Consider the following 55,703-nt stretch of genomic DNA (forward strand, 5'->3'; position numbering starts at 1 on the left):
AAACAGAGCAGCGCCGATGGTAGTGTGGCATTGCCCATGCGAGAGTAGGTCATCGTCAGGCTCCTAATACCAAAACCCCGACAGCTAGCGCTGCCGGGGTTTTTTCGTTAGGGGAATTATGGGCCTGCGATGGCCTGCGGAAGGGGTAACTGCCAGGCAAGCCCACTGCTATACTATCCAGCTGAATCACAAAACCTCGCAAGGCTTTTGACGATTTAACGTCAAAGGCGCCCTGCACAGTGCAGGCAGTCGCTCAACCGGAGTCCCCATGTCCAAAGAACATCTCGTTATTTTCGATACCACCCTGCGGGATGGCGAACAGAGTCCTGGCGCAACCATGTCCCGCGCCGAGAAATTGCGAATCGCAAAGGCCCTGGAGAAGTTGCGGGTGGATGTGATTGAGGCTGGCTTTGCGGTTGCGAGCCAGGGCGATTTCGAGGCGGTGAAGGGAATCGCCGAGAATGTTCGCGAGTCCACGATCTGCAGTCTGGCAAGGGCGGTGGACGGGGACATTGACCGGGCGGCGGAAGCGATTCGCCCCGCCGAGCGGCCACGGATCCATACCTTTATCGCGACTTCTCCGATCCATATGAAACACAAGCTCATGATGGAGCCGGACCAGGTGGTGGAGCAGGCGGTTCGTGCGGTCAAACGCGCCCGCAATCACGTGGATGATGTGGAATTCTCCTGCGAGGATGCCGGTCGTTCGGACCTCGACTTCCTCTGCCGGATCATTGAAGCAGCGATAGCCGCCGGCGCCGGTACGATCAACATCCCCGACACTGTTGGCTACGCCATACCGGAGCAGTTTGGCGACACCATTGCCAGGATCATGAACCGGGTGCCTAACGCCGATAAGGCGGTGTTCTCCGTTCACTGTCACAATGACCTCGGGCTGGCAGTGGCGAACTCCCTGGCCGCCGTCGAAAACGGGGCGCGGCAGGTTGAGTGCACCATTAACGGCCTGGGCGAACGGGCGGGGAACGCCTCCCTGGAGGAAATCGTCATGGCGGTTCGCACCCGCCAGGATCATTTCCGGGTGGATACGCGTATTGATACCCGGCACATCGTGCCAGCCTCCCGTCTGGTTTCGACCATCACCGGTTTTCCCGTCCAGCCTAACAAGGCCATTGTTGGGGCCAACGCGTTTGCCCACGAATCCGGGATCCACCAGGACGGGGTGCTCAAGCATAGGGAAACCTACGAGATCATGCAGGCTCAGGATGTGGGCTGGCACACGAACAGCCTGGTTCTCGGTAAGCACTCCGGTCGTAACGCGTTTCGTTCCCGCCTGCTCGAGCTGGGCATTCAGTTCGACACAGAGACCGAGCTGAATGAAGCCTTCACGCGATTCAAGGCTCTGGCGGACCTGAAGCATGAGATTTTTGACGAGGATCTGCAGGCTATTGCCAGCGATACCCGACAAAAAGAAGAGGATGGCCGTTTCGGGTTGGTCTGTATGCAGGTCTGTTCCGAAACCGGAGTTGTTCCGAAGGCCAATGTGACCCTTTTAATGGATGACAGGGAATATACCGTTGAAGCAGAAGGCAGTGGACCGGTAGACGCAACATTCAAGGCTATTGAATCGTTGGTGGATTCCGGTTGCAATCTTCAGCTTTACTCGGTCAACGCCATTACCAGTGGCACTGACGCCCAGGGGGAGGTCACTGTGCGGCTTGAGCGGGGTGGTCGTATCGTCAACGGAGTGGGATCCGATACCGACATCATCATTGCGTCTGCCAAGGCCTATATCGAGGCCCTGAACCTGATCAGTCGGGGCGGCGTGCGCCAACACCCGCAGGGAGCCGATGTCTGAGGGGCATGACATGAACGAGGCCCAGCGTCAGTTTGTCATGGGCGTAGCTGGAGTCAGGCTCTGGTACGCCCGATCAGTCTTACCCGGCGCGGCTCCCAGTCCTGATTACGATTTCGGCGAGCCGGCAGGGCAGACGCAGAGCGGGACCGGGTCGGCGGAGGCCCCGCCCGTTACCCGGGGTCCCCGACCGGTGTCTGAGGCCTCACGTAAAGGCCTGGCCAGACTGCAGGGGTTGTTATCAGAAACCGACGCAGCTCCTGACCCAACGGCCCGGGAAGAGGTTTTTGCCGGCGGCGGTCGCTCAACCACCGCCAGAACGCCTGCGGCCACTCGAGCATCCTCACAGAGTACACCAACGGAGACGGATGTCGCACCGACACCAGAGCGGGTCCCGGTTGAGCCGGTGGATGACACCCTGGCCGGAAAAGCCATCGCATTCCAGTGGCGTTTCTGGATCGGAGAGCAATGGCTATTGGTCAGCAGCTGTCCTGACACCGCCAGTCGCGGACTTGAAGACCGGCTTGCGGTCAATATATTAAAAGCATTGGGCGATAACATCGTCAGTACAGAGGTATTGCGCTGGCCGGTTTTCAGTAACCCAGGGGTGCCCGGGAATGACGCTAGGGGAGCGGCGGAAGTGGTATCGGCGATGGCGGAAGCCACAAGCCGGCCAAAGCAGCTGTGGCTGGGGCTGGAACCGGAGGAGTCGGCCTCTGGCAGGTCGTCGTTGTGGCAGGATGTGATCGCCCCGCTTGGTGAGGCGACGGTGTCTTTCCCAGGGGGGCTGGTCGCGCTGTCGTCGGATCCCGGCGCAAAACATGCGCTCTGGCAGGCGTTGCAGAAAGCCGGGCGGTCATGATGTCTTCTGGTCCGCACGACATCCTGCACCGGGTTGTTGAAATGGGCCAGGGGCTGCGGGCTCTGGCTGAGCCGGATATCCCCGAGATTCTGGAAATCGAGCGGCTTGGATACTCGCACCCCTGGAGCGAAGGGGTCTTCCGTGACAGCTTCCGATCGGAATACACGGTGCTGGGCGTCGAGCAGTGTGGTCAGATGGCAGGCTATGGGGTGTTGGCCGCTCTCTACGATGAAGCCCATCTGTTGAACCTGTGCCTGCGCCCGGCCAGCCGTGGTCGCGGGCTGGCGCGCCAATTGCTGCGGGCGTTGTTGAGGGCGGCCGTGATGCAGGGTATGCATCGTGTGGTGCTGGAGGTGCGTGCCAGCAACCACGTGGCCCGTAAGCTTTACGAATCCGAGGGGTTTGCAGTGGTTGGCGAACGGCCGGGCTACTATCCGGACGGCGCTACCCGTGAGGATGCCCTGGTGATGATCCTGGAGTTCGGGGCGACGGGTCCAGACCCATGAGGTGTTTGTATCCTGCCGTGCAATGGGTGAGAATGCGCACCTTTTGATCAGTGCCGGAATTGCCCGGTCTCCTTTCCAGAATGTCCTGTTAATGCAAGTGTGAGGCTATGTCCGATAGTAAGATTGCCAAAGAAGTATCCAACCGGCGCACCTTTGCCATTATTTCCCACCCGGACGCCGGTAAGACGACCATTACCGAAAAGGTTCTTTTGTTCGGACAGGCCATTCAGAAGGCGGGCACCGTCAAGGGCAAGAAATCGGGCCAGCATGCCAAGTCCGACTGGATGGAAATGGAAAAAGAGCGGGGCATTTCAGTGACCACGTCGGTCATGCAGTTCCCCTACGGCGGACGGCTGGTCAACCTTCTGGACACGCCAGGCCACGCGGACTTTTCCGAGGATACCTACCGCACGCTGACGGCAGTGGACTCCTGCCTGATGGTGATCGATGCAGCCAAGGGCGTCGAGGAGCGAACCATCAAACTGATGGAGGTTACGCGCCTGCGGGACACACCCATACTCACCTTCATGAACAAGCTGGACCGGGATACCCGTGACCCGGTGGAACTCATGGACGAAGTGGAAGACGTGCTCAAGATCGCTTGCGCACCGGTTACCTGGCCCATCGGTATGGGCAAGAGTTTCAAGGGGGTCTACCACCTACTGCGGGATGAGGTGGTCCTGTACCGCACCGGGCAGGGGCATACCATCCAGGACACACAGGTGATTGCCGGGCTGGACAACCCAGAGCTGGATAAGGTGTTGGGTGGCTATGCCGCTGAGCTCCGTGATGAGATCGATCTGGTCAAGGGGGCATCCAACGAGTTCGATCATGAGCTGTTTATGGCTGGTGAGCTGACCCCGGTGTTCTTCGGTACGGCCCTGGGCAACTTCGGCGTCGATCATATGCTTGATGGCCTGGTGGAGTGGGCGCCATCGCCGTTGCCGAGGGAAACCGACACCCGGACCGTGCAGCCGACGGAAGACGGATTTTCCGGTTTCGTATTCAAGATCCAGGCGAACATGGACCCGCAGCATCGCGACCGGGTTGCGTTCATGCGTATCGTATCCGGCAAGTACCAGCAGGGTATGAAGGCACGCCACGTACGCATTGGCAAGGAGGTGCGTTTTTCCGATGCGCTGACGTTCATGGCTGGTGACCGGGAACATGCAGACGAGGCGTTTGCGGGCGATATTATCGGTCTGCACAACCATGGCACCATTCAACTGGGTGATACCTTCACCTCTGGCGAAAGCATGAAGTTTACCGGTATTCCCAACTTCGCGCCCGAGCTGTTCCGCCGCATTCGCCTGAAGGATCCGCTCAAGACCAAGCAGCTTCAGAAGGGGCTGATACAGCTTTCGGAAGAGGGTGCTGTGCAGCTTTTCCGTCCACTGCGGAACAATGATCTGATTGTTGGCGCGGTGGGTGTGTTGCAGTTCGATGTGGTGGTCGCCCGCCTGAAGAGCGAATACAAGGTCGACGCTGTCTACGAACCCATCAATGTCGCTACCGCCCGCTGGGTTACCTCTGATGACCCGCGCAAGCTGGACGAGTTCGAGCGTAAGGCCAATGACAACCTGGCGCTGGACGGGGGTGACCGGCTGGCCTATATTGCGCCCACCATGGTCAATCTTCAGCTGGCGCAAGAGCGCCATCCGGATATCCTGTTCCACAAGACCCGGGAACACTGACGCCTGCGATACCGCAAGGGGGAAGATAGCGTGCGCCTGGTTGATGCTCATTGCCATTTTGACTTTGCCGGTTTTGAGGGGAGTCGGGGCGAGATCTGGAGTCGGGCCAGGCAAGTGGGTGTCGAGCGCCTGGTTATCCCCGGGGTTCGTCAGCAAGACTGGGATCGTGTGATCCGTGTGGCGTCCGAATGCGAGCACTGGTGGTATTGCCTGGGGATTCACCCCTGGTATGTGGATGAACATGATGAGGGGGCGCTCACGGAGCTGAAACGCCGGTTAAGGCAATCAGGGCCGAAGTGTGTTGCGGTCGGCGAATGCGGCCTGGACCGACTCCACGGAAGCCTGGAGCGTCAGATGCCCTGGTTCGAGGCCCAGGTGGACATGGCTGTCGAACTCGACCTGCCTCTGATCATCCATTCCGTGCGCACCCATGATGAAGTCATCGGCGTGCTGCGGCGTAAGCGACCAGGCATGCCGGTGCTGGTTCATGGTTTTTCCGGCAGCTATGAACAGGGCCGCGCCCTGGTCGAGCTGGGCTGTTTTCTGGGTATCGGGGGCGTGATCACGCACGACCGCGCCCGAAAAACCCGCAGCGCCGTGGCGCGGTTACCGGTGGACCATCTGGTGCTGGAAACCGATGCCCCGGACATGGCCCCTGCGGGCGTTGCCAAGGGCGAGAACGAGCCTGCGAACCTTCGGCAAATACTGACCTCACTTGCGGAGTTGCTTGAGTCGGGTCAAGCCGAACTGGCGGCGGCCCTGAAGCGCAATGTCCACCGCCTGTATCGCTGGCCGGTTGATTGATGCGGACGGTTAATTACTTGGAATCGGCCGCGGGTTTGTATATAATCCGCGCCCTGGCTTTTCATGGCGACAATGTCGGCTCAGCCCCGAACGACATTGTCCCGGCCGGTAGCTTTTTGAGGCTTTCCGGCCAACAGGTATAAAACCTCGCCTGGCGTCACTCCCACAGCGTCGGCATGGAGGTTTTTCAACGTTTATTTTTTGTAGCGTTCAAGGCGGATTCAATGAAGACTCTGAGTGCGAAACCAGAAACCGTAACGCGTGACTGGTACGTTGTAGACGCAGCCGGCAAGACGCTGGGTCGTCTGTCAACCGAGATCGCCCGTCGTCTGCGGGGCAAGCATAAGCCTGAGTACACCCCTCATGTCGACACTGGCGATTACATCGTGGTGATCAATGCCGGCCAGGTGCGGGTGAGTGGCAAGAAGGCTCATGCCAAGATGTACTACAGCCATACCGGCTTCCCCGGTGGTATCAAGTCCATCAACTTCGAGAAGCTGATTGACAAGGCTCCCGAGCAGATCATTCAGAAGTCTGTGAAGGGTATGCTGCCGAAGGGTCCCCTCGGTCGCGCCATGTTCAAGAAGCTGAAAGTCTATGCTGGTGATGAGCATCCTCATGCAGCCCAGCAGCCCAAAGAACTCGACATTTAACGGAAGGCGGATATGTCTGTAACACAAAATTACGGTACTGGTCGCCGCAAGAACTCCACGGCTCGCGTCTTTATCAAGCCGGGAAGCGGTAACATTACAATCAATGGTCGTACCATTGAGCAGTTCTTCGGTCGTGAAACTCTGCGGATGATCGTTCGCCAGCCTCTGGTTGTGGCCGAGTCCGCTGATCGCTTTGACATCCAGATCACCGTTGCCGGCGGCGGCACCAGTGGTCAGGCGGGGGCGATTCGTCACGGTCTGACTCGTGCATTGATGGATTACGACGAGACGTTGCGTCCGGCGCTGCGCAAGGCGGGTTACGTTACCCGTGATGCCCGTCAGGTCGAGCGCAAGAAGGTTGGTCTGCGTAAGGCGCGTAAGCGTCCTCAGTACTCCAAGCGTTAAATCCGGTTCCGGATTTGGCAGAAGAACCCGGCTTTGTGCCGGGTTTTTTATTGTCCGTTCGATGCCTGTACAGAGTTGATCTGTGGCATGGTTTCGGGGTTCTTGGCGGGTTTCGCGCTTGTAAGGTGCTGGCAATTTCATTACCATTTGTGCGCTTATAATCTTGGGTTGTGAAGTCCTTTTCAATGTGTGAGCGGCCTCAAAGGCGGTAATCGCATTGCCTGATGGGAGAAAACCATAATGAATAATGGCGACGTTAGCCAGGGCCGACGCCGGTTTCTGATAGGCGCAACTTCCGTGGTTGGGGGTGTCGGCGTCGTCGGTGCGGCTGTACCTTTTGTGGCATCCTGGAATCCCAGTGCCAAGGCGGAAGCAGCAGGCGCGCCGGTCACCGTCAATGTCAGCAAGCTCGAGCCGGGTCAGCAAATGACGGTCGAGTGGCGAGGCAAGCCAGTGTGGGTTGTCCGCCGCACTGACGAGATGTCCGAGCGGATTCAGGAGATGAACGACCGGGTCAAGGATCCCCTGTCCGAGGAGGCCTCCCAGCCGGAGTATATCGACGGTGAGCTGCGAACACTGAAGGAAGGTTACTCGGTTTTGATCGGTATCTGCACGCACCTGGGGTGTTCGCCCCAGTATCGCCCGGAAGTTGGTCCGGCGGATCTGGGCGAAGACTGGCTGGGCGGTTACTATTGCGCCTGTCACGGTTCCAAGTATGATCTTGCTGGTCGGGTCTTCCCGAATCAGCCGGCACCGACCAACCTGGAGATACCGCCCCATCGTTACGACGATGAGTTTACCTTGACCGTTGGTCTGGATCCTGAGGGGGCTGCGTAATGAACAAGCTGATCAACTGGGTTGATGAACGTCTGCCGATTGTCGATGCATGGAACAAGCATCTGGCGAAATACTACGCGCCCAAGAATTTCAATATCTGGTATTTCTTCGGGTCTCTGGCCATGCTCGTGCTGGTCAACCAGCTGGTGACCGGTATCTGGCTCACCATGAGCTATAACCCCTCGGCGGAAGGCGCCTTTGCCTCCGTCGAGTACATCATGCGTGATGTGGAGTGGGGTTGGCTGCTGAGGTACCTGCACTCCACCGGTGCCTCTGCCTTCTTCGTGGTGGTCTATCTCCACATGTTCCGTGGGTTGATGTACGGTTCCTACCAGAAGCCCCGCGAGCTGATCTGGATCTTCGGCATGCTGATCTACCTGGTGCTGATGGCAGAAGCTTTCATGGGTTACCTGCTGCCCTGGGGGCAGATGTCCTACTGGGGGGCTCAGGTTATCGTTAACCTGTTTGGTGCCATCCCGGTTATTGGTGATGACCTGTCCCTGTGGATTCGTGGTGACTACCTGATCTCCGGTATTACCCTGAACCGCTTCTTTGCACTCCACGTGGTCGCTCTGCCAATCGTTCTGCTTGGTCTGGTGGTGCTGCATATCCTGGCGCTTCACGAAGTGGGCTCCAACAACCCCGACGGCATTGATATCAAGAAGAACAAGGACGAAAACGGCGTTCCCAAAGATGGTATCCCGTTCCATCCTTATTACACCGTTCACGACCTGATGGGCGTTGCCGTATTCTTCTTTGTGTTCTTCGTGGTTCTGTTCTTCTTCCCGGAAATGGGGGGGCTGTTCCTCGAAAAGCCCAACTTTGAGCCGGCGAATCCCCTGAAGACACCGAATCATATAGCACCGGTCTGGTATTTTACGCCCTTCTACGCCATGTTGCGGGCGGTGACCGTTGACCTGTTCGGCCTCGACGCCAAGTTCTGGGGCGTGGTGGTAATGGGCGCCGCTATTGCGATCCTGTTCGTGCTTCCATGGCTGGACCGTAGTCCTGTGCGCTCCATTCGCTACAAGGGTTGGCTGAGCAAGATCGCGCTCGCAATCTTCGCGGTGAGTTTTGTGGTCCTGGGTTATCTCGGTATTGTTCCTGCAACCGCAGGAAGAACCACGGTTGCTCAGATTCTGACCACGTTCTACTTCCTGTACTTCATTCTCATGCCGTTCTATACACGCATGGAAAAAACCAAGCCAGTACCAGAGAGGGTGACAGGATGAAAAAACTGATTCTGGGTCTTTTCATTGCGGTCCTGCCGGCCCTGTCGCTGGCAGCAGGTTCCAGTGTTCATCTGGATAGTATAGAGGCAGACCACACCAACGACGCGTCTCTCCAGCGTGGTGCGGCCACCTTCATGAACTATTGTGCCGGTTGCCACTCGCTTGAGTACGCCCGTTACAAACGGGTGGCTGACGATCTGGATATTCCGCCAGAGTTGTTCAAGGAGAACCTGATTTTCACCGGCGCCAAGATTGGTGAGTTGATGGGAATCGGCATGGACAAGGACCAGGCCGCTGACTGGTTTGGTAATGCGCCGCCGGATCTGACACTGGTATCCCGTGTGCGCGGGGAAGACTGGCTGTACTCCTACTTCCGGGCCTTCTATAAGGATGAGAGTCGCCCCCTGGGCGTCAATAATGCCGTGTTCGGCAATGTTGGCATGCCTCACGCGCTCGTCGATCTGCAGGGACTGTGCGCCGTTCCTCCCAAGATCGGTACGAACCCCAGCGTAGACCCGCTCAGTGGCAATGTTCGTGGCACAGATATCTGTGAGGAGTGGGCTGTCGAAGGTTCCATGGAGCCGGCGGAATTCGACCGTGCCATGTACGACCTGACCAATTTCCTTTCCTACATGGGGGATCCGGTCAAGGTGGAGCGTGAGCGCCTGGGCATTCTGGTTCTGATTTTTGTCGCGGTGTTCTTCATCTTTGCCTATCTGCTGAACCGTGAGTACTGGAAAGACGTGCACTGACGTTTTAGCGTATAATTGATGCGGCAAGATCCAGCGGGCCTCTCGTATGGCCCGCTGGTTTTTTGCGTTCAGCAGTAGCTATCTGTCTTATTATCTTGGAGTCGTTCTATGGGCGTTGTGACCAAGAGGTCATCAATGACGTTTTTCTCGGACCCTTCCAGCCATTACAGCCATCGGGTTCGTATTGTGCTTGCGGAAAAGGGTGTTACCGTCGACGTTGTGGATGTTGATCCGGACAATCCGCCGTCAGAACTTGCGGACCTGAATCCGTACAATGCCCTGCCGACCCTGGTGGATCGGGATCTGGTGCTCTACGAACCCAACATCATGATGGAGTACCTGGATGAGCGGTTTCCTCATCCTCCGCTGCTGCCGGTGTATCCGGTCGCGCGGGCGAATAGCCGCCTGATGATTCATCGTATCCAGAAGGACTGGTGCGGCCTGGTGGATCAGATTCTGGAGGACCCCTCCGCAAAGTCCTCCGAGCCGGCCCGGAAGGAGCTCAGGGAGAGCCTGCAGGCCACCGTCCCCCTGTTTGGTGAGATGCCGTTCTTCCTCTCTGAGGAGTTCACCATCGTCGACTGTTGTATCGCGCCTATTCTCTGGCGTCTGCCATCACTTGGTATTGAGCTGGATGCCAAGCAGGCAAAGCCGATAACCAAGTACATGGAGCGCATCTTCGGTCGCGAAGGATTCAAGGCAAGCCTGTCCGACCTGGAAGAAGATATTCGCAGTTAACTGACGGGTGCGCCGCTCGGACGGCGCAGCCCTGAGTGCCGGGAGAGCAACGTGTCTGAACACAAGGTGACCATGACGTCCAGCCGTCCCTATCTGGTCCGGGCCTTTAACGACTGGATTCTGGACAACCACTGCACGCCTCACATTGTGGTGGATGCCAGTATCCAGGATGTTCAGGTTCCCGCGGACCACGTCGCCAACGGGCAGATTGTGCTCAATATCAGTCCGTCTGCGGTAAAGGCCCTTGCGATCGGCGACCATGCGCTGGAGTTCAGTGCTCGCTTCGGAGGGGTGCCGATGCAGGTTTATATCCCTCTGCAAGCGGTCATGGCGATCTATGCGCGCGAAAACGGAGAGGGGATGGTATTCGGAAGTGAGCCAGGGTCCCCGGACCCGGAAGGTAGCAAGCCCAAGCCCGGCGAGCCTGGTCGGGAGTCAAAAGATGAATCAGGTCGTCCCAGCGGCCGTCCCAGTCTCAAGGTTGTAAAGTAACCGTTATTCAATGCTGGTCAGGGTTTTATGGCCAGCATTGCCTCATTTCCTTTCCACATTAGCCACCAAACAGGTTCTGTTCCACCAACCGACACAGCGCACTGGTGATCAGCATCATGATGGGCGTTGCCGTCACGGGTTCCAGGTCGTTCAGTGTGATCTCAAGGTCTTGTGACTGTAGCAATGAGCTGATGTCGGTTTTTTCCCTGGCGCTGATGACAATGACTCCGATATCCCGCTCATGGGCCGCCAGAATGGCCTGGATCAGGTTGGCCTTGTGGCCGTCGTCCACGAATACCATCAGGGTATCGCCAGGCTTTCCGATGGCGGTTACCTGGCGGGCGAAGGTCTCGTTGAACCGGTTATCCCGGCAGATGGCGGAATAGGTGGTGGCGTCAGCGCCCAGATTTATCGCAGGGAGCCCGGGTCTGTCCTGGCTGAGTCTCCCCAGCAGTGCGGTACAGAAATACTGGGCAATGGTGTTGGCGTTGCCGTTGGCGCAAGCCAGGATTTTACCATCGCCAAGTAATGTGTTTACCAGGGCGTCGGCGACTTCTGGGATGAGCGGCGCTACCTGGCTGCCGGCCATCGCTGTTTGCTCCATGTGGTCGGCAAACCACTGGCTGACCGTGTCTTCAGTGCTGTTCATGGCTTGGTGGTTCCATTACTCGGCTTGAATGGCATTCCTGATCCAGCGGATCCTGTACTTGTGGGTATCGCCTGGTGCTATGGCGATAACGTCAATCCTGCAGTCCTGGTTCCAGAGCCCATGGCGGTGCAGATACCAGGAGGCGGCCCTGATTACCCGCTGCTGCTTTCGCCAGCTGATGGAGCCGGCGCCATCCGTCAGTCCGCCCTGTTTCCGGTACCTTACCTCGAAGAATACCAGCGTCCGGCCATCCCGGCCGATAAGGTCGATTTCGCCACCACGACTGAAGACATTGCGTTCGATGATGGTAACGCCCTGGCTGGCCAGGTAACGGGCCGCTACGCCTTCAGCGTGGTCGCCCTGTTGCTTGCGGGTGGCGGCCGCTCCGGACCCTTGAGTTTTGCCTTCCCTGGCGGTCATGTCAGTTAATGACGTCTTCCGACGCTTCCTCCTGATCGGTTTCCGTGGTCTCTCCATCGTCTTCAGAGGCAATGACCGGAACGCCTTCCTCGAACATCCCCCACATCTGGGTGCGGTGAACCCGGTTATTGGCGTCCAGCCACAGGTCGCCTGTGTGGCCGGGTACCCGGTGGTCATTCATCTGCTGCATCAGCGGCAGGTTGATGCTAAGGGTCCAGGCATCCGCACCCATGGCGAACAGGCGCCCCAGGGGGCCGTCAAGGTTCTCGAATTCGTCGTAGGCTTTTTGGCGGAACTCTGGTTCGCGGTCCAGAATCCAGGGCAGGTCCGTGAAATAGACGCCGTTCACGTCCCTGTCCCGGGAGGGAGCCGGACGTCCGCCATAAATGATGGAAGGCGAGAACACCGGGACATCATTGGCATAATAGAAGGAAAACAGCGGTTTGAATTGCCGAGCAATCATCGGCTCCGCGACCATGACGATGGCTTCCGCATCCTGCCGGCGCCTGGGTTCGAATTCCACATTCAGGCCCATGGTCCGCTCAAGCTCGATGGCCCGCTCACGGCTGACATTAATGCCCAGCAGTTCGGCGCTGACATCGCGGAAGTTGTCCTCTTCGGCGTAGCGTTCCATATCCAGGATGATGCCGCCGAGTTCGCCCATCCGTTCTTCCAGGGCGTTTGCGATGCGGTCGCCCCAATCCCCCCGGGGGATCAGCACCAGGGCCTGGGAGAGTCCTTCCTCGACAATGCGTTCAGCGATCTGTCGGGCTTCATCCTCAACAGACAGGCCGAACTGGAACAGCTTGGCTGGCGCCGGTTGTTGCTGTTTCGGCGCATAGTTCAGGGCGAGCACGGGAACCGGAAGGTCGTTGCGACTGGCAAGAGCAGCTACCTCCTCCTTGGCCAGCGGGCCTACGATCAGGTCCGGGTTGTTAGCCAGGATTTCCGGCATCATCTCCTCGAAGCTGCGACCATTGGTATCGACGATGGAAATGGTGGTGCTGGACCGAACGGCCTGCTTTGGTGGTTCGGCAGCGACGCTCTGATTATCAGCAGAGTCTGACTCGGGGGGCTGCATGGTTTCAGCTTCCTGGCCGTCGGCGTAGTAGGCCGCCAGGAAGCCTTCGCGGACCATGTTGCCAGCGGCGGAGAGTGGCCCCGACAGGGGCAGCGCCAGGGTGATACGCTCCGGGCGTTCCTCCAGAACCCGGGTCAGCAGGGCCAGTTCACTTGGCACGGCTTCGGTCCCCGGATGCCCGATCCAGTTGAAGCGCCAGTTACGCACCGCATTGCCCTGAGCTTCAAGGCTCATGCCTGGTTGGCGCAAGGTGGCAGCCAACTCATACCACCCCTGGTTTTCAAGGCCGATAGCCGAGGTGGCGGCTTTCTCAAGGGCGGCGTCCGGCGTTTCCTTCAGTGCCTGCCAGATACCATCGTTCAGCTGTTGCCGATCGTATTCAAGCAGTTCCGGTTGCACGCCCATCAGGAACTGGGCCAGCTTCAGGGGCGTATTGGCCAGCCTGTAGGTCTGCTCCTGAAGCTGGGCGGCTCTGGCCTGCAGATCTTCCGGATACTGCTGATACTGGGACGTGGGTATGGCCGCAGCCAGTTTGATGGCCCAGTCCGCATCTTCCAGTGCAACGGCGCTCTTCATGCCAAGCAGCAGGTACTGGTTGTTGATTTCCTCTGCCGGCTGGTTGAAAGCGTCGCTACGGAGTATGTCCCGGGCATAGCGATCCTGGCCATTTTCCTGGAAAGTCGCAGCGGAGCGCAGCAGGAAGCGTTGACTCTCCAGGCCAGCTGAAAGCTCTTCCGCCGCTGACAGGGCGTCGGCCGCAGACTGGATGGCGTTGTTCTGCAGTTGGATCGGGGTACAGCCGCTGGCCAGCAGGGCGATCAGCGTAGATGCCATGGCAATGTGCCGCAGGTTTGGCAGGTGACAACGCATAACAGGCAAGGCTCCTTGAGGTACCGGCACAGGGCCGGCATAGTGTCTCTCTGTAAGGGAGCTCTGGATCACTCCGGGCGATGCCTGGTGTCCAGGCGGTGATCAGGACTGACGCAGAGGCTCCCCAAATGGTGTCAGGGGCTGCAAGTTTACCAGCTTGGCGGCTATTTCACAGGTTCGTAGCGGGGATTTCGGGTTGGGATCAGATAACACCTCGGCAATGGCTGCCGGAACACTCTTCATCGTTGCCACACCGATTGGCAATCTCGATGATCTCTCCCGTCGTGCTGAGCAGGTACTGGGAAGGGTCGACCTGGTGGCGGCGGAAGATACGCGGCACAGTGGTCGCCTCCTGCAGCATCTCGGCCTGAGCAAGCCTATGTGGGCGTTGCATGACCATAATGAAAGAGAGCGTGCGTCAGCGTTGCTGGATCGTATTGAGCGGGGGGAGTCAGTGGCTCTGATTTCCGATGCCGGTACGCCGCTGATCTCCGACCCGGGTTATGTGCTGGTGAAGGCCGCCAGGCAGCGGGGCATTATTGTCACGCCGGTGCCCGGTGCCTGTGCCATGGTGGCGGCGCTCAGCGCCGCCGGCTTGCCCACCGACCGGTTTCTGTTCGAGGGCTTTCTGCCCGCAAAGGCCGTTGGTCGCCGCAAGGCGTTAACGGCGCTGGCCCGGGAAACAGCGACGCTCATATTCTACGAGTCGCCGCGCCGAATTCAGGGAATGGTTGGCGATGTGGTCAGTGTGTTCGGTAACGAGCGGGAAGTGGTGCTGGCCCGGGAGCTGACCAAGACCTTTGAGACGTTCTATTCAGGGACGGCATCCGACGTACTGGCCCAACTGGAAGGTGATGCCAATGCCGGCAAGGGTGAGTATGTGGTGATGGTGGCGGGGGCGCCGTTGGGGCCGGAGGAAGGTGTTGCTGTCGATGCCGATCAGGTGCTCTCGCTGCTTTTGCCCGAGCTGCCGGTAAAGAAGGCGGCAAAGATTGCCGCCGAGCTGACAGGGCGCTCCCGCAATGAGCTCTATCAGCGTGCCCTGGCACTCCGCGAATCCTGATAAATGCCTTGCGCCTGCCGCGGTGCGGGGGTATGGTCTCGCCTGAGCTCGCCAGACAGTCGCCGCCGGTTACGCCGGGGGAGGAAAGTCCGGGCTCCGCAGGGCAAGGTGCCAGGTAACGCCTGGGCGGCGTGAGCCGACGGAAAGTGCAACAGAAAGTATACCGCCTAAGCGCCTTTGGGCGCCGGTAAGGGTGAAATGGTGCGGTAAGAGCGCACCGCGTGGCTGGCAACAGACCGCGGCGATGGTAAACCCCACCTGGAGCAAGACCAAATAGGAGTCCTATGGCGTGGCCCGCGCTGGACTCGGGTAGGTTGCTTGAGGCCTGTGGCAACGCAGGCCCTAGATGAATGACTGTCCACGACAGAACCCGGCTTATCGGCGAGCTCGCCTTTTTCTTTTTTTACCCGCCCCACTGATACCTGCTTGTCAGATTGTGAAGTGCGTGGTTTGACGACAGGTTTTGTTATAGCGAAAAAGTCTTAGACTTCTTTCACTTTCTCCGAATGTCTCTGCAGGCATTTGATTTGCAGGAAGTTCTCCCCCGTATCTTTCTACATGTCCTTTTTGTTCTTCTCTAACCCCTTGTCATTAAAGAAACTTTCGTAATGTGAGACCCCTTTTAACCGCTTGCATTGTGGTTGTCGTGTTCCTATAGTGTGCAGGAGTGGGAAAAAGTGGAATTTAGTGGTTATTGGTGGAATGAAAGTGGTGGCCAGTGGGTCACGGTGTAAAAGTCCTCCACGGGAAGTCACATAACAGGCAGGAGCGGCAGCAGGGTCTGCACCTTGAGCGATGAGCAACTTTCTTGGCAGTCACGCAATCAATATGGACGCGAAGGGTCGCCTGGCGATTCCTGCCCGTGTGCGTGAGGAACTGCAGGAGGAGTGCGGTGGTCGCATCGTGCTTACTGCCAATGCCGACGAAGAGCGCTGCCTGCTGGTATACCCCGAGCCGGTCTTCGAGAACGTGCGAACCCAGGTTCTGGCGCTTCCCAACATGAACAAGAAGGCCCGCCGGCTTCAGCGGCTTATTCTGGGGCATGCAACCCCCCTGGAGCTGGATTCCGCCGGTCGTGTGCTGGTTCCGCCCACGCTGCGCAGTTATGCCCGGCTGGAAAAGAAGCTCATGTTGATCGGCCAGGGCAAGAAACTGGAGCTCTGGAGCGAAGAGCGCTGGTTCGCCTGGCTGGATGAGTCAGACGATGACGACGAGATGCCGCCGGAGATGGAGGCCCTGTCGCTATGACCGCCGACCACTCATTCGACCCGGAGGCTGGGCAGTCGCTTCATCGCTCGGTGCTGCTGGACCAGGCAGTGGATTTGCTGGTTGCTCATCCCCGGGGGCGGTTTATCGATGGCACCTTCGGTCGTGGCGGTCACAGCCGTTTGATATTACAGCGTCTGGAGGGTAGCGGCCGGCTGGTCGGGATTGACAAGGACCCGGACGCGGTCCGTTTTGGTGAAGCTCTGGCGGCCGAGGACGGCCGCTTCGTCGTTTATCACGGCTCATTCGCCGAGATGGACGATGCCGCATCCGCTCAGGGCTGGGAGCCGGGCTCGGTGACAGGGGTGTTGCTGGATCTGGGCGTGTCGTCACCCCAGCTTGATGATCCACAGCGCGGCTTCAGCTTCATGAGCGATGGCCCCCTGGACATGAGGATGGATTCATCCCGTGGCCCCAGTGCCGCGGAATGGTTGAACACTGCGGCTGAGCAGGATATTGCGGATGTCATCTTTCGTTTCGGTGAGGAGCGGTTCTCGAGACGGATCGCCCGGTCGGTGGTGCAGAAGCGGGTCGAGGAACCGCTGGTCACTACTCGCCAGTTCGCTGAACTGGTGCGTCAGGCCGTGCCCAAGAAGGAAAAACACAAGCACCCGGCAACACGGAGCTTTCAGGCTGTACGGATCTTCATCAACCGGGAGCTGGAGGATCTGGAGGTCGGGCTGAAAAAGGCCGTCCAGCTGCTGGCACCGGGTGGCCGACTGGTGGTGATCAGCTTTCATTCCCTGGAGGATCGCATCGTCAAGCGGTTCATGAGGGATCTCTCCCGTGGCCCGCAGTTGCCCCGGGGGTTGCCGGTCCGTGCGGAGGAAGTGGAGCCGCCATACCGATTGATAGGCAAGGCCCTGAAGGCCAGTGAGCCTGAAGTACAGGAAAATGTCCGTGCGCGGAGTGCCGTGATGAGGGTTCTGGAGCGCCGCGTTGAAGACAGGGGAGTAACATCCGAATGAGTGCCGTCACAATTGAAAAACCGGCGAAGGCGCCGGCACTGACCCGGGGTAATGTGCGCACCCGGGTGTCGGACGCACTGAAGTTGTCCGCGAGAATCTTCCGTGCACTGTCGGAGCCGCGGGTTGTTGTCACTCTGGGGCTTGCGATCCTGTTGATCGGGTCGGCCATCGGCGTGGCTGTCAGTGCCCACCAGAACCGGGAACTGTACAACGCTCTGTCGGAATTGCAGGGTCAGCGGGACGCCTATCAGCGCCAGTGGAGCCAGCTGTTGCTGGAGCAGAGCGCGCTGAGCGCCCACGGTCGCATTGAGCGGAAGGCTGTGGAAGATCTGAATATGATCGTGCCGGGGCAGGAGCACATTGTGCTCGTGCCCCATGCCAATACTGGTCAGGCGGTTGCAGCGGGAAGATAGCATTATTATGGCGCAGCATCAGGAATCGTCCATCGTCATGCAGAAAATCGCCGCCGGGCTCAAGGCCTGGCGGTTTGGCTGCGTGCTGGGCGTTTTTCTGATGGTGACCGCCGTGCTGGGGTGGCGGCTGGTTGATCTGCATGTTGTGGATCAGGCGTTCCTGCGACAGCAGGGCGACGTTCGTACCATTCGCGTTGACCCCATCGATGCCCATCGGGGCATGATCACTGATCGCTATGGTGAGCCCCTGGCCGTCAGTACACCGGTGGAAACCCTGTGGGCCAACCCGGGGGAGGTGGATCCGGATGACCCCAGACTGACCACCGCCGCCAGCCTGCTGGGTATCAACGACGCCCGGCTGCGCCAGCGCATGCGGGATTATGCCTCCAAAGAATTCATCTACGTGCGTCGAAAGATCCAGCCTTCCCTGGCCCGTGAGGTGCTGGCGCTGGAGATCCCTGGCTTCTATAGCCGTATGGAATACAAGCGCTACTATCCGGCAGGTGAAGTGACAGCTCACATGGTGGGCTTTACCAATATTGACGAGCAGGGGCAGGAAGGTATTGAGCTGTCCTATAATAACTGGCTCAGTGGTGTACCCGGGCGCAAGCGTGTACTACGCGACAATCGCGGGCGCCTGATTCGCGACCTATCGCTGATCCGGGATGCCAAGCCCGGCAAGGATCTCACCCTCAGCCTCGACCTGCGTTTGCAGTATCTCGCCTATCGTGAACTGAAGGCGGTGGTGCAGGCCCACAACGCACGGGGCGGAACCCTGGTAATGCTGGATGTTTCAACCGGCGAAGTGCTGGCCATGGTCAACCAGCAGTCCTACAACCCCAACGACCGAACCTCTCTCAGCCCTGACCGGTTGCGAAACAAGGCACTGACGGATCTTTTCGAGCCCGGGTCCACCATGAAACCACTGGCCATGGCTGCTGCCCTGGAGTCCGGCGAGTATCAGCTGGACTCCATGATCAACACTGCGCCGGGTTACCGGCGCTTTGGCCGTTTTACCATCCGTGATCATCGCAATTACGGTGAGCTGTCCATGACAGAGATCATCTCCCGCTCAAGCAACGTTGGTATCAGCATGATCGCCAACGATATCGGAGGGGACGTGATCAGGGATTTCTATTTCCAGCTGGGGCTTGGACAGCCCACCGGTATCGGCTTTCCCGGCGAGGCTGTGGGTGTACTGCCCATGAGCAGTGACTGGCGCCCCGTGGAAGAGGCGACCTTGTCCTATGGCTACGGCATGAGTGTGAATGCGCTGCAGCTGGCCCAGGCCTATATGGTGGTTGCCAACGGCGGTACCCGTTACCCGGTGACTCTGAATCGTCGGCAACAGCCGGCCGTCGGGCAGCGGGTGCTGTCTGAAAAGGTCGCCGCACAGGTTCGCGGAATGCTGCAGGAAGTGGTCGAGAATGGCACCGGAAAGCGTGCCAATCCGGCGCTCTATACCGCCGGCGGCAAGACCGGCACGGTGCATCTGGTGGGTGCCAACGGCTACGAAGACAGCCAGTACAAAGCCATTTTTGCGGGTATGGCACCTATGGACAATCCGAGAATTGTGACTGTGGTGGCGGTGGATGCCCCGCAGGGTGGAGATTACTACGGTGGTGAGGTGGCCGCGCCGGTGTTCGCCAGGGTTATGAGCGATGCCCTGCGGCTGCTGAATGTTCGGCCAGAGTTGACCGCTGTGGAAGCGGCCACCCAGACGCCCGGCAGGCCCGGGGAGCGAGGGTAAGGTCATGTGCATGACGTCGCTGAGTACGCTGTTGCAGGGCATTGTCGAGGTGCCCTCGGTTTTTGATGTAACCATACACGGTTTGCGAACGGACAGCCGGCAGGTGGGAATGGGGGATGCGTTCGTCGCCATGCCGGGCAGCCAGACGACCGCCGATCATTATGTCGACGATGCTATCCGTGCTGGCGCCATCGTTATCATCCTGGACGTGTCGGAGTCGGCACCCTGTTACGAATATCGGGGTGCACTGGTCGTCCCCCTCAAATCACTGCGCAGTCACCTGGGTCAGATAGCCGACAGGTTCTACGAACATCCGTCGCGGCGTCTTCGGGTGGTGGGGGTGACCGGCACCAACGGCAAGACGTCTGTCACTCATTTTATCTCGCAACTGCTCAATGGGGCCGATATCCCCTGTGGCGTGCTGGGCACCCTCGGCCACGGCATGCCCGATAATCTTGCCACCGCGACTCATACCACTCCGGACGTGGTGGAAGTAAACCGTGCCCTGTTCGATATGGCCCGAAAGGGGGCCCGTGTGGTGGCCATGGAAGTATCATCCCACGCCCTGGACCAGGGACGGGTTGATGGCGTCAACATGACCGGAGCGGTGTTCACCAATCTGACCCGGGACCACCTGGATTATCACGGGTCCATGGAGGCCTATGGCCAGGCGAAGGCTTCACTGTTCACCCGGGAAGGGCTGCACTTTTCGATTATCAACTTCGATGACCCGTTCGGGCGTCAGCTGTATGAGCAGACAGAAGGGCTCTGTGATCGGGTACGTTATAGCCTCCACGAAGCCCAGACGGAACTGTGGCTGACAGGCTTTTCGCCTTCCCCGACCGGTTTTGAAGCGGACGTCGACGGCCAGTGGGGCGCTTTTTCCGTGTCGGCGTCTTTGATGGGCAGCTTCAATGCCAGCAATCTGCTGGCAGCCATGGCTGCGGTGTTGAGTCTCGGGGTTTCTGTGGAGGCGGTCAGGGTGGCTGTGCCCGGAATTACGCCGCCGCCCGGACGTCTTGAGAGTGTGACCGGTCCGTCCGGCATCCGCGTGGTTGTGGATTACGCCCACACCACGGATGCGCTGGCCAATGCCCTGGCAGCGCTGCGTCCGCATACCCATGGCCAGCTTATCTGTGTGTTTGGCTGTGGTGGTGACCGGGATACCGGCAAGCGGCCCGAGATGGGGCGTGAGGCCGAACGTGGCGCTGACCGGCTGATTATCACCGATGACAACCCCCGCAGCGAGTCACCGGAGGCGATCGTACAGGACATTCTGGCCGGTCTTGAAAACCGCGAAGGCGCCACGGTGATTCATGACCGGGCAGACGCCATCCGTGCGGCAATCGACCTAGCCCGGCCCGGGGATGTCGTGCTGGTGGCGGGCAAGGGCCATGAAGCCTGGCAGGAACGTCATGGCAAGCGTACTCCGTTCAGTGATCTGGCCCATGTACAGGAGGCCCTTGGCCTCAACGGGGGTGCGGCATGATGCGGGCGCTTGCCCTGGCAGAGGTCGCCCGGGTGCTGGGTGCCCTGGCGCCAGCCGCGACCGGGTCGGTCCGGGATATCTGCACCGACACTCGAGCACTGCAGGCGGGCGATCTGTTCGTTGCCCTGAGGGGCGAGCGTTTTGACGGCCATGAGTTCCTGGCAACCGCACGAGAGACCGGCGCCATCGCGGCAGTGGTCGACACTCCAGACGAGGCCGTGGCCCTGCCGCAACTGGTCGTGCCGGACACGGTCCAGGCTCTCGCTGACCTGGCCCGTTACAACCGGGATCTGAGCAGCGCGAGGGTGGTTGCCGTGACCGGCAGCAGCGGCAAGACGACATTCAAGGAAATGCTGTCAGCCATCCTCTCCAGGGAGGGTGAAACCCTGGCCACCCTGGGCAACCTGAACAACCATATCGGTGCGCCGTTGACCCTGTTCCGCCTGGCGCCGAAGCACCGTTTCGCGGTCATTGAGCTTGGCGCCAGCGGCCTGGGCGAAATTGCCCATACCGTTGCCGCGGCGGCGCCGGAGGTGGTTGTGATTACCAACGCCGGTGAGGCCCACCTGGAAGGTTTCGGAAGCTACGAAAACATTGTCCAGGGCAAGGGAGAGATTATTGACGGTGTGCGGGCAGGCGGCACCGTGGTGCTGAACCGGGATGACCCTGCCTTTGAGACCTGGAAACACCGTGCCGGCAATCGCCGCGTGATGTCCGTCAGCGCTCGGGGTGACGAGGCAGATTATCGCTGCGTTGGTTACCAGCTGGCCAATGGCGTCTACAGCATCCGGGTGATTACCCCGGACGGTAGCGAGCGCACTCTGACCCTGAATCTGCCGGGCGAGCACAATATCTGCAATGCGCTGTTGGCCATGGCGGCGGCAGAAGCCGCAGGTGCCGGCTGGGTGTCTGTCCTGTCGGGGCTGAAGGCGGTCAAGGCTGCAGCCGGTCGCCTGGAACTCAAACCGTTGAATGATCGAGTAACGGTTATTGATGACAGTTACAACGCCAACCCCAGCTCCATGAAGGCGGCCCTGGAAGTACTGTCCCGGGAAGCACCCATTCGTGTCGTGGTGCTCGGTGGCATGGCGGAGCTGGGAGCTGAGGGCGATCAGCTGCACCGGGAAGTGGGTGAGCATGCCCGTCATCTGGGAATTGAGCAGTTTCTGGTGGTCGGCACCTCAGACGGATGCACGTCGCTGGTGACAGGATTTGGTGCCGAAGCCCATCGGTTCGATACACATCAGCAGTCCGTGGAATGGCTGCTGGCCAATATCACCGGGCCCATGACGGTACTGGTCAAAGGGTCCCGCAGTTCTGCCATGGACCGGGTAGTCAAGATGTTACAAGAAAAGGTGAATAACTGATGCTGCTCTGGTTGACAGAACTGTTAGCGCCATACATTACCGAGCTGACGGTATTCCAGTACCTGACCCTGCGGGCGATCCTCGGCATTCTGACCGCGCTGCTGATCTCGCTGCTGATCGGCCCTACGATGATTCGTAAGCTGAGCCAGTACCAGATTGGCCAGGCGGTGAGGGATGACGGCCCGCAGACCCACCTGAGCAAGGCCGGCACACCCACCATGGGCGGCGCGCTGATTCTTGTGGCTGTGGCGGTCAGCACGCTGCTGTGGGCGGACCTGGCCAACCGTTATGTCTGGATCACACTGCTGGTGACCCTGGGCTTTGGCGCCATTGGCTGGGTTGATGATTACCGCAAGGTGGTGGAGCGCAACCCCCGGGGCCTGCCGGCCCGCTGGAAATACTTTTGGCAGTCGGTGATCGGCGCCACTGCGGCAGTCGCTCTGTTCTACAGCTCGGCACTGCCCCAGGAAACGTCGCTGTACCTGCCCTTCTTCAAGAGTGTCTCTCTGACCCTGGGGCCGGTGCTGTTCATCCTGCTGAGCTATTTCGTGATTGTGGGTAGCAGCAATGCGGTCAACCTCACCGACGGGTTGGACGGTCTGGCCATCATGCCGACTGTGATGGTGGCCGGTGCGCTGGCGGTTTTTGCCTATGTTTCCGGGCACACACAATTCGCTGATTACCTGCTCATCCCCCATCTGCCCGGCAGTGGCGAACTGATTGTGTTCTGCGGCGCCCTCGTTGGGGCAGGGCTTGGCTTCCTCTGGTTTAACACCTACCCCGCGCAGGTTTTCATGGGCGATGTGGGGGCCCTGGCCCTGGGCGCGGCACTTGGTGTGGTGGCGGTTATCGTCCGCCAGGAGATTGTGCTGTTCATCATGGGCGGGGTGTTCGTGATGGAAACCATTTCGGTGATCCTGCAAGTGGCGTCCTTTCGGCTGACCGGGCGCCGGATCTTCCGCATGGCGCCGCTGCACCATCACTTTGAGCTCAAGGGCTGGCCAGAGCCCCGGGTGATTGTCCGTTTCTGGGTGATCACGGTGATTCTGGTACTGATCGGGCTTTCAAGTCTGAAATTGCGTTAGGAACGGATACGAGCATGGCTGTAATCGCATCGGATCGTCGCACATTGGTGGTTGGCCTGGGCAGGACCGGGCTCTCCTGCGTGCGCTATCTGACCGCCCTCGGACGAGAGGTGTCGGTGGCGGATAGCCGTGCCCGGCCACCGGGGCTGGATGCGCTGCAACAGGACTACCCGGATGTGGAGCTGCGTACCGGCGACTTTGATGCTGACTGGTTCTGTACCTTCAACGAGCTGGTGGTCAGCCCGGGCATTGCCATTGCCGAACCGGCCATCGCGGCCGCAGCGGAACAGGGCGCCCGGATTCGTGGCGATATCGACCTGTTCGCAGAGGCTGCGGAAGCGCCGATCATCGCCATCACCGGTTCCAACGGCAAGACCACGGTCACAACCCTGGTGGGGAAACTGGCGGAGGCCTGCGGTGTCAACGCGGCTATCGGCGGCAATATCGGAACGCCGGCGCTGGAGCTGTTGGGGCTGAAGCCGGATGTCTACGTGCTTGAGCTGTCCAGTTTTCAGTTGGAGACCACCCACGAGCTGAACGCCGAGGTGGCTACCGTCCTCAATATCAGTGATGACCATATGGACCGGTACCCGTCAAAAATGGAGTACTACCAGGCCAAGCAGCGGATCTTCCGGGGTGCCCGCAATGCCGTGGTCAATCTGGACGATGCCCTGAGTACGCCCATGGCGAGGGATACCCTCCGGTTCACCTGTTACGGCTTCCACCGGGTGAATCCGGAAACCTTCAGTACCCGCGAGGACGAGCACGGTCTCTGGATTACCTGGGGGCTGGATAACCTGCTCAACACCGGTGACCTGAAGCTGGTGGGGCTGCACAACGTCAGCAATGTCATGGCGGCGCTGGCCATCGGTCAGGCAGCCGGTTGGCCCCTGGACACCATGGCAGGGGCAGTCTGTGACTTTCGCGGCCTGCCACATCGTTGTGAATCGATACGCCGGGTCCATGGTGTTGAGTACATCAATGATTCCAAGGGGACCAATGTCGGTGCGTCGGTCGCGGCGCTGGACAGCCTGGCGCCGGCCTGCGACCGCATCGTGCTGATCGCCGGTGGTGAGGGCAAGGACGCAGACTTTGGGCCGTTGGCGAGACCGGTCTCTGAGCACTGCCGGGCGGTTGTACTGATCGGTCGGGATGCTGATCGAATCCGCGCTTCACTGGGGAGCGATATGTCGGTGGTAACAGCCGGGTCCATGGAAGAGGCCGTTGCTCTGGCCACTGATCTGGCCCGGGAAGGGGACCGGGTGTTGCTCTCTCCGGCCTGTGCCAGTTTTGACATGTTTACCGGGTACGAGGACCGCGGTGAGCGGTTCCGTCAGGCAGTGGAGGGCTTGTGATGCAGGCTGCAACCGTCCGCTCCGCTTCCGCCTTCCGGGGCCTCTGGTCCCGGCCATTGCCCTGGCTGGTGGTCAGTGCCAGCGCCCTGCTGATGCTCGGGGTGGTGATGATTGCGTCGGCATCCATGGATACCGCCGCCGCCAACCTGGGCAATAGCTATCACTATGCCCTGCGTCAGCTGCTGTTTGCCGGCCTGGGGTGTGCCGTGGGCCTGGCCGCTGCCAATGTGCCGGTGTCCTGGTGGTATCGCAGCGGTTGGCTGTTGCTGGCTATTGGCATGGCTTCCCTGGTGCTGGTGCTGACGCCGTTGGGCAAGACGGTCAATGGCTCTACTCGCTGGATTCCCCTGGGCTTGTTCAACGTCCAGGTGTCCGAGGTTGCCAAACTGTGCCTCATTGCCTACCTGGCGGGCTATGTGGTGCGTCGGCGGGATGAGCTGGTCAATACCTGGTGGGGGTTCGTCAAGCCGGTGCTGGTGCTCGGCGTGGCCTCGGCACTGCTGGTGACCCAGCCTGATTTTGGCGCCACGGTGGTGCTGATGACTGCGGCTCTCGGCATGATCTTCCTGAGCGGTGTACGGCTCAGTCGCTTCATGCCGCTGATCGCCGTCTGCGTGGTTCTCGGCGCGGTACTGATCGTGACCCAGCCGTACCGGCTCAAGCGCGTCGTGAGCTACCTGGACCCCTGGCAGGACCAGTTCAATACCGGCTACCAGCTGACCCAGTCGCTGATCGCCTTTGGCCGCGGTGAGTGGACCGGGGTGGGGTTGGGCAACTCGATCCAGAAGCTGTTTTATCTCCCGGAAGCACACACGGACTTTATTTTTGCCATCACCGCCGAAGAGTTCGGGTTGCTGGGCTCCATGGTCGTTCTTGGATTGTTCATGGTGCTGGTGCTGTCCGGTTTTGCCATCGCCCGCAAGGCAGAGAAACAGGGCATGGGGTTCGCGGCCTGTTTCGCCTATGGCCTGACCCTGCTGCTGGGGTTGCAGGCCATGATCAACATGGCGGTAAACACCGGTTTGCTCCCGACCAAAGGCCTGACTCTGCCACTGATGAGCTATGGGGGCTCCAGCCTGGTCGTGGTCTGCATCAGCATCGGCATACTGGTGCGAATTGAACTGGAGCGTCAGCAGCAACTGGCTTCCGATGCGGAAGGTAAGGCCGGACCCGCGGGGCCAAGGGGGGCGTCATGACACAACGTCGCTTTTTGTTGATGGCCGGTGGTACCGGCGGGCACGTGTTTCCGGCCCTGGCGACCGCACGCCGGCTCCAGGAACTGGGGCACGACGTGCAGTGGCTTGGCTCAGCCGGTGGTATGGAAGAGCGGCTGATTGCCGATACGGATATTCCGCTGTCGGTGATCACCGTCTCCGGCTTGCGCGGCAAGGGGCGCCTGGCTCTGTTGCTGGCACCGTTCAGGCTGAGCCGTGCGCTTTGGCAGTCCTTGCGGGTGATGATGAAGGTAAAGCCGGATTGCGTGATCGGTATGGGCGGCTTCGTGACCGGACCGGGTGGCCTGGCGGCCTGGCTCACCCGTCGTCCGCTGCTGGTCCATGAGCAGAATGCCATTGCCGGCATGACCAACCGGATTCTGGCACGTTTTGCCAAGACAGTGATGGAGGCCTTCCCCGGCAGTTTCGGGAATGGCGTTATCACTCGCTGCACCGGCAACCCGGTCCGCTCCGATGTGGCGGCCATACCCACGCCGGACGAGCGAATGGTCGACCGCACCGGCAAGGCAAGGGTGTTGGTGGTGGGCGGCAGTCTGGGCGCCCGGGCCATTAACGAAAGGATGCCGTTGGCAGTGGCACGACTGCCAGAAGACATCCGCCCGGACATCCGCCACCAGTGTGGCGAACGCAACCACGAAGCCACGCTGGCGGCCTACGGGGACGCTGGTGTCGATGCGTCGGTGGAGCCGTTTATCAGGGACATGGCGGATGCTTATGCCTGGGCCGATCTGGTGGTTTGCCGGGCCGGGGCGCTCACTGTATCGGAGCTTTGTGCGGCCGGTGTGGGCGCCTTGCTGGTGCCGTTTCCCCATGCGGTTGACGATCATCAGACCCGCAACGCGGACTATATGGTCAAGGCAGGGGCGGCCCTGCTGATGCCGCAGCACAAGCTGACTGATGAGCTGCTGGCTGACACGCTCGCGGACCTGCTGGGGGACCGGGAACACATAATTGACATGGCACGTGCAGCCCGAACGCTGGCGCGCCCCGATGCAACGGAGAGAGTCGTGAATTACTGTCTGGAGGCTGCCCATGTCTGAGGTAACCAATCCGCCGCTGGTCTATCAGGTGCCGGAAATGCGCCGTATCCGCAATATACATTTTGTGGGCATTGGTGGCGCCGGTATGTGCGGCATCGCCGAGGTACTGAGGAATCAGGGCTATGAAGTGTCTGGCTCCGACCTGAAGGAAAGTCCGGTGACTGATCGTCTGAGGGGCCTGGGGGTAACCATCCATATTGGCCACCGGGACAGCAACAGCGATGCCGCCGATGTCGTGGTGGTTTCCACGGCGGTCAAGTCCGATAACCCGGAGGTGGCGTCAGCCCGTCGCCGTCGGGTGCCCATCGTGCCCCGGGCCGAGATGCTGGCAGAGATCATGCGCTATCGTCATGGTATCGCTGTCGCCGGCACCCATGGCAAGACCACCACCACCAGCCTGATCGCCTCGGTACTGGGTGAAGCCGGGCTTGATCCCACCTTTGTGATTGGTGGCAAGCTCAACAGCGCCGGCACCAATGCCCAGTTGGGCGATAGCCGGTACCTGGTTGCCGAAGCCGACGAAAGTGATGCCTCTTTCCTGCATCTGACGCCGGTGGTTTCCGTGGTGACCAACATCGAGGCGGACCACATGGACACCTATGGGGGTGATGTGGCGCAGCTGAAGAAAACGTTTGTGGAGTTCCTTCACAATCTGCCCTTCTATGGCGTGGCGGTCATGTGCCTGGACGATGACTATGTGGACGAGATCCTGCCGAGGATCTCCCGGGCCATCATTACCTACGGCATCGAGCGGGAAGATGCCGACTACCGAGCCACAGACATCCAGTCCGATGGCCTGACTACCCGATTCCTGGTGAAACGCCCGGCGGGGCGCAGTGACCTGCAGGTGGAGCTGCGCATGCCGGGCCGCCACAACGTGCTGAATGCCCTGGCTGCTATCGCCGTGGCGACTGATGAAGGCGTGGATGATGATGCGATTTGCCGTGGCCTGGCGGGGTTTGCCGGGGTCGGTCGTCGTTTTCAGGTCTATGGCGACTATCCCGTTGGCAAGGGCAGCGTGACCCTGGTCGATGATTATGGTCACCACCCGACGGAGGTTGAGGCAGTGATCAGGGCGGCCCGCGATGCCTGGCCGGGACGGCGCCTGGTCATGCTGTACCAGCCGCATCGCTTTTCCCGTACCCGGGACCTGTATGAGGATTTCGTGCGGGTGCTGTCGGAAGTGGACACCCTGCTGATGATGGATGTATACGCCGCCGGAGAGGCGCCGATCCCGGGTGCGGACAGTCGATCACTGTGCCGTAGCATCCGTCAGCGTGGGCAGGTGGACCCGGTATTCGTAGAAGACGCCAGTGACCTTGAAAGCCTGCTCGGGAATATCCTGCAGGAGGGGGATCTGCTGATGACCCAGGGTGCCGGTGACATCGGCGGCGTGGCAGCAAAGCTGGCAGCAAATGGAGTGATTGGACGTGGCTGAGTCCCGGAATCGTAACTATCAGGTCAGCGCAGAAACCCGCGAGCGGCTGGGGCGTGTGGCCGTGCTTATGGGCGGGGATTCCGCTGAGCGTGAGGTCTCGCTCAAGAGTGGTGACGCGGTAACCCGAGCCCTGCAGGACGCGGGTGTGGATGCATTTTCCATCGACGTAACCGGCTGTCTGCTGAAAACCGTCGAAAACCCGGGGTTCGACCGGGTGTTCATCGCACTTCACGGCCGGGGTGGCGAAGACGGCACCCTGCAGGCGATCCTGTCCCAGGCAGGTATTCCCTATACCGGCAGCGAGATGCTGGCGTCGGCCCTGGCCATGGACAAGCTGCGGACCAAGTTTGTTTTCGCGGGCTGTGGTCTGCCAACGCCGGCGTTCCGCGCCATGAACAGCGTGGACGACGTCGGCACCATTGTCGCGGACCTGACGTTCCCGCTCAGCGTGAAGCCATCGCGGGAAGGGTCCAGCATTGGTGTGCGCAAGGTCCGCAACCGGGACGAACTGGTGGCGGCCTATCGGGATGCGGCAACTCACGATCCGCTGGTGCTGGTGGAAGAGTGGATAGAGGGACCGGAGTACACGGTCAGCATTCTGGGGGAACAGGCATTGCCGGTGATTGGCCTGAGTACCGATCACGACTTCTATGACTACGACGCCAAGTACCTGGCGGACGATACCCGCTATCGGGTGCCCTGTGGCCTTGACGAGTGGCAGGAGACCCTGGTCCAGAACCTGGCGATGGAGGCCTTCCGGGTAGTGGGCTGCCGCACCTGGGGCCGGGTCGACATCATGGAAGATGAAGAAGGCCGTTTCTGGCTGCTGGAAGTGAATACCGTACCCGGCATGACGGATCACAGCCTGGTGCCGATGGCAGCGCAGGCCGCCGGCATCGGTATGCCTGAGCTGGTGACAAGAATCCTGCTGGATACCCTGGAAACCGGAGAGGGCGCCCATGCTTGAGCAGATGCTGCTGAGAGGCCGGTTTGTGCCGTCGGAGCCGCCAAAACGGCGCGGTGCGACGTCCTCCGAGCCTGATCAGGGTCTGCTGGCCGTCATGGCACAGATTCTCGGCAGTGTGCCGTGGGGGAAAATCGGGCTTGGGATTGCGGTGCTGTTTGTCACCGCGCTGGTGCCCTGGGGAACCGGGCAGTTGCTGGCGGCCATGGACCGTCAGTTCATGCATGTTGAAGTGGCGGGACCCCTGAAGGGTGAAAGCCGTAACGCCCTGGAGCGCCACGCGGGCCAGTGGCTGGGAAAGAGCTTCTTTACCACGGACCTGGCTGACATCAAGGTATCGCTGGAGCAGCGGCCCTGGGTGGAAAGCGCCGCCGTGCGAAGGGAGTGGCCGGACAGGCTGGTGGTTGAGATTCGCGAGCACAAGCCGCTCGCCTACTGGAACGACCGCCAGTTGATCAGCCGCACCGGCGAGGTCTTCCTGCCCCGAAACCGGGAGGTTGCCGGTGTGTTGCCCAGGCTGCGGGGTCCTGAGGGACGGTCCCGGGAGGTGATTGACCGGGGGCGGGTGATGGCAAACGCCCTGGACGCCCGGGGTATCGGTTTCGCGGGCATTGCCCTGGAGGAGCGGGGCGCCTGGACGCTGACTCTGACCAACGGCATCGAAGTGGCCCTGGGGCGTGATCAGGTGGAAGAGCGGTTTGAACGCTTCCTGACGGTATACGGTGAGCGACTGGCCAGCCGTGCCGATCAGGTGGAACGAATTGACGCCCGCTACACCAATGGTGTGGCAGTCCGGTGGAAACCGCTGGCTCAGGCGTCGGACAACAATTCATGAATGGCTATTGGTGAACTGCATGTCATCGGTTGATACGGAAAACATGATTGTCGGCCTGGATATTGGCACCTCCAAGGTGGTGGCCATTGTCGGCAAGCGCAAGCTGGACGGAACCATCGAAGTGGTTGGCATTGGCTCCCACGCCTCCCGCGGCCTGAAGCGCGGTGTGGTGGTCAATATCGAAACCACCGTGCAAGCCATACAGCGGGCTGTGGAAGAGGCCGAGTTGATGGCCGGTTGCCGCATTCATTCGGTCTATGCGGGTATCGCCGGCAGTCACATCAAGAGCCTGAATTCCCATGGCATCGTGGCCATCCGTGACCGGGAAGTGACCCAGGCGGATATTGACCGGGTTATCGATGCAGCCCAGGCGGTAGCGATTCCGGCGGATCAGAAGATCCTGCACATCCTGCCCCAGGAGTTCGTGATCGATAACCAGGAGGGCATCAAGGAGCCCATGGGGATGTCGGGCGTGCGCCTGGAAGCCAAGGTGCATCTGGTCACCTGTGCCGTCAATGCCGCCCAGAACATCGAGAAGTGCGTGCGCCGCTGTGGCCTGGACGTGGACGACATCATCCTGGAGCAGCTCGCCTCGGCCCACTCGGTACTCACCGAGGATGAGAAGGAACTGGGGGTATGCCTGGTGGATATCGGCGGCGGCACCACGGATATCGCCGTATTTACCGGCGGAGCCATTCGCCATACCTCGGTGATACCGATTGCCGGCGACCAGGTCACCAACGACATTGCCATGGCCCTGCGTACGCCCACACAGAATGCCGAAGACATCAAGATCAAGTATGCCTGCGCCCTGACCCAGCTGGCCGGGGCGGACGAAACCATCAAGGTGCCCAGCGTGGGTGACCGGGCTCCCCGCAACCTGTCCCGCCAGGCTCTGGCGGAAGTGGTGGAGCCCCGTTACGAGGAGCTGTTCACCCTGGTGCAGTCCGAACTGCGCCGTAGCGGGTTCGAGGAGATGATCCCCGCAGGCATCGTTGTGACCGGCGGTTCCTCCACCATGGAAGGAGTGGTGGAACTGGCCGAAGAGATCTTCCACATGCCGGTACGGCTTGCGTCTCCGCAGGCTGTCTCCGGCATGACGGAGGTGGTCAACAACCCGATTTACGCCACTGGCGTGGGCTTGTTGATCCATGGCTTCCGCCAGATGGATCTGGGTCAGGGGCCCGTTCTCAAGGGAGAGGATGCGCCCTCCCTGCTGGAACGCATGAAAGCCTGGTTTACCGGGCATTTCTGAAGCTGGCGCATCACACGAAGGTATCTCGAAAAGAACAATCAGCCCGGAAGTGGCTGAACACAGCACGAAGGAGAAGGGAAATGTTTGAATTAGTCGATAATGTCCAGCAAAACGCTGTGATCAAGGTTATCGGTGTTGGCGGTGGCGGCGGTAATGCCGTCCGGCACATGCTCAACAGTGATGTGGAAGGCGTTGATTTCGTCTGCGCCAATACGGACGCCCAGGCGCTTCACGACCTGGACGCAAAACAGATCATCCAGCTTGGTGGCAACATCACCAAGGGCCTGGGTGCCGGGGCCAACCCGGAAATCGGTCGCCAGGCGGCGATGGAAGACCGGGATCGCGTCGCTGATGCGATCAAGGGTGCCGACATGGTCTTCATTACCGCCGGCATGGGTGGCGGTACCGGTACCGGTGCCGCCCCGATCGTGGCGGAAGTAGCCCGGGAGATGGGTATCCTGACCGTGGCGGTGGTGACCAAGCCGTTCCAGTTTGAAGGCGGCAAGCGTATGAGCGTCGCCGAGGCCGGCCTGAAGGAGCTGGAAGAGAGCGTTGACTCGCTGATCACCATTCCCAACGAAAAACTGCTGGCGGTGATGGGCAAGAAGACCAGCCTGCTGGATGCCTTTGCATCCGCCAACGATGTACTGCTGGGTGCGGTTCAGGGCATCGCTGACCTGATTACCCGCAACGGCATGATCAACGTCGACTTTGCCGACGTGAAGACGGTGATGTCCGAGATGGGCATGGCCATGATGGGTACCGCCCGCGCGACTGGCGAAAACCGTGCCCGTGAAGCGGCCGAAGCGGCCATTCGCAGCCCGCTGCTGGAAGATATCAACCTGCAGGGTGCGAAGGGTATCCTGGTCAATATCACCGCCGGTATGGATCTCAACCTGGGCGAATTCTCCGAGGTTGGTGACATTGTCCGCGAGTTCGCCTCGGACTCTGCTACGGTTGTTGTAGGTACGGTGATTGATCCGGATATGACCGACGAGCTCAAGGTAACTGTGGTTGCTACCGGGCTGGGCGGAGACCGGGAAAAGCCCACCAAGGTGGTGGATAATACCCGTACCCTTGACGGTACCACGGATTACAACCAGCTTGACCGCCCGGCGGTATTGCGTCGTCGCGCCGTATCCCAGGGCAATGTGGCAGTGGATCAGAGTCGTGATTCAGATGAGCAGGACGTGGACTATCTCGATATTCCCGCATTCCTGCGCCGTCAAGCTGACTGATAATATCGGCGGATCTGCGGTTGACAGGGTGCGGGCCATGGGCCCGCCCTGTGACCCGAAATCCACGAACAACGGGACTTGAAGCGATGGTGCTACTGTATCGCTGGTTAAATGGTATTCAGTCTCGTTATCTGTTATCATCCACGCATCTTTTTGCTTGATGATATCGTTCCTTTGTGACGGGAATATGTACCGATGATCAGACAACGGACGCTCAAAAACACCATTCGTGCTACTGGCGTTGGCCTTCACTCCGGGGAAAAGGTTTACCTGACCCTGCGGCCCGCTCCGGTAGAAACGGGGATTGTTTTTCGCCGTACAGACCTTGACCCGGCGGTCGAGATTCGTGCCTGTGCGGAAAACGTGGGCGAAACCATGCTGTCGACGACACTGGTCAAGGAAGGCGTCCGGGTTGCTACCGTAGAGCATCTGCTTTCGGCCATGGCTGGCCTGGGTATCGACAACTGTTTCGTGGAACTCAGTGCTGCTGAAGTGCCGATTATGGATGGCAGTGCCGGTCCGTTCGTGTTTCTGCTGCAATCAGCAGGTATCGCGGAGCAGGACGCGGCCAAACGCTTTATCCGGATCAAGCGCGAAGTCACGCTGGAAGAGGGCGACAAGAAAGCCACTTTCCTGCCCTTCGAAGGCTTCAAGGTGAGCTTCGGAATCGACTTTGATCACCCGGTGTTCAAGGGCCGTGCCCAGACCGCAACGGTGGATTTCTCCAGCACCTCGTTTGTGAAGGAAGTCAGCCGTGCCCGTACCTTTGGCTTCATGCGTGACATCGAGAAGTTGCGCGCCATGAACCTGGCACTGGGTGGAAGTGTTGATAACGCCATCGTGGTGGATGACTACAAGATCCTCAATGAGGATGGTCTCCGGTACGACGATGAGTTTGTTAAGCACAAGGTTCTGGACGCGATCGGAGACCTTTACCTGCTGGGCAACAGCCTGATTGGCGAGTTCCGCGGTGTGAAGTCCGGTCACGACCTGAACAACAAGCTGCTGCGCAAATTACGGGCGGAAGAGGATGCGTGGGAAGTGGTTACCTTCGATGACGAGGCGACCGCGCCCATCTCCTACATGAAGCCCGTTCTGGCTGCGCCGGCCTGAGGCAGGATGCCTTAACCGGAACGGTCATTTGCGTGACTGGCGAGTTTTTCGAGAACCTCGCGTAGAGCTTTATCCTTCGTGTGCCCGGCCTCCTCTTCGAGGAGCCGGGCATTTTCTTTACTGAGGGTCATCGGTGCCGGTGGCTTTTTCAGCGAGTAACGCCCGGGGCGTACGTTTACCTTCAGTTTCCAGACGAACTCGAACGCTTCCTCCTGGCGCAGGTCAGACATGATCTCCCGTTGCCGGAAGCGCAGCTGGCTGGCCCGTGCTGCGTTGTCGGTTTGAAGGACCAGTTCCCCATCCCTGTAGCTGACAAGGCGAACGCCTTCTCTCAGATTGTCCGGGACGGATTGCAGAACCCGTTGCTCGGCCTGTTGGTGCACGGTCGCCCTGGCCACGAGATCCCGCAGTTGGCGGGACTGGTCACGGTTCTCCGGAGAAAGATTCAGTGATGGTCTGGTCTTCATGATGACAATCTGATTCGACGTAAACATCGTAATTTGTATAGACTTGGACCGCTTCCTGGCCAGTCTATACGTGACGTGTAGTGTCGAAGTGTATCCTGCGCTATGGAATATGTCATTTTTGTGCAAAAATCAAACAGCGCTTGGGTGCAGGAAGGTGCTCATGGGGGTGCTTGTGATGCCCGCGTTTTCCGTAGCCACCACGCCCCAGGCTGTTAACAAAGCGTAACAGCCCGTCAGCGAAAAGGAAGACATCAGTCTCCTTTTAATGGTCAGGTACGGTTTATTATCATGCCATATTTCCGGGCGCCGCCCAATCGGGCTGGTTTGATCGCCCCTTAACTCGTCACAGACAGGGAATTGGTCGTCGGAACAGGGACTGTTCATAACGCGTAATTGGTTGCAGACAATGAACATTATCCTTGTAGGACAGAATCACGGTCGTTCGAAAGTCTTTACGTTGCACTTTCCCGGCCTTGTCGCGGTCACGTTGCTGGCGCTGACGGTCGTGGCCCTATGTGCCTGGGCCGGTTATCAGGCTGCGATGGCGCGGGTTGCGGACCGACCGGTTGTGCCTCCCTATCTCCTTGCGCAGTGGCATGAAACGCTCCAGGAGCAGGAGCAACAGCTGGCTTCGCTTGAGCGTGACGCCCGGGAGCAGGTGGACGCGATGACTTTGCGCCTTGGCGAAATGCAGGGCCGGCTGTTGCGGCTGGATGCCCTGGGGCAGCGCTTCGTTGAGAGCGGTGCCGTCGCCGCTGACGAGTTCAATTTCGCTGAAGCGCCCGCCGTCGGTGGTCCCGAAGAATCCGTAGAGGCCGAGTCTTTCAGTGCGCCCCAGCTGACCCAGATGATCAACCAGCTTGATCAGCGCATAAGCGACCGGGAGCAGCAGTTGCGTCTGCTCGATACACTGATTTCCAACCGTCGCCTGGAGGATGAGCGTTTTGTGGCCGGTCGCCCGATTACCTGGGGGTGGTTGTCGTCACCGTTTGGCTATCGCTCCGACCCCTTCAACGGTAAGCGTACCTGGCACAATGGCGTTGATCTGGCCGGCAAGGACGGCAGCGATATTATTTCCGTAGCCGCCGGCGTGGTCACTTTCGCCGGTGAGCGTCATGGTTATGGCAATCTGGTGGAGATCGACCACGGTGACGGTCTGGTGACCCGTTATGCCCACGCCAAGACGCTGGAGGTGGAAACCGGACAGCTGGTACAGAAAGGTGAGGCCATTGCCACCATGGGCTCCACGGGGCGTTCCACTGGCCCGCACGTTCATTTTGAAGTCGTGCAGAATGGAAAGGCCCGTAATCCGGTCACCTATATCCAGCGCGCCTCACGCTGAGCCCACCGGCAGGCTCCCGGAGCGATTCCGGGAGCCTGTCGCGGCCACAACGGTTCGATGTAACCGCACACAAAGGCCCCTGTCACCAGTCGGCAGCTTTCCTTTCAGTCTCAGCTGTGTGACCCAGCCCCGGTTTCCGGGGTGTTTCCCGCCCCCGCTGAACCCATCCGCCTTTTGTCCTCTCGCAAAATAAGGTTAGAATGCCGGCTTCCTCCGTTTAACCAAAGAAGCAGTGGTCTATGTTCACGAAGCTTGCAACGAAGATGTTCGGCAGTAAAAACGCCCGCGAGGTCAAACGGATGCGCAAGGCGGTGTCGCGCATCAATGCACTCGAGGGGTCCCTTGAGGGGTTGTCAGACGAGCAGTTGCAGGCAAGGACCGTGGAATTCCGGGACCGCCTGGAGAAGGGTGAGACTCTGGACCAGCTGCTTCCCGAAGCATTTGCCACCGTGCGCGAGGCCAGCCGACGGATCATGGGCATGCGGCACTTTGATGTGCAGCTGATCGGCGCCATGACCCTGCATGAAGGCCACATTGCAGAAATGAAAACAGGTGAGGGCAAGACGCTGGTTGCCACGGCAGCTGTGTATCTGAATGCCCTGGCCGGTCGTGGTGTGCATGTGGTGACCGTTAACGATTATCTGGCCCGGCGTGATGCCGAGTGGATGGGCAAGCTTTACCGCTTCCTGGGCATGTCCGTGGGCGTGGTGGTTTCCGGTCAGCCGCCGGAAGAGAAACGGGAAGCCTATCAGGCGGACATCACCTACGGCACCAACAACGAATTCGGCTTTGACTACCTGCGGGACAACATGGCGTTCAGCACCCAGGACAAGGTGCAGCGGCCACTGAATTTTGCCATCGTGGACGAAGTGGATTCCATCCTCATCGACGAGGCCCGCACGCCACTGATCATCTCCGGTGCTGCTGAAGACAGCTCGAAGATGTACCAGGAAATCAATACCCTGATACCGTCCCTGGAGAAGGGGGAAGTGCCCGAGGAAGGTGAGCCGACTGGCGACTTCACCATTGACGAGAAGTCCCGTCAGGTGGAGCTGACCGAGGCCGGCCACGAGAAGGTTGAAGAGCTGTTGCTGGACCGGGGGTTGCTCAAGGAAGGCGAGAATCTCTACTCCGCTGCCAACCTGGCCCTGTTGCATCACGTCCATTCCGGCCTGCGTGCACACCACCTGTTCCACCGAGAGGTGGATTACCTGGTCCAGAACGGCCAGGTAGTCATCGTGGACGAGCACACTGGCCGTACCATGCCCGGTCGTCGCTGGAGCGAGGGTCTGCACCAGGCCATCGAGGCGAAGGAAGGCGTTGAGATAAAGGCGGAAAGCCAGACGCTGGCATCCACCACTTTCCAGAACTACTTCCGCATGTACGACAAGTTGGCTGGCATGACCGGTACGGCGGATACTGAAGCGTTCGAGTTCCGTCAGATCTATGGCCTGGATGTGGTGGTGATTCCGCCCAACAAACCGATCCAGCGCACCGACTATAATGACCTGATCTATCTCACCCAGGAAGAGAAGTTCCACGCCATTATTGACGAGATCAAGGATGTGACCGCAGAAAACCGGCCGGTGCTGGTGGGTACCGCCTCGGTGGAGGCGTCGGAAGTGCTGTCTTCATTGCTGAAGAATGCCCGGATCGAACACAAGATCCTCAACGCCAAGCACCACGAGAGTGAGGCCCAGGTTATTGCCCAGGCGGGTCGACCGGGTGCGGTTACCATTGCCACCAACATGGCCGGTCGCGGTACCGATATCATGCTGGGCGGTAACTGGGAGACCGATGTGGCGTCCCTGGAAAACCCGACCCAGGAACAGATCGACCAGATCAGGACCGAGTGGGAAGAGCGTCACCAGCAGGTGCTTGCCGCTGGCGGCTTGCACATCATCGGTACCGAGCGGCACGAATCCCGCCGCATCGACAACCAGCTTCGCGGCCGTGCCGGTCGTCAGGGGGACCCCGGGTCATCCCGCTTCTTCCTGTCGCTGGAAGACAACCTGATGCGCATCTTTGCCCCGGACCGGGTGAAGAAGCTGATGCAGGCCATGGGCATGAAGAAGGGCGAGGCCATCGAGCACAGGATGGTGACCAACGCCATCGAGAAGTCCCAGCGCAAGGTGGAAGGCCGCAACTTCGACATGCGCAAGACGCTGCTGGAATACGACGACGTGGCCAACGACCAGCGTACCGTTATCTACGAGCAGCGGAACGAGGTCATGGCCTCAGAGGATATCTCGGAAGTCATCGACGGTATCCGCGCGGACGTGGTTGAGGAAACCGTCAGCGAGTTTATCCCGCCCCAGAGCATGCCGGAACAGTGGGACGTGGCGGGCCTGGAGGCTCAGCTGTCATCCGAGATGGACGTCGATCTGCCCATCCAGCAGTGGCTGGACGAGGACAAGAAACTCCACGAGGAAAAGCTGCGCGAGCGGATCCTGGAAGAGGTGGTTGCCGCCTACCGGACCAAGGAAGAGGTGGTTGGCTCCGAGTCCATGCGCAAGTTCGAGAAGCAGGTGTTCCTGCAGGTGCTCGATACCCTGTGGAAAGAGCATCTTTCCAATATGGACCATCTGCGTCGTGGTATTCATCTGCGGGGCTATGCCCAGAAAAACCCGAAGCAGGAATACAAGCGTGAGGCCTTCAATCTGTTCGAGGCCATGCTGGACAGCATGAAGCGGGACATCACCCGGGTACTTTGTCACGTCAAGGTCCAGACCCGCGAGGAGATGGAAGAGCTGGAGCGCCAGCGCCGGGAACAGCTGGAGAAGGAACTGGCCGCTGCCCGCCTGCGCCATGACCAGACCAGTGCCACCCAGGCTGATCAGGGTGGACAGGGGCAGGGCGAAGGCGAGAAGGGCGGCAGTGCCACCCCCGAAACCTACGTCCGCCAGGACCGGAAAGTGGGCCGAAATGAGCCCTGTCCGTGCGGGTCCGGCAAGAAGTACAAGCAGTGCTGCGGCAAGATTACCTGACGCGGCAACTGGATTGACAAGCAGACACCCGCACCTCGGGATCATCGGGGCTGCGGGTTTTTTTATCCTGAAAGACAAGTTGAGGTGACCGGCTGCGCCCGGTCGTACAGGAGGAGGTTATGGCGGTAGGTCCCGCAACATTACCCGAGCAGTTTTATCCCGTCGCCGGCGTCCGGTTGGGTATCGCCAGTGCTGGTATCAAGAAGCCCGGTCGAAACGATGTGGTCGTCATGGAGCTGGAGAAAGGTAGCCGTGTGGCCGGCATTTTCACCACGAACCAGTTCTGTGCCGCGCCTGTCCATGTGACTCGCGAGCACCTGGCCGAGGGCGAGCCCCGATACCTGCTGATCAACACAGGCAACGCCAATGCCGGCACCGGCGCCCGTGGGCTGAGTGATGCCAATGCCTGTTGCGAGGCCCTTGCAAAAGAGGCGGGAGTGCGTGGCCACTCGATACTGCCATTCTCCACCGGCGTGATTGGCGAACCCCTGCCGGTGGACAAGATCGTCGCCGCATTACCGGCGGCGCTCGCTGACCTGTCCGGGGACCACTGGGCAGAGGCCGCTGCGGGCATCATGACCACTGACACCCGCCCCAAGGGAGCCACCCGCCGGCTGGAGATTGACGGCAAGGTGGTGACGATCTCGGGCATCAGCAAGGGTGCGGGAATGATCCGCCCGAATATGGCCACCATGCTCGGGTTTATTGCGACGGATGCGTCCATTTCACCAGCAGTACTGCAGAGGCTGAGCCGTGAGCTGGGCGAGAAATCCTTCAACCGGATTACCATCGACGGCGACACCTCCACCAACGACGCGTGCATGCTGATTGCTACAGGGCAGTCGGGAGCCGGGGTGGCCACCGTGGAGAGCGATCACTACGAGGTTCTGCGGGACGCCCTGGAAGGGGTCTACCTGGAGCTGGCTCACGCCATCGTCAGGGATGGGGAAGGTGCCACCAAGTTTGTCAGCATTAACGTTGCGGGCGCAGCCGGTCAGCGGGAGGCTCTTGATGTCGCCTACACGGTAGCCCACTCGCCACTGGTGAAAACCGCCCTGTTTGCCTCGGATCCGAACTGGGGTCGGATCCTGGCTGCGGTCGGGCGTGCCGGTGTTGAAGGTCTCGATCTGGAGGCCGTGGAGATTTACCTTGGGGACGTCTGTCTGGTGCGGGATGGTGGCCGTGCCGACGACTACACGGAACAGCGCGGCCAGGCGGTGATGGACCAGGACGAAATCACCATCCGCATTGATCTCAAGCGGGGGCGTATCGAGGAAACGGTCTGGACCTGCGACTTTTCCCATGACTATGTCACCATCAATGCGGAGTACCGCACCTGATGGCGGATGGCGGCAAAGACATCGTCCATGTCGCAGTGGGCGTGATCTGGCGGGGCGGTCGTCTGCTGATTGCCCGACGACCGGAGCGCTCGCATCAGGGCGGGCTACTGGAATTCCCCGGTGGCAAGGTGGAGCCCGACGAGAGTGTCCAGCAGGCGCTGGCCCGGGAGCTGCTGGAGGAAACCGCCGTGACCGTGATGCCGGAACATCTGCAGCCCCTTATCGGCATCCGCCATGATTATGGCGACAAGGAGGTGTTTCTGGACGTCTGGCAGGCCCTGGAGTCAGCGGGAGACCCTCATGGTGTCGAGGGGCAGCCGGTGTTCTGGTTGACGCCGGACGAACTGCGCGCCAGCGATTTTCCCGCTGCCAACCGGCCTATTATCAGTGCCATCCGTCTGCCACGGCAGCTTGCCATAACCGGCGATGTTGCCGGTTATGGTGAGGCGATAGACCGCTGTGTTCTTGGTGTCGAGCGTCAGGGCCCTTCACTGGTCATGCTGCGGCTGCCGTCACTGTCCCTGGAGGCGTACACTGAGGTGGTCGAACGCTGTTTGCAACGACTGCCGGCAGTGGAACTGCTGGTACACGACCGCCCCGAGCTTGTGGGCGAGTTTCCGGTGGCAGGTGTCCACCTTTCCTGGCGCCGGGCCGCGGTCCTTTCCGGACGACCGGTGCCGGAGGGTCACTGGTTTGGTGTTTCCTGCCATAACAGGGACGAACTTGCCCACGCCGCAGCCATAGGCGCGGACTACGCGACCCTGGGGCCGGTACTGCCAACCCGCTCTCACCCGGATGCCGAGGGTATGGGCTGGGAGCGGTTTGCCGAGCTGGCAAATCATGCGGTACTGCCTGTCTACGCTTTGGGCGGTACCGCTCCGGAACTGCTCGACCGGGCTATTAAAAGCGGCGGTCAGGGTATCGCTGGCATTTCCTGGTGGTGGTCCACCCAATCAACGGAGGCGACATGAGTAAACTGACACATCTCGACGATCAGGGCGCGGCCCGCATGGTGGACGTGGCCAGCAAGGACGTGACCCAGCGCGAAGCCGTAGCGGAGGGGCGTATCCTCATGGACCCGAAAACCCTTGCCATGATCGTGGATGGAGAGCATCCGAAGGGGGACGTACTGGCGGTAGCGCGGGTGGCCGGCATCATGGCCGCTAAGAAGACCCATGACCTGATTCCCCTGTGCCACGCCCTGAACCTGTCATCGGTAAAAGTGGCATTGACGCCGGAGAGAGATCCATCATCAGTGCATATTGAAGCCAGCTGTAAACTGGCTGGCCAGACCGGGGTGGAAATGGAGGCCCTGACCGCCGTCAGTGTCGCGGCATTGACGCTTTACGATATGTGCAAGGCTGTGGACCGGGGCATGGAGATCACCGCTGTACGACTGCTGGAAAAAAAGGGCGGCCGCAGCGGTCATTGGCAGGCCTCGCAGGCCGGAGATCAGGCTTAAGGGCGCATCCGATCGGCCCGCCCGGGCGTAGAAGCAAGTGTCCTTACGGTAAAGCGGCCAGAGCCTGGCCCAAAGGAGTTATCTTGAACTACGCCGGCTGGCCGCCATCTGCTAGAATGCCCCGCTCATTGCACCAGGATCTACGAGGAAACACTGTGGTCGTTCGTTACGTCCAGACCTGTCGTCTGCCCACGCCGTTCGGCGTCTTCCAGATGCACGGTTTCGAAGAGCCGGACACCGGCAAGGAACACGTTGCCCTGACGCTGGGAGATCTGGACAGCGCCGAGCCCATGCTGGCCCGCACCCATTCCGAATGCCTGACCGGCGACGCCCTTTACAGCATGCGCTGTGATTGCGGTTACCAGCTGGAAGAAGCCCTGCGCAGCATCGCCAAAGAAGGCCGTGGCATCCTCATGTACCTGCGCCAGGAAGGCCGTGGTATCGGTCTGCTTAACAAGATCCGTGCCTATAAATTGCAGGACGAGGGGGCGGACACGGTAGAAGCCAACGAGCGCCTCGGTTTTGCGGCTGATCTGCGGGATTACACCATGTGCAAGGATATGCTCGGCCATCTGGGCATTCGCAGCCTCAGACTGATGACCAACAATCCCCGCAAGGTGGATTCACTGCGTGCCCTGGGCATTGATGTGGTTGAGCGCGTACCGCTGCATGTGGGGCGTAATCCCCACAACGAACACTACCTCAACACGAAGCAGAGCAAGCTGGGACACTGGCTGGAAACTCATCAGGACGATGATCCGCAGTAGTTATTTGCATACAGGAAGGCTGGGACCAAAAGCGGATGACTCCACAAGTCTGACGGTGCCGGGGTAAGGGGGAGCTTTCGGAGCAGCGACATGGATGTCGCGGTGCAAGGTCGGTCCAGGGAAGGACCGTGAATTGCAGCGGAGAAAGCTCCTCCTTATCCCGGCACCAGCCCCATCTCTCGCAGTCTTATGGTGCAGCCTTCAGTTCCGGCTTACCTGAGCGCCACCGCTTGCGAATAGCAGACTCAATGCCAGCAGCATCCAGCCCCACCTCGCTCAGTTGCTCATCATGGCTGCCGTGGTCAATGTAACGGTCTGGCAGGCCTAGCTGGAGCACCGCCCTGGCGACCCCCTCCCGGTTAAGGAATTCCGTTACCGCACTGCCTGCGCCCCCGGCGATGGCATTTTCCTCAAGGGTCACCACGAGATCGTGTGCGGCCACCAGCTCCGCCACCAGGTCTTCATCCAGCGGTTTGACGAAGCGCATGTCGGCAACGGTTGCATTAAGGTTTTCCGCCGCCTCCAGGGCGGCTGATAGCCGGGTGCCAAAATTAAGGATGGCTACGGATTCACCCTCACGAACAATTCGGCCCCTGCCGATCGGCAGAACGTCCAGCTCCTGCTGGATAACGGCTCCGGGGCCCGTGCCCCGGGGATAACGAACGGCGGCCGGCCCCTCATGCATCAGCCCGGTCTGCAGCAACCGCCGGGTTTCGTTCTCATCCGATGGTGTCATCACCACCATATTGGGCACGCAGCGCAGAAAGCTGATATCGAAAGCACCGGCATGGGTTGGGCCATCGGCTCCCACAAGGCCGGCGCGATCAATAGCGAAAAGTACATCCAGATTCTGGATCGCCACATCGTGAATCAGCTGGTCGTAGGCACGCTGCAGGAATGTGGAATAAATGGCCACCACTGGTTTGGCGCCGTCGCAGGCCAGGCCAGCCGCCAGCGTTACCGAATGCTGCTCGGCGATCGCCACATCGTGGTACCGGTCAGGAAAGCGCTGTGAAAAAGCCAGCAGATCCGAGCCTTCGCACATGGCCGGCGTGATACCGACAATGCGGTCATCCTGCTCTGCGGCGTCACATAACCACTGCCCGAACACATTGGCGTACTTGGGTAACTTGGGTTTGGGCTTTACCGGTTCCGGTCTGTTCGGTGGCAATGGCTCGATCTTGTTGATCGCGTGGTAGCCAATGGGGTCTTTTTCCGCCGGAGCAAAGCCCTTGCCCTTGTGGGTCACCACATGAAGGAACTGGGGGCCGCTCAGCTCACGAATGTTTTCCAGGGTATCCACAAGAAGCGGCAGGTCATGGCCGTCGATAGGGCCGATATAGTTGAAACCCAGTTCTTCAAACAGGGTGCCCGGGGCAATCATGCCCTTGAAATGTTCTTCGGTCTTGCGGGCCAGGGCCATCAGAGGAGGCGCGGCCTGCAGTACCTTCTTGCCACTGTCCCGCACCTGGTTATAGGTGCGGCTGGACAGCAGGCGGGAAAAGTAGTTCGACAGGCCTCCAACATTTCTGGAAATGGACATGTCATTGTCGTTCAGGATCACCAGCATGTCGGCTTCCAGGTGGCCGGCATGATTCAGTGCTTCGAAAGCCATGCCAGCGGTCATGGCGCCATCCCCGATAACGGCAATGCTGTGGCGGCCGGTCTGCTGGAGCCTGGCTGCCAGGGCCATGCCCAGGGCGGCGCTGATAGACGTGCTTGAATGACCCACCCCGAAGGTGTCGTATTCACTTTCCGAGCGCTTGGGGAATCCGGCGAGCCCGTCTTTCTGGCGGATGCTGCCCATCCGTCCCCGGCGTCCGGTGAGGATCTTGTGGGGGTAGGCCTGGTGGCCCACATCCCAGACCAGGCGGTCTTCCGGCGTGTTGAACACGTAGTGCAGGGCAACGGTCAGTTCCAGCACGCCCAGGCCGGCGCCGAAGTGCCCACCGCTCTGACCCACGGTCCATAGCAGGAACGCGCGCAGTTCCCGGGCCAGCGCCGGCAGATCTTCTTCCGACAGCAGTCGGAGCTGGTCCGGCGTCTCGATCCGGTCCAATAGCGGCGTGTGAGGCCGCTGGGAAGGGATTTCCTTGAAAATATCGTTGTCCTGCATCCGTCCGGGTCTTGTGTCGGTGATTTCGGGAACGTTGGTGCCTGGTCCGGCTGGCGGCCCATAGGGCGAAAACGTCCATTATAGGTGATGGAGAGAGTGGTTTCAGTAGCGTCGTGATACCACGAACTGCGCCATACCTCTCAGAGCATCGGCTTCCGGGCCAAAGGTCGCCAGGCTTTGCCGGCACTGTTGCAACAGTGTGGCAAGGTAGTCCCGGGCACCGTCAACCCCCATCAGCGCCGGGTAGGTAGGTTTACTGCGGGCCAGGTCCGAGCCCTGGGGCTTGCCGATAACGCTCGTGTCGCCCTCGATATCCAGCAGGTCATCCTGGACCTGGAACGCCAGGCCGATGGCCCGGGCGTAAGTGGCCAGTTGCGCCTGTTGCAGAGTTTCGCCGCCCTGGTCACCCTTTACAGAGAGGACACCCAGATGCACGCAAGCCTCGATCAGAGCGCCCGTCTTGCGGCGATGCATCTGTTCCAGTTGTTCCAGGGAAAGGTTTTTTCCGACGGCGCCCAGGTCGATAGCCTGGCCGCCCACCATGCCGACACTGCCACTTGCCCTTGCGAGACGCCGGACCATGGCGAGGCGGGTTTCCACGGTCAGGCCGGGCTCGGTGGAAAGCCATTCGAACGCCAGTGCCTGCAGGGCGTCGCCGGCCAGAATCGCGGTTGCCTCATCGTACTGGATATGGGTGGTGGGCCGGCCACGGCGCAGTTCATCATCGTCCATCGCTGGCAGATCATCGTGAATCAGGGAATAGGCGTGAACCACCTCCACCGCACAGGCCGCCACCAGTGCCTGCTCCGGTTGGCCACCAACCGCAGTGGCAGCCGCCATTGCCAGGGCCGGTCGGATGCGCTTGCCACCGCCGAGTACGCTATATCGCATGGCTGAGTGCAAGCGCGCTGGCTCGATAGTCTCGTCCGGTAGTCGTTGCGCCAGGGTGTCGTCAGTCAGTGTGGCACAGGTGGCGAGGAAATCGACGGTGGAGGCGTGGTGCATCGTCAGTCCTGCTCCCCGCCATCTTCCGGAGGGTTGAATGGCCGGCTTTCCAGGGTTCCGTCGTCCCGCTCCACCAGCTGTTGAACCCGTTGCTCTGCCTGACGAAGCGCCTGCTGGCAGTCACGGGTCAGCTTCACGCCCCGCTCGAACGCCCCCAGGGACTGCTCCAGTGACAGCTCGCCCTGTTCCAGGTCCCTTACCAGCCCTTCCAGTTCGGCCAGGGACTTCTCGAAATCGGCGATGGATGTCGTTTCCGGGGTGTCAGCCATGGGGCGCTCCGTCAGCTTCACAAAGGTCGTGGGTGGATTAGCGGCCAGTATATCAGAGCGTTGTTCCGCGCCGAACCTCTGGTGCCATCCTCAGGTCCTGGCGGGTCGGTGCCAGCAGAAATGCTGTCTCTCATCGGCCGCTCCAGCCCTGAGCCAGGTCTGTTCGGTGACCCGTACTTCACCGTTACGGGCCAGGGTCACCACCGTGCTGGCCCGGGTGCCGTAGAGCTCGGACTGGATAAAGGGCGATGACAGGAAGCGCTCCCGCTCCAGCCCGATACCGGTATCCGGCAGCAGGTGGTCCGGCGCTGGCGTGGTGTCCTGCAACTGTTCCAGAAGAGCCTCATGCAGGTGGTCCGGCGCTTTCGGGTCAGCTGCTGCCAGGGTGGTGCGCAGCTGTTCCCGCAGCCGGACCAGTTTCGGCCAGGGGCTTTGTAGCAGATGGTTGCTGACACCATAGGTACCCCGGTAAAGATTCCGGCCAGGGTGAGCGTCCCGGTTGCTGTAGTACCAGCCCTGCTGCTGGTGGGCGAGCTGAATCAGGTTGAAACCGCCATAGAGGTTGCCATTGTCGGCAAGGTGCTGCCGGATCTCGTGTCGGGGCTGTTGCTGAATCATCAGTGGCAGCTTGCCCCGGGTCAGTCGCCCCGGTTCCCCGCTGCCTTCACGGACATTGGTGACCGCGCTGACAACGCCCTCGGGAGAGACCGCGAGCCAGGTTCCCCCGGAGCGGTCGTCACGTCCTGCCAGCAGGTTTTCCCCTGGCCACCAATGCATGGATGTGGTGGGGCGATCGTGGAATTCATCCCGGTTGGCAGCCAGTACCAGGGGGTAGTCACGGTGCTGGTCAATGGCAAAGAGGATAAGGCACATAGGATTCCGTCTGGTTACGAGCGCAGGAAATGCTGAGTCTAGTGCCCTGACGGGACACTAATGCTTTGTGTATGATACACGCTTTGTTTTTCTACGGACGGCGGTGTTCATGTCCCTGATTCTGGTTTTCGGGCTTTACCTGGCCCTTGGCGCGCTGGCGGGCACCCTGGCAGGCCTTTTCGGTATTGGTGGCGGCCTGGTGATTGTTCCGGTGCTGATTTTCAGTTTCGGGCTGCAGGGTATCAGCGCGGAAATCGCTGCCCACCTTGCGGTGGGTACGTCCCTGGCCACCATTGTGTTCACTTCCCTGAGCTCCATCCGGTCCCACCACCTGAAAGGCGCGGTCCGCTGGGAGTTGTTCCGACCCATGGCGGTGGGCATCGTGGCAGGGGCCGTGCTGGGAGCCTGGACGGCCTCCCTGCTGAGCGGCCCGGCATTGGAACTGATCATCGGGATTTTTGTCATCCTGGTGGGCCTGAAGATGCTGCTGGACGTGAAACCGAAGGCGGCCAGGCCCGTACCGGGTGAGCCTGCGCTGGCCGGCGCAGGCGGCGTGATCGGTTGGGGGTCGGCCATTTTCGGCATTGGCGGGGGAACGCTGACCGTGCCGTTTCTGAGCTGGCGCAGCGTGCAGATGCAGCAGGCGGTGGCCACGTCTGCAGCCTGCGGTTTGCCCATTGCCATCGCCGGTGCGGCTGCCAACGTCTGGACCGGGTGGGAGCACCCGTCACTGCCGGACTATGCGTTGGGTTTTGTCTATCTGCCGGCATTGATCGGTATTGTGGCGACCAGCATGTTTTTTGCCCGTTTTGGTGCGATCCTGGCCCACAAACTTGATGCCAGACTGTTGAAACGCCTGTTCGCTATTCTGTTGCTGATTGTTGGCATCCGCTTCCTGTTCTGAGGTCTGTCCATGCTGAAACACCCGCAGTTTGATCCCGTGGCCATTTCCGTTGGTCCCCTGAAAGTCCACTGGTACGGCCTGACTTACCTGGTGGGCTTTGCTGTTGGCTGGTGGCTGGGCAAAGTCCGGGCGCGCAAGGAGTGGACGCCGCTCAATGAGCAGCAGGTCGGGGATCTGCTGTTCTACATCGCGTTGGGCGTTATCCTTGGTGGCCGTTTTGGCTATGTGGTGTTCTACAATTTTGATCAGTTTGCCGCGGACCCGCTCTGGCTGTTTCGGGTCTGGGAGGGCGGCATGGCCTTCCATGGCGGGCTGATTGGCGTCATGCTGGCCATGTGGTGGTATGGGCGTAAGCTTGGTTGTGGCTTCTTCCGGATAGCGGATTTTGTGGCACCGCTGGTACCTGTGGGCCTGGGCGCCGGGCGCATTGGCAACTTTATCAATGGTGAGCTGTGGGGGAGGCCTACCGATGTGCCCTGGGGCATGGTATTTCCCCAGGCGCCTGATGCCCTGGCGCGGCATCCGTCCCAGCTATACCAGTTTGCCCTTGAAGGCGTGGCGTTGTTTGCCATCCTCTGGCTATTCTCGTCGAAGCCGCGTCCCACAATGGCGGTTTCCGGGTTGTTCCTGATCCTGTACGGCTGTTTCAGGGTTATCGTGGAATTTTTCCGTCAGCCGGACCCCCAGCTGGGTTACCTGGCGTTCGACTGGCTGACCATGGGGCAGTTGCTGTCACTGCCGATGGTGATCGCTGGAGCGCTGCTGATGGTATTTGCATACAGAGGCGCGAAGTCATGAAAGCCTATCTTGATCTGATGAACGATGTGGTTGCCAATGGCACCGACAAGGGCGACCGCACAGGCGTGGGCACCCGTTCGGTGTTCGGCCGCCAGTTGCGGTTTGACCTGCAGCAGGGGTTCCCGTTGCTGACCACGAAGAAGGTGCATTTGCGCAGCATTGTCTATGAGCTGCTCTGGTTCCTGCAGGGGTCCACGGACAATAACTGGTTGAAGGAGCGCAAGGTCAGTATCTGGGATGAGTGGGCGCTCGACAATGGCGACCTCGGCCCTATCTACGGCAAGCAGTGGCGCAGCTGGCAATGCCCCGATGGCCGGGTAGTGGACCAGATCAGCGAGGTGATCGAGCAGATCCGTACCAAGCCCAATTCCCGTCGTCATATCGTGACGGCCTGGAACCCGGCGGAGCTGCCGGACGAGTCCATGGGGCCCCAGGATAACGCCCGCGAGGGCCGTATGGCGCTGGCGCCGTGCCACTGTCTGTTCCAGTTCTATGTGGCGGACGGGCGTTTGTCCTGCCAGCTGTATCAGCGCAGTGCAGACCTGTTTCTGGGGGTGCCGTTCAATATTGCGTCCTACAGTCTGCTGACCCATATGATTGCGCAGCAGTGTGATCTGGAGGTGGGTGAGTTTGTGCACACCTTTGGTGATTGCCACCTGTACCAGAACCATCTGACCGATGACATTGTGTTCGAGCAGCTCAAGCGTAAGCCCGGGCCTTTGCCGACACTGCGGATTTTGCGGAAGCCGGACTCCATATTCGAGTACGAGTATGAGGATTTTGAAGTTGAGGGTTATGAGCCTCAGGGTGTGATCAAGGCGCCTATTGCTATCTGAAACCTCTCTTGGGGTGCCTAACCGAGACTTGGGTGCCATGCGCACGGGTAACTGGTGACCCTTTCCGAAACACGCCGTGAATACGTCCATGTAGGCTCTTCGAAAACGTCCCTGTTTTCGAAGGTATTCGGAAAGGGTCCCCAGTCACCCGTACGCCCAGAGCAATAAGTTTGGCAGCGGTTATGATGAGCCCTTAAAGGACTGAACTCCTATCTTTCGGGCCCACTGAAAAGTTCGAGGGGCTGATGCCGGGTAGGCTTTTCCGGAACCTTCGAAAACAGGGACGTTTTCGAAGAGCCTCCAGGGATGGATTTACGGCGTGTTCCGGAAAAGCCTACCCGGTAGCAGTCCCAGCCCCCTAGTTACCGGACAGCACCAAGGATTTGTAGTCATGCGAAAAGCACTAATAGTAGCCATGTCCCGCAACCGGGTCATAGGCCGCAACAACAAGCTCCCGTGGTATCTGCCGGGGGACCTGAAGTATTTCAAGCAGGCCACCATGGGCAAGCCCATCATCATGGGTCGCAAGACCTGGGAGTCCATTGGCAAAGCCCTGCCTGGACGACTGAACATCGTGGTGTCTTCAAAAGAGCTTGAGTTGCCACCAGGTGTGGCGAAAGTCGGGACTCTGGAGGAAGCGTTCAAGAAGGCCGAAGCCCAGGCCATGCTGGATGGTATTGACGAGGTGATGGTGATCGGGGGAGGGCAGATCTACGAAGCGGTGCTACCGGAAACCGACCGCATCTACATTACCCAGGTCCACGCGGAGATCGATGGCGATGCCTTCTTTCCGGAAGTGGACCTGGAGCAGTGGCGGGAAATCGGACGGGAGGACTTCTCCGCGTCCGACAACAATCCCTACGACTACAGTTTCGTCGTCTACGACAGACCTCAGTCTGCCTGACGTCGCTTGCCGGCGGGTTTGAAGCCGCCGTCACGCTTGCCGCCCGGTTTACCGCCGGGCTTGTTGCCACGATAGCCGCCGGGCTTGCCACCCGGGCCACCCTTACGGAAGTTGCGTTTGCCGCCCGGGCCACCCCTGCCCTTGGGCGGGTTGGCGGAGGGCACCGGCAGCTCCGACGGAGTCTCCAGCGGCATGGTGCCAGGCTGGGCTGATTCCATCCAGCAGGCCAGGGCGCCGGCCAGCATGGCCATGTCGATGTCATTGCGCTCGGCAATATCGTCCAGCAATCCCATGGCCTTGGCGACCTTGCGATCTTCGGCAAAGCCCATCAGCTGGCTCTCGAACTGCTCCTGGCGCAGCTTCTGCAAGGCAGCCGGAGTCGGTAGTTCGTAGGCTTGCATGGGGGAGTTGGTCGCCCGCTCCAGGGTGCGCAACCAGCTGCGCTCCCGCGGGGTCACCAGCAGGATGGCCTTGCCCTCGCGCCCGGCACGGCCGGTACGGCCCACCCGGTGGATATAGGCTTCGCTGTCGTAAGGCACGTCATAGTTGATGACGTGGCTCACCCTGGGTACGTCCAGGCCCCTTGCCGCCACATCCGTGGCGACGATGATGTCTTTCTTACCCCGCTTCAGGTCTTCCACCGTCATTTCCCGCTGGCGCTGGTTCAGGTCGCCGTTCAGGGGGGCGACTGAATGGCCGCGGGCCGCCAGTTTTTCCGACAGCAGCGTGGTTTCTGCTTTCGTGCGCACGAAAATGATTGCCGCGTCGATGGGCTCTACTTCCAGAATGCGGGTCAGGGCATCCAGTTTGCGATCGCCGAAGGTGGGCAGCACGTACTGGGCAATGCGCTCCACGGTGCGGGTTTCGCTCTTGATCTTCACTTCCCGGGCGTCGCTCAGGTAAGTGTTGGCGACCCGGGCGATGGCTGGCGGCATGGTGGCCGAGAACAGCGCCCGCTGGCAGCTGTCCGGAGTAGTGGCAAGGATGGCCTCGACATCGTCGATAAAGCCCATACGCAGCATTTCGTCGGCTTCATCCAGCACCAGGGCCTGCAGATTGTTCAGCTTCACCTTGCCGCGACGCAGGTGGTCCAGCAAACGTCCCGGTGTGCCCACAATGACCTGGGCGCCCCGGCCGAGGGCTTTGAGCTGTGGGGTAAAATCAGCGCCGCCATAGATCGGCAGCACATTCAGGTGTTTGAAGCCGCTGGCATAGGTGGTGAAGGCTTCCGCCACCTGGATAGCCAGCTCACGGGTTGGCGTCAGCACCAGAATCTGGGTCGAGAGGTCGTCAGCGTTGATGCGGCTCAGCAGCGGCAGCGCGAAAGCGGCTGTCTTGCCGGTACCTGTCTGGGCAACACCCAGCAGGTTGTGGCCTTCCAGAAGGATCGGGATCGCCTGGGCCTGGATGGGTGACGGGATTTCATAGCCAACAGTACGGACAGCCTCAAGCACGGCCGGATCGAGGCCGAGTTCGGCAAAGGTTTTTTCAGACATTAAATTACCTGGTATTCGGGGTGGGGGAGCCAAAATCTGGAGTCCGGCAACTGCATGAGGCCGGTGGAAAAGAATGCGAGGCTCCTGATGCTACCGGCTGAGCGCGTCGGGGTAGCTCGTTACTCTCACCCCATAAACCCGGCTGGTATCGTCACAGACCGACCGCTTCTTTGGAAGGGCGTCCGTGGATCTGGTCACTGTCCTGACAATGACGCGGCGCAGTATACTGGGTTAGTCGCCGCTTTTACAGCGCCGATGATGATTCCGCCGTAGGTATTTGCCAACGCGACTTGTCTCCGGCCAAGGTTTGGGGCAGTCTTTGGCTCTGCTTTAATACGCAACCTCACGAATAATCTGGAGTTCAAGCCGTCATGACCTTTGAGGAAATTCTTGCATCTGTCTCGAACAACGAGGTGACCCTGCCGGCCGAGTGGGCCCAGGGTCGTGCCACTTTCGGCGGCCTCGTCGGAGCCCTGGCCTATGAACGGATGCAGGACGTGGTCACCCCCGGGCGCCCGATGCGGGCGATGCAGGTGTCATTCGTGGGGCCGGTGGAGCCCGGGCTTCCCGTAAGCCTGGAAGCGGAGCTGCTGCGCGAAGGTAAGTCGGCAAGCCAGGCCATGGTGCGCATGGTACAGGATGGCAGCACCCGAGCGGTGGCCCTGGGTAGTTTTGGCGGCGGACGTGACTCCTCCGTTACCGTGTCGCCACTGGACGCGCCCGATGCCCCGCCGCCCGAGGATTGTACTCCGACCCCTTACATCGAGGGCCTGATGCCAAGCTTTACCCAGTTCATCGAGATGCGATGGTGCTATGGTGGGCTGCCGTTCAGCGGCAAGGGTGGACGCGAAATGGGCGGCTGGATGAAGTTCCGTGAGCCGCCGGCTGAGCTTGGCGATGCCGGTGTCATCAACCTGATCGACGCCTGGCCCCCTGCGCTGCTATCGCATCTTAAAGACCGGGTGCCGTCAAGCTCGCTGTCCTGGTCGGTGGAGCTTGTGCACCCCCGTCCGGAGGTCCGGCCGGATGAGTGGCTGCTATACAAGGCGACGATTGACCAGGCCGGTGAGGGTTACGGCCATATTCACGCCGAGATCTGGAATCGCAAGGGTGAGCTGGTGGCGATCAGCCGGCAGACCGTGGTGGTCTTCGGCTGATACGTCGAGGCGCCTGTCGCTCAGGCCGCCAGACTGGGGCGGCAGGCGTCGATAATGACCCGGGCGAAGCTGTCAGCGGCATCCTCCTGCAGGAAATGGCCGCCTGACAACGTGATATGGGGTTGGCCCAGTGCGCCGGGAATGCGGCGCTGCAAGGGCCGGTGCCCGCCCCGGGTGCCGGCGTCAGAGTCACTGAAACAGGTAATGAAAGGCTTCTGCCAGCTCTCCAGAAAATGCCACAGGCGCTGACGGTTCAGGTCCTTGTGGTGCTGCCGCAGGGCGCCGGCAAAAGAGCGCGCTCCCGCCTTGTAGCGGTCATCCGGAAAAGGGGCGTCGTAGGCGGCCAGTTCTGTTTTGGTCAGGGGGCGGGTGGTGCCCAGCTGGATCAGCTGAGGAACCGGGAACCAGGGGCTGTAGCTTGCAAACATCTGCCATAGCCCGGATACCGGAGCATGGTCCTGATCAGAGCGCGGTATCACCGCGTTGGCTGCGATGATGCGGCTGAACCGGTCTGGCTGGCGCATCACCAGCGCCAGGGCGAGCAATGAGCTGCGGTTCTGGCAGACCAGGGTAATGTTCTCCAGGTCCAGCGACAGCAACCACCGTTCCAGCCAGTCCAGATGTTTTTCGAAGGAATAGTCCTGCTGGCTTGCCGGTTTGTCGGATTTGCCGAAACCGATCATGTCCGGGACCAATGCGCGCAGGCCCGCCCTGGCCACCAATGGCATCATGTGACGGTACAGGTACGACCAGCCATGTTCACCGTGTAGCATCACCACCGGAGCAGCCTGCACCGGACCATGATCCACATAGTGGAGGCGCAAGGGCGTGTCAGTGCCGACATTCGCAAATTGCGGTGGGTAAGGAAAGTCCGGCAGATCCCGGAAGCGGGATTCGTCGGTTCTCAGAATACGCATACCATCGACTGCTCTGGCTGATTGCAAGCGTGTACCCGTATGCTCCGTCTGGTTAATGCACCGACAGTCAGCGGCCGAGACCCGCCAGAGGTCTGCCCGCTTGGTGATTTAACCAGACGAAACACAGGATCGAATGGGAACAGCTTAGAGCAGATGGCGGTTTGTTGTGTGTGCTTTCAGTAACAGCGCGTTATCGATTTGAATCAGACTGCGACCCGGTTCTCGTAGTGCTGCTGCTCTGCACCTTTCATGGCCTCGTCACAGCAGTTGACGGCGCCACAGTCATCTGCGGAGCACAGTCCGATGATGTCACAGGGGAGGCTATAACGGTTCTCACCGTCGTTGGCGAAGATCCGCTTTGGGGACAGTATGGACCGGCAATGACCGCACAGCAGGGTTGGAACGGTGCTATGTTCGGCCAGTCGCGCGACGTAAAAATCATGGTATTCGCTCATGGTGGCTCCTTCTTTTCGTTGTCCTGTCTGTGCCCGCCTGATCAGTGATGAGATCGGTCGGGCAATAGTTTTTACCATAAGGACCGAATGTGACATTTAAAGGTCCGGCAATCATTAAACAGGCATTACGTAAAGTTCGTACGAAACCTTCCACCGGTTCACCGAGCCGGCGATCGCGGTCACGAATCGGGAGGGGCAGGGCGACGATTGGACCGCTTGTCTTCCCAGCTTAGTTCACGCGGGTCGTACCAGCCAAGCTGGCGCCATACCTGATCACGGGTGGCGTGGGAAAGGGTCTCCCAGAGGGTCCCGAATTCCTCCACCGCCCGGTCCCTTTGCCTCTGTTGCCGGCTCTTCAGCCGATTGATCAGTTGTGGCAGTTTCAGGGCATCGCCCAGCTGGCCCGGCACAAGTACCTCCTGCCCCATCACCTTGCGACGATGGGTCCGGCGCGCCAGTACCCCGGTCAGGGCCTCGGCAGCCTGCAATGCGGTTTCCTCGTTAAAGCCGTCGCCTGATACCATAGTGATCTTTCGCAGCCGCTGGGCTCTCCGTTACCTTCCTGTTGATCCGGATTGGTCCGACGGGGCACTTGAAAATAGTCGGCCTTTATCGGAAATACCTAAACCGATTACTATAACGCCATCCGGGCTTTGCTGGCCATTGTACGGGCTGCCCGATGGAACCATTCGTCTGACCTGCACAAAGGAATGCTGTCAATGAAGTACGAGAGCCTGGAGCGCTGGACCTTCCTGGCAAGCCTGTTACTGGTTTCGCTGGCCTTTCTGTTCCTCCTGAAACCATTTACGGGGCCGATCTTCTGGGCCGTGGCGATTGCCGTGATCTTTCATCCCCTGCAGCAGTGGCTGGTCCGGCGACTGGGTGATCGCCGCAGCCTGGTGGCCCTGCTGACGCTGCTGGCGTGCATGTTCATCGTCATCATTCCGGTGATGGTCCTTGTATCCACCATGGTGGCCGAGGGGCTGTTTATCTACCAGAAGATACAGGACGGCGACATTCGTCCAGGGGAGTATATCGACCAGATCAATCAGTCGTTCCCGGCGATCGAGGCTTTCCTGGCGCAGTTTAACCTGGACTTTTCCGAGCTGCGTGACCGGATGGCCTCGGGCATCGCGGGCGCCAGCCAGTTCCTGGCAAAGCAGGCCCTGGGCCTGGGCCAGAATACCTTCCAGTTTTTTCTCAACCTGGCGCTGATGATCTACCTGGCCTTTTTCCTGTTGCGGGATGGCTCGCGGCTGGTGGAGTTGCTGATCCAGGCATTGCCGCTGGGCGACGAGCGTGAGCGACTGCTGTTTACCAAGTTTGCCGAAGTCACACGGGCCACGGTCAAGGGCAACCTGTTCATCGCCATTGTTCAGGGGGCGCTGGGTGGCCTGATCTTCTGGATACTGGGTGTCACGGGCGCGGTGCTCTGGGGTGTGGTGATGGCGATTTTCTCGCTACTGCCCGCCGTTGGTGCGGCCGTGGTGTGGGTGCCGGTGGCTATCTACCTGGTGGCCATTGGTGACTACGTGCCGGCCGCCGTGCTGACGGCGTTCGGGGCCGTTGTCATCGGTCTGGCAGACAACCTGCTTCGGCCGATACTGGTGGGTCGGGACACCAAGCTGCCTGACTATATCGTGCTGCTTTCCACCCTTGGTGGTCTGGTGATGTTCGGTATCAACGGTTTCGTGATGGGGCCGCTGGTGGCGGCGTTGTTCATGGCATTCTGGGGGCTGTTTATCCGGGAGTTCAGCGAGCAGGAGCCGGTGCACACCCGTCCGGATGAGTAAGGGGCTGGACCACCACTACCGGGTGGCCTTGGAGCTCCGGTAGTGGTGGCTGGTGCCCCGTGCGGTTAATTCGCAGCAGGTCGGCGAATTAACCGCTCGGGACCACCAGGGCAGATTCAGTCCAGCTTGGTCA

Annotated in this window: 54 protein-coding genes and 1 other RNA gene (1 of these 55 running past the window's edge); 42 read left to right on the forward strand and 13 right to left on the reverse strand. The window is 60.2% G+C overall.

Going from position 1 to position 55,703, the window contains the following annotated elements:
- The first annotated feature begins 268 nt into the window (after positions 1-268).
- From ACFOZ5_RS09905 to ACFOZ5_RS09960, 12 genes are all read left to right on the forward strand, one after another.
- Entirely contained in the window at positions 269-1,816 is a 1,548-nt protein-coding gene (locus ACFOZ5_RS09905; RefSeq protein ID WP_379886888.1) for a 2-isopropylmalate synthase, read from the forward strand.
- Between the two features lie 10 nt (positions 1,817-1,826).
- Positions 1,827-2,675, forward strand: a complete 849-nt coding sequence (locus ACFOZ5_RS09910) for a hypothetical protein (RefSeq protein WP_379886889.1) — start codon at positions 1,827-1,829, stop codon at positions 2,673-2,675.
- Positions 2,675-3,181 (forward strand): ribosomal protein S18-alanine N-acetyltransferase, encoded by a 507-nt coding sequence (gene rimI / locus ACFOZ5_RS09915; RefSeq protein ID WP_379886890.1) that lies wholly within the window; start codon positions 2,675-2,677, stop codon positions 3,179-3,181. The genes ACFOZ5_RS09910 and rimI overlap by 1 nt, the downstream gene beginning before the upstream one ends.
- 107 nt (positions 3,182-3,288) lie before the next feature.
- Positions 3,289-4,875: a peptide chain release factor 3 gene (gene prfC, locus ACFOZ5_RS09920; protein ID WP_379886891.1), complete on the forward strand. Its 1,587-nt coding sequence runs from the start codon at positions 3,289-3,291 to the stop codon at positions 4,873-4,875.
- A 30-nt stretch (positions 4,876-4,905) separates the two neighbouring features.
- Positions 4,906-5,679, forward strand: a complete 774-nt coding sequence (locus tag ACFOZ5_RS09925) for a TatD family hydrolase (protein WP_379886892.1) — start codon at positions 4,906-4,908, stop codon at positions 5,677-5,679.
- Positions 5,680-5,903: 224 nt separating this feature from the next.
- Complete coding sequence (gene rplM / locus ACFOZ5_RS09930) at positions 5,904-6,332, forward strand: 50S ribosomal protein L13 (protein ID WP_379886893.1); 429 nt, start codon at positions 5,904-5,906, stop codon at positions 6,330-6,332.
- Positions 6,333-6,344: 12 nt separating this feature from the next.
- Positions 6,345-6,737: a 30S ribosomal protein S9 gene (gene rpsI, locus ACFOZ5_RS09935; protein WP_379886894.1), complete on the forward strand. Its 393-nt coding sequence runs from the start codon at positions 6,345-6,347 to the stop codon at positions 6,735-6,737.
- Between the two features lie 240 nt (positions 6,738-6,977).
- Entirely contained in the window at positions 6,978-7,574 is a 597-nt protein-coding gene (gene petA, locus ACFOZ5_RS09940; RefSeq protein ID WP_379886895.1) for a ubiquinol-cytochrome c reductase iron-sulfur subunit, read from the forward strand.
- Positions 7,574-8,806 (forward strand): cytochrome b, encoded by a 1,233-nt coding sequence (locus ACFOZ5_RS09945; protein ID WP_379886896.1) that lies wholly within the window; start codon positions 7,574-7,576, stop codon positions 8,804-8,806. The genes petA and ACFOZ5_RS09945 overlap by 1 nt, the downstream gene beginning before the upstream one ends.
- Complete coding sequence (locus ACFOZ5_RS09950; RefSeq protein ID WP_379886897.1) at positions 8,803-9,558, forward strand: cytochrome c1; 756 nt, start codon at positions 8,803-8,805, stop codon at positions 9,556-9,558. Before ACFOZ5_RS09945 ends, ACFOZ5_RS09950 begins: the two co-directional genes overlap by 4 nt.
- Positions 9,559-9,666: 108 nt before the next feature.
- On the forward strand, positions 9,667-10,296 hold the full coding sequence (locus ACFOZ5_RS09955; RefSeq protein ID WP_379886898.1) for a glutathione S-transferase N-terminal domain-containing protein: 630 nt from the start codon (positions 9,667-9,669) through the stop codon (positions 10,294-10,296).
- Between the two features lie 51 nt (positions 10,297-10,347).
- On the forward strand, positions 10,348-10,788 hold the full coding sequence (locus ACFOZ5_RS09960) for a ClpXP protease specificity-enhancing factor (protein WP_379886899.1): 441 nt from the start codon (positions 10,348-10,350) through the stop codon (positions 10,786-10,788).
- Positions 10,789-10,846: 58 nt separating this feature from the next.
- On the opposite strand, the gene ACFOZ5_RS09965 is transcribed toward ACFOZ5_RS09960, so the two are convergent.
- The 3 genes from ACFOZ5_RS09965 to ACFOZ5_RS09975 are packed head-to-tail and all read right to left on the reverse strand — an operon-like array spanning position 10,847 to position 13,808.
- The gene (locus ACFOZ5_RS09965; protein WP_379886900.1) at positions 10,847-11,437 is read right to left on the reverse strand and encodes a D-sedoheptulose-7-phosphate isomerase; all 591 of its coding nucleotides are present in this window, start codon (positions 11,435-11,437) and stop codon (positions 10,847-10,849) included.
- A 15-nt stretch (positions 11,438-11,452) separates the two neighbouring features.
- On the reverse strand, positions 11,453-11,857 hold the full coding sequence (locus tag ACFOZ5_RS09970; protein ID WP_379886901.1) for a YraN family protein: 405 nt from the start codon (positions 11,855-11,857) through the stop codon (positions 11,453-11,455).
- 1 nt (position 11,858) lies between these two features.
- Entirely contained in the window at positions 11,859-13,808 is a 1,950-nt protein-coding gene (locus ACFOZ5_RS09975) for a penicillin-binding protein activator (protein ID WP_379886902.1), read from the reverse strand.
- 220 nt (positions 13,809-14,028) lie between these two features.
- On the opposite strand from ACFOZ5_RS09975, the gene rsmI reads away from it, so the two are divergent.
- The 18 genes from rsmI (at position 14,029) to lpxC (ending at position 33,682) form a co-directional block, all read left to right on the forward strand.
- Positions 14,029-14,871, forward strand: coding sequence for a 16S rRNA (cytidine(1402)-2'-O)-methyltransferase (gene rsmI / locus ACFOZ5_RS09980; RefSeq protein WP_379886903.1), 843 nt, complete (start codon positions 14,029-14,031; stop codon positions 14,869-14,871).
- 43 nt (positions 14,872-14,914) lie between these two features.
- Positions 14,915-15,265: RNase P RNA component class A (gene rnpB / locus ACFOZ5_RS09985), an RNA gene on the forward strand.
- 401 nt (positions 15,266-15,666) lie between these two features.
- The gene (gene mraZ / locus ACFOZ5_RS09990) at positions 15,667-16,119 is read left to right on the forward strand and encodes a division/cell wall cluster transcriptional repressor MraZ (RefSeq protein WP_379886904.1); all 453 of its coding nucleotides are present in this window, start codon (positions 15,667-15,669) and stop codon (positions 16,117-16,119) included.
- Positions 16,116-17,105 carry a 16S rRNA (cytosine(1402)-N(4))-methyltransferase RsmH gene (rsmH, locus tag ACFOZ5_RS09995; protein ID WP_379886905.1) on the forward strand — a complete coding sequence of 330 codons (990 nt, stop codon included), beginning with the start codon at positions 16,116-16,118 and terminating at the stop codon, positions 17,103-17,105. The genes mraZ and rsmH overlap by 4 nt, the downstream gene beginning before the upstream one ends.
- Positions 17,102-17,518 (forward strand): cell division protein FtsL, encoded by a 417-nt coding sequence (gene ftsL / locus ACFOZ5_RS10000; RefSeq protein WP_379886906.1) that lies wholly within the window; start codon positions 17,102-17,104, stop codon positions 17,516-17,518. Before rsmH ends, ftsL begins: the two co-directional genes overlap by 4 nt.
- Before the next feature lie 7 nt (positions 17,519-17,525).
- Positions 17,526-19,268 (forward strand): peptidoglycan D,D-transpeptidase FtsI family protein, encoded by a 1,743-nt coding sequence (locus tag ACFOZ5_RS10005; RefSeq protein WP_379886907.1) that lies wholly within the window; start codon positions 17,526-17,528, stop codon positions 19,266-19,268.
- A gap of 4 nt (positions 19,269-19,272) precedes the next feature.
- A complete protein-coding gene (locus tag ACFOZ5_RS10010) occupies positions 19,273-20,757 on the forward strand; it encodes a UDP-N-acetylmuramoyl-L-alanyl-D-glutamate--2,6-diaminopimelate ligase (RefSeq protein ID WP_379886908.1) in 1,485 nt (494 codons plus the stop codon).
- Positions 20,754-22,124 (forward strand): UDP-N-acetylmuramoyl-tripeptide--D-alanyl-D-alanine ligase, encoded by a 1,371-nt coding sequence (locus tag ACFOZ5_RS10015; RefSeq protein ID WP_379886909.1) that lies wholly within the window; start codon positions 20,754-20,756, stop codon positions 22,122-22,124. Before ACFOZ5_RS10010 ends, ACFOZ5_RS10015 begins: the two co-directional genes overlap by 4 nt.
- Positions 22,124-23,209 carry a phospho-N-acetylmuramoyl-pentapeptide-transferase gene (mraY, locus tag ACFOZ5_RS10020; protein WP_379886910.1) on the forward strand — a complete coding sequence of 362 codons (1,086 nt, stop codon included), beginning with the start codon at positions 22,124-22,126 and terminating at the stop codon, positions 23,207-23,209. The genes ACFOZ5_RS10015 and mraY overlap by 1 nt, the downstream gene beginning before the upstream one ends.
- 14 nt (positions 23,210-23,223) lie before the next feature.
- A complete protein-coding gene (murD, locus tag ACFOZ5_RS10025; protein ID WP_379886911.1) occupies positions 23,224-24,564 on the forward strand; it encodes a UDP-N-acetylmuramoyl-L-alanine--D-glutamate ligase in 1,341 nt (446 codons plus the stop codon).
- Positions 24,564-25,760: a putative lipid II flippase FtsW gene (ftsW, locus tag ACFOZ5_RS10030; RefSeq protein ID WP_379886912.1), complete on the forward strand. Its 1,197-nt coding sequence runs from the start codon at positions 24,564-24,566 to the stop codon at positions 25,758-25,760. The genes murD and ftsW overlap by 1 nt, the downstream gene beginning before the upstream one ends.
- Complete coding sequence (gene murG / locus ACFOZ5_RS10035; RefSeq protein ID WP_379886913.1) at positions 25,757-26,839, forward strand: undecaprenyldiphospho-muramoylpentapeptide beta-N-acetylglucosaminyltransferase; 1,083 nt, start codon at positions 25,757-25,759, stop codon at positions 26,837-26,839. Before ftsW ends, murG begins: the two co-directional genes overlap by 4 nt.
- The gene (gene murC / locus ACFOZ5_RS10040) at positions 26,832-28,277 is read left to right on the forward strand and encodes a UDP-N-acetylmuramate--L-alanine ligase (protein ID WP_379886914.1); all 1,446 of its coding nucleotides are present in this window, start codon (positions 26,832-26,834) and stop codon (positions 28,275-28,277) included. Before murG ends, murC begins: the two co-directional genes overlap by 8 nt.
- Positions 28,270-29,244, forward strand: coding sequence for a D-alanine--D-alanine ligase (locus ACFOZ5_RS10045; protein WP_379886915.1), 975 nt, complete (start codon positions 28,270-28,272; stop codon positions 29,242-29,244). The genes murC and ACFOZ5_RS10045 overlap by 8 nt, the downstream gene beginning before the upstream one ends.
- Entirely contained in the window at positions 29,237-30,076 is an 840-nt protein-coding gene (locus ACFOZ5_RS10050) for a cell division protein FtsQ/DivIB (RefSeq protein ID WP_379886916.1), read from the forward strand. The genes ACFOZ5_RS10045 and ACFOZ5_RS10050 overlap by 8 nt, the downstream gene beginning before the upstream one ends.
- A gap of 19 nt (positions 30,077-30,095) precedes the next feature.
- Entirely contained in the window at positions 30,096-31,331 is a 1,236-nt protein-coding gene (ftsA, locus tag ACFOZ5_RS10055) for a cell division protein FtsA (RefSeq protein ID WP_379886918.1), read from the forward strand.
- A gap of 80 nt (positions 31,332-31,411) precedes the next feature.
- Entirely contained in the window at positions 31,412-32,569 is a 1,158-nt protein-coding gene (gene ftsZ / locus ACFOZ5_RS10060) for a cell division protein FtsZ (RefSeq protein ID WP_379886919.1), read from the forward strand.
- Between the two features lie 195 nt (positions 32,570-32,764).
- Positions 32,765-33,682 (forward strand): UDP-3-O-acyl-N-acetylglucosamine deacetylase, encoded by a 918-nt coding sequence (gene lpxC, locus ACFOZ5_RS10065; RefSeq protein ID WP_379886920.1) that lies wholly within the window; start codon positions 32,765-32,767, stop codon positions 33,680-33,682.
- A gap of 11 nt (positions 33,683-33,693) precedes the next feature.
- Here lpxC and ACFOZ5_RS10070 read toward each other — a convergent pair whose 3' ends face one another.
- Positions 33,694-34,149 carry a DUF721 domain-containing protein gene (locus ACFOZ5_RS10070; RefSeq protein ID WP_379886921.1) on the reverse strand — a complete coding sequence of 152 codons (456 nt, stop codon included), beginning with the start codon at positions 34,147-34,149 and terminating at the stop codon, positions 33,694-33,696.
- A 406-nt stretch (positions 34,150-34,555) separates the two neighbouring features.
- Between ACFOZ5_RS10070 and ACFOZ5_RS10075 the strand changes: the two genes are divergently transcribed.
- The 6 genes from ACFOZ5_RS10075 (at position 34,556) to ribA (ending at position 42,047) form a co-directional block, all read left to right on the forward strand.
- A complete protein-coding gene (locus ACFOZ5_RS10075; RefSeq protein ID WP_379886922.1) occupies positions 34,556-35,491 on the forward strand; it encodes a M23 family metallopeptidase in 936 nt (311 codons plus the stop codon).
- Between the two features lie 239 nt (positions 35,492-35,730).
- Positions 35,731-38,478 (forward strand): preprotein translocase subunit SecA, encoded by a 2,748-nt coding sequence (secA, locus tag ACFOZ5_RS10080; RefSeq protein WP_379886923.1) that lies wholly within the window; start codon positions 35,731-35,733, stop codon positions 38,476-38,478.
- Between the two features lie 119 nt (positions 38,479-38,597).
- Positions 38,598-39,818, forward strand: coding sequence for a bifunctional glutamate N-acetyltransferase/amino-acid acetyltransferase ArgJ (argJ, locus tag ACFOZ5_RS10085; protein WP_379886924.1), 1,221 nt, complete (start codon positions 38,598-38,600; stop codon positions 39,816-39,818).
- Positions 39,818-40,789 carry a Nudix family hydrolase gene (locus ACFOZ5_RS10090; RefSeq protein ID WP_379886925.1) on the forward strand — a complete coding sequence of 324 codons (972 nt, stop codon included), beginning with the start codon at positions 39,818-39,820 and terminating at the stop codon, positions 40,787-40,789. Before argJ ends, ACFOZ5_RS10090 begins: the two co-directional genes overlap by 1 nt.
- The gene (gene moaC, locus ACFOZ5_RS10095) at positions 40,786-41,280 is read left to right on the forward strand and encodes a cyclic pyranopterin monophosphate synthase MoaC (RefSeq protein ID WP_379886926.1); all 495 of its coding nucleotides are present in this window, start codon (positions 40,786-40,788) and stop codon (positions 41,278-41,280) included. The genes ACFOZ5_RS10090 and moaC overlap by 4 nt, the downstream gene beginning before the upstream one ends.
- Positions 41,281-41,396: 116 nt before the next feature.
- Entirely contained in the window at positions 41,397-42,047 is a 651-nt protein-coding gene (gene ribA, locus ACFOZ5_RS10100) for a GTP cyclohydrolase II (protein WP_379887303.1), read from the forward strand.
- 187 nt (positions 42,048-42,234) lie between these two features.
- Here the strand turns inward: ribA and dxs are convergent, their stop codons facing one another.
- The 4 genes from dxs to ACFOZ5_RS10120 all read right to left on the reverse strand — a co-directional run bounded on the left by dxs (position 42,235) and on the right by ACFOZ5_RS10120 (position 46,310).
- On the reverse strand, positions 42,235-44,163 hold the full coding sequence (dxs, locus tag ACFOZ5_RS10105) for a 1-deoxy-D-xylulose-5-phosphate synthase (protein WP_379886927.1): 1,929 nt from the start codon (positions 44,161-44,163) through the stop codon (positions 42,235-42,237).
- A 102-nt stretch (positions 44,164-44,265) separates the two neighbouring features.
- Positions 44,266-45,168, reverse strand: a complete 903-nt coding sequence (locus ACFOZ5_RS10110) for a polyprenyl synthetase family protein (protein ID WP_379886928.1) — start codon at positions 45,166-45,168, stop codon at positions 44,266-44,268.
- Positions 45,169-45,170: 2 nt separating this feature from the next.
- Positions 45,171-45,437 (reverse strand): exodeoxyribonuclease VII small subunit, encoded by a 267-nt coding sequence (locus ACFOZ5_RS10115; RefSeq protein ID WP_379886929.1) that lies wholly within the window; start codon positions 45,435-45,437, stop codon positions 45,171-45,173.
- A 90-nt stretch (positions 45,438-45,527) separates the two neighbouring features.
- Positions 45,528-46,310: an NRDE family protein gene (locus ACFOZ5_RS10120; protein ID WP_379886930.1), complete on the reverse strand. Its 783-nt coding sequence runs from the start codon at positions 46,308-46,310 to the stop codon at positions 45,528-45,530.
- A gap of 121 nt (positions 46,311-46,431) precedes the next feature.
- On the opposite strand from ACFOZ5_RS10120, the gene ACFOZ5_RS10125 reads away from it, so the two are divergent.
- The 4 genes from ACFOZ5_RS10125 (at position 46,432) to ACFOZ5_RS10140 (ending at position 49,752) form a co-directional block, all read left to right on the forward strand.
- Entirely contained in the window at positions 46,432-47,214 is a 783-nt protein-coding gene (locus tag ACFOZ5_RS10125) for a sulfite exporter TauE/SafE family protein (protein WP_379887305.1), read from the forward strand.
- 9 nt (positions 47,215-47,223) lie between these two features.
- Positions 47,224-48,012 carry a prolipoprotein diacylglyceryl transferase gene (gene lgt / locus ACFOZ5_RS10130; RefSeq protein ID WP_379886931.1) on the forward strand — a complete coding sequence of 263 codons (789 nt, stop codon included), beginning with the start codon at positions 47,224-47,226 and terminating at the stop codon, positions 48,010-48,012.
- A complete protein-coding gene (locus ACFOZ5_RS10135; protein WP_379886932.1) occupies positions 48,009-48,848 on the forward strand; it encodes a thymidylate synthase in 840 nt (279 codons plus the stop codon). Before lgt ends, ACFOZ5_RS10135 begins: the two co-directional genes overlap by 4 nt.
- 391 nt (positions 48,849-49,239) lie before the next feature.
- Complete coding sequence (locus tag ACFOZ5_RS10140; RefSeq protein ID WP_379886933.1) at positions 49,240-49,752, forward strand: dihydrofolate reductase; 513 nt, start codon at positions 49,240-49,242, stop codon at positions 49,750-49,752.
- Here ACFOZ5_RS10140 and ACFOZ5_RS10145 read toward each other — a convergent pair.
- Complete coding sequence (locus ACFOZ5_RS10145; protein WP_379886934.1) at positions 49,740-51,248, reverse strand: DEAD/DEAH box helicase; 1,509 nt, start codon at positions 51,246-51,248, stop codon at positions 49,740-49,742. The genes ACFOZ5_RS10140 and ACFOZ5_RS10145 overlap by 13 nt on opposite strands.
- 371 nt (positions 51,249-51,619) lie before the next feature.
- On the opposite strand from ACFOZ5_RS10145, the gene ACFOZ5_RS10150 reads away from it, so the two are divergent.
- On the forward strand, positions 51,620-52,405 hold the full coding sequence (locus ACFOZ5_RS10150) for an acyl-CoA thioesterase (protein ID WP_379886935.1): 786 nt from the start codon (positions 51,620-51,622) through the stop codon (positions 52,403-52,405).
- 20 nt (positions 52,406-52,425) lie between these two features.
- Here ACFOZ5_RS10150 and ACFOZ5_RS10155 read toward each other — a convergent pair whose 3' ends face one another.
- The 3 genes from ACFOZ5_RS10155 to ACFOZ5_RS10165 all read right to left on the reverse strand — a co-directional run bounded on the left by ACFOZ5_RS10155 (position 52,426) and on the right by ACFOZ5_RS10165 (position 54,301).
- Positions 52,426-53,322: a haloalkane dehalogenase gene (locus tag ACFOZ5_RS10155; RefSeq protein WP_379886936.1), complete on the reverse strand. Its 897-nt coding sequence runs from the start codon at positions 53,320-53,322 to the stop codon at positions 52,426-52,428.
- A gap of 203 nt (positions 53,323-53,525) precedes the next feature.
- Positions 53,526-53,777, reverse strand: a complete 252-nt coding sequence (locus tag ACFOZ5_RS10160; protein WP_379886937.1) for a hypothetical protein — start codon at positions 53,775-53,777, stop codon at positions 53,526-53,528.
- Between the two features lie 179 nt (positions 53,778-53,956).
- A complete protein-coding gene (locus ACFOZ5_RS10165) occupies positions 53,957-54,301 on the reverse strand; it encodes a hypothetical protein (RefSeq protein WP_379886938.1) in 345 nt (114 codons plus the stop codon).
- 195 nt (positions 54,302-54,496) lie between these two features.
- On the opposite strand from ACFOZ5_RS10165, the gene ACFOZ5_RS10170 reads away from it, so the two are divergent.
- On the forward strand, positions 54,497-55,570 hold the full coding sequence (locus ACFOZ5_RS10170) for an AI-2E family transporter (RefSeq protein WP_379886939.1): 1,074 nt from the start codon (positions 54,497-54,499) through the stop codon (positions 55,568-55,570).
- 116 nt (positions 55,571-55,686) lie between these two features.
- Here ACFOZ5_RS10170 and ilvD read toward each other — a convergent pair whose 3' ends face one another.
- Positions 55,687-55,703: the end of a dihydroxy-acid dehydratase gene (gene ilvD, locus ACFOZ5_RS10175; RefSeq protein WP_379886940.1), read on the reverse strand. The gene runs 1,819 nt beyond the window's last position; 17 of the gene's 1,836 nt are visible here — the last part of the coding sequence; the start codon falls outside the window, past its right edge; it ends in the stop codon at positions 55,687-55,689.

The organism is Marinobacter lacisalsi, assembly GCF_042651045.1.
In the GTDB taxonomy this organism is placed as follows: domain Bacteria; phylum Pseudomonadota; class Gammaproteobacteria; order Pseudomonadales; family Oleiphilaceae; genus Marinobacter; species Marinobacter lacisalsi.

What these genes read in the sequence shown, in the direction of transcription:
- ACFOZ5_RS10015 (WP_379886909.1), top strand. Translation starts at nt 20,754, where the DNA reads ATGATGCGGGCGCTTGCCCTGGCAGAGGTCGCCCGGGTGCTGGGTGCC.
- rplM (WP_379886893.1), top strand. Translation starts at nt 5,904, where the DNA reads ATGAAGACTCTGAGTGCGAAACCAGAAACCGTAACGCGTGACTGGTAC.
- ACFOZ5_RS10170 (WP_379886939.1), top strand. Translation starts at nt 54,497, where the DNA reads ATGAAGTACGAGAGCCTGGAGCGCTGGACCTTCCTGGCAAGCCTGTTA.
- petA (WP_379886895.1), top strand. Translation starts at nt 6,978, where the DNA reads ATGAATAATGGCGACGTTAGCCAGGGCCGACGCCGGTTTCTGATAGGC.
- ACFOZ5_RS10110 (WP_379886928.1), bottom strand. Translation starts at nt 45,168, where the DNA reads ATGCACCACGCCTCCACCGTCGATTTCCTCGCCACCTGTGCCACACTG.
- ACFOZ5_RS10075 (WP_379886922.1), top strand. Translation starts at nt 34,556, where the DNA reads ATGAACATTATCCTTGTAGGACAGAATCACGGTCGTTCGAAAGTCTTT.
- mraZ (WP_379886904.1), top strand. Translation starts at nt 15,667, where the DNA reads ATGAGCAACTTTCTTGGCAGTCACGCAATCAATATGGACGCGAAGGGT.
- ACFOZ5_RS10165 (WP_379886938.1), bottom strand. Translation starts at nt 54,301, where the DNA reads ATGGTATCAGGCGACGGCTTTAACGAGGAAACCGCATTGCAGGCTGCC.
- ACFOZ5_RS10160 (WP_379886937.1), bottom strand. Translation starts at nt 53,777, where the DNA reads ATGAGCGAATACCATGATTTTTACGTCGCGCGACTGGCCGAACATAGC.
- ACFOZ5_RS09905 (WP_379886888.1), top strand. Translation starts at nt 269, where the DNA reads ATGTCCAAAGAACATCTCGTTATTTTCGATACCACCCTGCGGGATGGC.
- ACFOZ5_RS10070 (WP_379886921.1), bottom strand. Translation starts at nt 34,149, where the DNA reads ATGAAGACCAGACCATCACTGAATCTTTCTCCGGAGAACCGTGACCAG.
- rpsI (WP_379886894.1), top strand. Translation starts at nt 6,345, where the DNA reads ATGTCTGTAACACAAAATTACGGTACTGGTCGCCGCAAGAACTCCACG.
- murC (WP_379886914.1), top strand. Translation starts at nt 26,832, where the DNA reads ATGTCTGAGGTAACCAATCCGCCGCTGGTCTATCAGGTGCCGGAAATG.
- ACFOZ5_RS10090 (WP_379886925.1), top strand. Translation starts at nt 39,818, where the DNA reads ATGGCGGATGGCGGCAAAGACATCGTCCATGTCGCAGTGGGCGTGATC.
- secA (WP_379886923.1), top strand. Translation starts at nt 35,731, where the DNA reads ATGTTCACGAAGCTTGCAACGAAGATGTTCGGCAGTAAAAACGCCCGC.
- ftsA (WP_379886918.1), top strand. Translation starts at nt 30,096, where the DNA reads ATGTCATCGGTTGATACGGAAAACATGATTGTCGGCCTGGATATTGGC.
- mraY (WP_379886910.1), top strand. Translation starts at nt 22,124, where the DNA reads ATGCTGCTCTGGTTGACAGAACTGTTAGCGCCATACATTACCGAGCTG.
- rimI (WP_379886890.1), top strand. Translation starts at nt 2,675, where the DNA reads ATGTCTTCTGGTCCGCACGACATCCTGCACCGGGTTGTTGAAATGGGC.
- rsmI (WP_379886903.1), top strand. Translation starts at nt 14,029, where the DNA reads ATGGCTGCCGGAACACTCTTCATCGTTGCCACACCGATTGGCAATCTC.
- ACFOZ5_RS10010 (WP_379886908.1), top strand. Translation starts at nt 19,273, where the DNA reads ATGTGCATGACGTCGCTGAGTACGCTGTTGCAGGGCATTGTCGAGGTG.
- ftsZ (WP_379886919.1), top strand. Translation starts at nt 31,412, where the DNA reads ATGTTTGAATTAGTCGATAATGTCCAGCAAAACGCTGTGATCAAGGTT.
- ftsL (WP_379886906.1), top strand. Translation starts at nt 17,102, where the DNA reads ATGAGTGCCGTCACAATTGAAAAACCGGCGAAGGCGCCGGCACTGACC.
- lgt (WP_379886931.1), top strand. Translation starts at nt 47,224, where the DNA reads ATGCTGAAACACCCGCAGTTTGATCCCGTGGCCATTTCCGTTGGTCCC.
- ACFOZ5_RS10115 (WP_379886929.1), bottom strand. Translation starts at nt 45,437, where the DNA reads ATGGCTGACACCCCGGAAACGACATCCATCGCCGATTTCGAGAAGTCC.
- ACFOZ5_RS09945 (WP_379886896.1), top strand. Translation starts at nt 7,574, where the DNA reads ATGAACAAGCTGATCAACTGGGTTGATGAACGTCTGCCGATTGTCGAT.
- ACFOZ5_RS10155 (WP_379886936.1), bottom strand. Translation starts at nt 53,322, where the DNA reads ATGCGTATTCTGAGAACCGACGAATCCCGCTTCCGGGATCTGCCGGAC.
- moaC (WP_379886926.1), top strand. Translation starts at nt 40,786, where the DNA reads ATGAGTAAACTGACACATCTCGACGATCAGGGCGCGGCCCGCATGGTG.
- rsmH (WP_379886905.1), top strand. Translation starts at nt 16,116, where the DNA reads ATGACCGCCGACCACTCATTCGACCCGGAGGCTGGGCAGTCGCTTCAT.
- ACFOZ5_RS10140 (WP_379886933.1), top strand. Translation starts at nt 49,240, where the DNA reads ATGCGAAAAGCACTAATAGTAGCCATGTCCCGCAACCGGGTCATAGGC.
- argJ (WP_379886924.1), top strand. Translation starts at nt 38,598, where the DNA reads ATGGCGGTAGGTCCCGCAACATTACCCGAGCAGTTTTATCCCGTCGCC.
- dxs (WP_379886927.1), bottom strand. Translation starts at nt 44,163, where the DNA reads ATGCAGGACAACGATATTTTCAAGGAAATCCCTTCCCAGCGGCCTCAC.
- ACFOZ5_RS09975 (WP_379886902.1), bottom strand. Translation starts at nt 13,808, where the DNA reads ATGCGTTGTCACCTGCCAAACCTGCGGCACATTGCCATGGCATCTACG.
- ACFOZ5_RS09965 (WP_379886900.1), bottom strand. Translation starts at nt 11,437, where the DNA reads ATGAACAGCACTGAAGACACGGTCAGCCAGTGGTTTGCCGACCACATG.
- ribA (WP_379887303.1), top strand. Translation starts at nt 41,397, where the DNA reads ATGCCCCGCTCATTGCACCAGGATCTACGAGGAAACACTGTGGTCGTT.
- ACFOZ5_RS10150 (WP_379886935.1), top strand. Translation starts at nt 51,620, where the DNA reads ATGACCTTTGAGGAAATTCTTGCATCTGTCTCGAACAACGAGGTGACC.
- ACFOZ5_RS10120 (WP_379886930.1), bottom strand. Translation starts at nt 46,310, where the DNA reads ATGTGCCTTATCCTCTTTGCCATTGACCAGCACCGTGACTACCCCCTG.
- ACFOZ5_RS10005 (WP_379886907.1), top strand. Translation starts at nt 17,526, where the DNA reads ATGGCGCAGCATCAGGAATCGTCCATCGTCATGCAGAAAATCGCCGCC.
- ACFOZ5_RS10135 (WP_379886932.1), top strand. Translation starts at nt 48,009, where the DNA reads ATGAAAGCCTATCTTGATCTGATGAACGATGTGGTTGCCAATGGCACC.
- ftsW (WP_379886912.1), top strand. Translation starts at nt 24,564, where the DNA reads ATGCAGGCTGCAACCGTCCGCTCCGCTTCCGCCTTCCGGGGCCTCTGG.
- murD (WP_379886911.1), top strand. Translation starts at nt 23,224, where the DNA reads ATGGCTGTAATCGCATCGGATCGTCGCACATTGGTGGTTGGCCTGGGC.
- murG (WP_379886913.1), top strand. Translation starts at nt 25,757, where the DNA reads ATGACACAACGTCGCTTTTTGTTGATGGCCGGTGGTACCGGCGGGCAC.
- lpxC (WP_379886920.1), top strand. Translation starts at nt 32,765, where the DNA reads ATGATCAGACAACGGACGCTCAAAAACACCATTCGTGCTACTGGCGTT.
- ACFOZ5_RS10145 (WP_379886934.1), bottom strand. Translation starts at nt 51,248, where the DNA reads ATGTCTGAAAAAACCTTTGCCGAACTCGGCCTCGATCCGGCCGTGCTT.
- prfC (WP_379886891.1), top strand. Translation starts at nt 3,289, where the DNA reads ATGTCCGATAGTAAGATTGCCAAAGAAGTATCCAACCGGCGCACCTTT.
- ACFOZ5_RS10050 (WP_379886916.1), top strand. Translation starts at nt 29,237, where the DNA reads ATGCTTGAGCAGATGCTGCTGAGAGGCCGGTTTGTGCCGTCGGAGCCG.
- ACFOZ5_RS09950 (WP_379886897.1), top strand. Translation starts at nt 8,803, where the DNA reads ATGAAAAAACTGATTCTGGGTCTTTTCATTGCGGTCCTGCCGGCCCTG.
- ACFOZ5_RS09970 (WP_379886901.1), bottom strand. Translation starts at nt 11,857, where the DNA reads ATGACCGCCAGGGAAGGCAAAACTCAAGGGTCCGGAGCGGCCGCCACC.
- ACFOZ5_RS09910 (WP_379886889.1), top strand. Translation starts at nt 1,827, where the DNA reads ATGAACGAGGCCCAGCGTCAGTTTGTCATGGGCGTAGCTGGAGTCAGG.
- ACFOZ5_RS09955 (WP_379886898.1), top strand. Translation starts at nt 9,667, where the DNA reads ATGGGCGTTGTGACCAAGAGGTCATCAATGACGTTTTTCTCGGACCCT.